The organism is Palleronia marisminoris (assembly GCF_900172315.1).
Lineage (GTDB): Bacteria > Pseudomonadota > Alphaproteobacteria > Rhodobacterales > Rhodobacteraceae > Palleronia > Palleronia marisminoris.
In genome coordinates this window covers 1-56714 of the sequence record NZ_FWFV01000002.1, presented here as the reverse complement: position 1 = coordinate 56714, position 56714 = coordinate 1, and the positions used below count along the sequence as shown (strand labels likewise).

The 56714-nt window shown below is 68.0% G+C and carries 51 protein-coding genes (1 of these 51 running past the window's edge); 29 read left to right on the top strand and 22 right to left on the bottom strand.

Translation table 11 applies throughout. The features are described 5' to 3' along the window. The 3 genes in view from PAM7066_RS03915 to murD are tightly spaced (at most 40 nt apart) and all read left to right on the top strand, a layout consistent with a single transcriptional unit that may run on beyond the window. Positions 1 to 231 carry the 3' portion of a UDP-N-acetylmuramoyl-tripeptide--D-alanyl-D-alanine ligase gene (locus tag PAM7066_RS03915; protein ID WP_085852847.1) on the top strand. 1185 nt of this gene lie to the left of the window's left edge, so 231 of the gene's 1416 nt are visible here — the last part of the coding sequence; the start codon falls outside the window, past its left edge; it ends in the stop codon at positions 229 to 231. After that, on the top strand, positions 232 to 1317 hold the full coding sequence (gene mraY / locus PAM7066_RS03910) for a phospho-N-acetylmuramoyl-pentapeptide-transferase (protein WP_085852846.1): 1086 nt from the start codon (positions 232 to 234) through the stop codon (positions 1315 to 1317). A 40-nt stretch (positions 1318 to 1357) separates the two neighbouring features. Continuing rightward, positions 1358 to 2737: a UDP-N-acetylmuramoyl-L-alanine--D-glutamate ligase gene (gene murD, locus PAM7066_RS03905; protein WP_085852845.1), complete on the top strand. Its 1380-nt coding sequence runs from the start codon at positions 1358 to 1360 to the stop codon at positions 2735 to 2737. A 5-nt stretch (positions 2738 to 2742) separates the two neighbouring features. Here the strand turns inward: murD and PAM7066_RS03900 are convergent, their stop codons facing one another. Then, on the bottom strand, positions 2743 to 3921 hold the full coding sequence (locus tag PAM7066_RS03900; protein WP_085852844.1) for a BaiN/RdsA family NAD(P)/FAD-dependent oxidoreductase: 1179 nt from the start codon (positions 3919 to 3921) through the stop codon (positions 2743 to 2745). 131 nt (positions 3922 to 4052) lie between these two features. Between PAM7066_RS03900 and ftsW the strand changes: the two genes are divergently transcribed. From ftsW to recN, 12 genes are all read left to right on the top strand, one after another. Beyond that, positions 4053 to 5216 (top strand): putative lipid II flippase FtsW, encoded by a 1164-nt coding sequence (gene ftsW / locus PAM7066_RS03895; RefSeq protein WP_085852843.1) that lies wholly within the window; start codon positions 4053 to 4055, stop codon positions 5214 to 5216. A 95-nt stretch (positions 5217 to 5311) separates the two neighbouring features. Next, on the top strand, positions 5312 to 6409 hold the full coding sequence (gene murG / locus PAM7066_RS03890) for an undecaprenyldiphospho-muramoylpentapeptide beta-N-acetylglucosaminyltransferase (protein ID WP_085852842.1): 1098 nt from the start codon (positions 5312 to 5314) through the stop codon (positions 6407 to 6409). A 53-nt stretch (positions 6410 to 6462) separates the two neighbouring features. Then, positions 6463 to 7860, top strand: coding sequence for a UDP-N-acetylmuramate--L-alanine ligase (murC, locus tag PAM7066_RS03885; protein ID WP_085852841.1), 1398 nt, complete (start codon positions 6463 to 6465; stop codon positions 7858 to 7860). A gap of 130 nt (positions 7861 to 7990) precedes the next feature. Next, on the top strand, positions 7991 to 8875 hold the full coding sequence (gene purU, locus PAM7066_RS03880; RefSeq protein WP_085852840.1) for a formyltetrahydrofolate deformylase: 885 nt from the start codon (positions 7991 to 7993) through the stop codon (positions 8873 to 8875). Positions 8876 to 8941: 66 nt separating this feature from the next. Continuing rightward, positions 8942 to 9868 carry a UDP-N-acetylmuramate dehydrogenase gene (murB, locus tag PAM7066_RS03875; RefSeq protein WP_085852839.1) on the top strand — a complete coding sequence of 309 codons (927 nt, stop codon included), beginning with the start codon at positions 8942 to 8944 and terminating at the stop codon, positions 9866 to 9868. A gap of 62 nt (positions 9869 to 9930) precedes the next feature. Next, complete coding sequence (locus tag PAM7066_RS03870) at positions 9931 to 10854, top strand: D-alanine--D-alanine ligase (RefSeq protein ID WP_175484579.1); 924 nt, start codon at positions 9931 to 9933, stop codon at positions 10852 to 10854. Further along, the gene (locus PAM7066_RS03865) at positions 10842 to 11729 is read left to right on the top strand and encodes a cell division protein FtsQ/DivIB (RefSeq protein ID WP_085852837.1); all 888 of its coding nucleotides are present in this window, start codon (positions 10842 to 10844) and stop codon (positions 11727 to 11729) included. The genes PAM7066_RS03870 and PAM7066_RS03865 overlap by 13 nt, the downstream gene beginning before the upstream one ends. Before the next feature lie 2 nt (positions 11730 to 11731). Further along, on the top strand, positions 11732 to 13060 hold the full coding sequence (ftsA, locus tag PAM7066_RS03860) for a cell division protein FtsA (RefSeq protein WP_085852836.1): 1329 nt from the start codon (positions 11732 to 11734) through the stop codon (positions 13058 to 13060). A 163-nt stretch (positions 13061 to 13223) separates the two neighbouring features. Then, on the top strand, positions 13224 to 14837 hold the full coding sequence (gene ftsZ / locus PAM7066_RS03855; RefSeq protein WP_085852835.1) for a cell division protein FtsZ: 1614 nt from the start codon (positions 13224 to 13226) through the stop codon (positions 14835 to 14837). Between the two features lie 215 nt (positions 14838 to 15052). Next, on the top strand, positions 15053 to 15976 hold the full coding sequence (lpxC, locus tag PAM7066_RS03850) for a UDP-3-O-acyl-N-acetylglucosamine deacetylase (RefSeq protein ID WP_085852834.1): 924 nt from the start codon (positions 15053 to 15055) through the stop codon (positions 15974 to 15976). Between the two features lie 86 nt (positions 15977 to 16062). Next, entirely contained in the window at positions 16063 to 16908 is an 846-nt protein-coding gene (locus tag PAM7066_RS03845) for an outer membrane protein assembly factor BamD (RefSeq protein WP_085852833.1), read from the top strand. A 66-nt stretch (positions 16909 to 16974) separates the two neighbouring features. Then, a complete protein-coding gene (recN, locus tag PAM7066_RS03840; RefSeq protein WP_085852832.1) occupies positions 16975 to 18645 on the top strand; it encodes a DNA repair protein RecN in 1671 nt (556 codons plus the stop codon). A gap of 16 nt (positions 18646 to 18661) precedes the next feature. Here the strand turns inward: recN and PAM7066_RS03835 are convergent, their stop codons facing one another. Beyond that, a complete protein-coding gene (locus PAM7066_RS03835) occupies positions 18662 to 19111 on the bottom strand; it encodes an SgcJ/EcaC family oxidoreductase (RefSeq protein WP_085852831.1) in 450 nt (149 codons plus the stop codon). Between the two features lie 93 nt (positions 19112 to 19204). On the opposite strand from PAM7066_RS03835, the gene PAM7066_RS03830 reads away from it, so the two are divergent. Next, positions 19205 to 20893, top strand: a complete 1689-nt coding sequence (locus PAM7066_RS03830) for a chloride channel protein (RefSeq protein WP_085852830.1) — start codon at positions 19205 to 19207, stop codon at positions 20891 to 20893. 6 nt (positions 20894 to 20899) lie between these two features. Here PAM7066_RS03830 and PAM7066_RS03825 read toward each other — a convergent pair whose 3' ends face one another. The 3 genes from PAM7066_RS03825 to cobT form a co-directional block, all read right to left on the bottom strand. Beyond that, a complete protein-coding gene (locus tag PAM7066_RS03825; protein WP_085852829.1) occupies positions 20900 to 21241 on the bottom strand; it encodes a DUF427 domain-containing protein in 342 nt (113 codons plus the stop codon). 69 nt (positions 21242 to 21310) lie between these two features. Beyond that, a complete protein-coding gene (locus PAM7066_RS03820) occupies positions 21311 to 23110 on the bottom strand; it encodes an aminopeptidase P family protein (protein ID WP_085852828.1) in 1800 nt (599 codons plus the stop codon). 30 nt (positions 23111 to 23140) lie between these two features. Then, a complete protein-coding gene (gene cobT, locus PAM7066_RS03815) occupies positions 23141 to 25021 on the bottom strand; it encodes a cobaltochelatase subunit CobT (RefSeq protein ID WP_085852827.1) in 1881 nt (626 codons plus the stop codon). A gap of 153 nt (positions 25022 to 25174) precedes the next feature. Between cobT and PAM7066_RS03810 the strand changes: the two genes are divergently transcribed. Continuing rightward, on the top strand, positions 25175 to 25966 hold the full coding sequence (locus PAM7066_RS03810) for a hypothetical protein (protein ID WP_085852826.1): 792 nt from the start codon (positions 25175 to 25177) through the stop codon (positions 25964 to 25966). 280 nt (positions 25967 to 26246) lie between these two features. Here the strand turns inward: PAM7066_RS03810 and PAM7066_RS03805 are convergent, their stop codons facing one another. Beyond that, a complete protein-coding gene (locus tag PAM7066_RS03805; RefSeq protein ID WP_085852825.1) occupies positions 26247 to 27221 on the bottom strand; it encodes an AAA family ATPase in 975 nt (324 codons plus the stop codon). 212 nt (positions 27222 to 27433) lie between these two features. On the opposite strand from PAM7066_RS03805, the gene msrB reads away from it, so the two are divergent. Next, positions 27434 to 27919, top strand: a complete 486-nt coding sequence (msrB, locus tag PAM7066_RS03800; protein WP_085852824.1) for a peptide-methionine (R)-S-oxide reductase MsrB — start codon at positions 27434 to 27436, stop codon at positions 27917 to 27919. A gap of 76 nt (positions 27920 to 27995) precedes the next feature. On the opposite strand, the gene PAM7066_RS03795 is transcribed toward msrB, so the two are convergent. After that, on the bottom strand, positions 27996 to 28625 hold the full coding sequence (locus PAM7066_RS03795; RefSeq protein WP_085852823.1) for a J domain-containing protein: 630 nt from the start codon (positions 28623 to 28625) through the stop codon (positions 27996 to 27998). Between the two features lie 74 nt (positions 28626 to 28699). On the opposite strand from PAM7066_RS03795, the gene PAM7066_RS03790 reads away from it, so the two are divergent. Then, complete coding sequence (locus PAM7066_RS03790) at positions 28700 to 28957, top strand: BolA family protein (RefSeq protein WP_085852822.1); 258 nt, start codon at positions 28700 to 28702, stop codon at positions 28955 to 28957. A 6-nt stretch (positions 28958 to 28963) separates the two neighbouring features. Here PAM7066_RS03790 and PAM7066_RS03785 read toward each other — a convergent pair whose 3' ends face one another. Further along, positions 28964 to 29380 (bottom strand): hypothetical protein, encoded by a 417-nt coding sequence (locus tag PAM7066_RS03785; protein WP_085852821.1) that lies wholly within the window; start codon positions 29378 to 29380, stop codon positions 28964 to 28966. Positions 29381 to 29555: 175 nt separating this feature from the next. Here PAM7066_RS03785 and PAM7066_RS18840 point away from each other — a divergent pair, with 175 nt between their 5' ends. Further along, on the top strand, positions 29556 to 29714 hold the full coding sequence (locus PAM7066_RS18840) for a hypothetical protein (protein WP_175484576.1): 159 nt from the start codon (positions 29556 to 29558) through the stop codon (positions 29712 to 29714). A 78-nt stretch (positions 29715 to 29792) separates the two neighbouring features. Here the strand turns inward: PAM7066_RS18840 and gatB are convergent, their stop codons facing one another. After that, entirely contained in the window at positions 29793 to 31307 is a 1515-nt protein-coding gene (gene gatB, locus PAM7066_RS03780) for an Asp-tRNA(Asn)/Glu-tRNA(Gln) amidotransferase subunit GatB (protein ID WP_085852820.1), read from the bottom strand. 169 nt (positions 31308 to 31476) lie between these two features. Between gatB and PAM7066_RS03775 the strand changes: the two genes are divergently transcribed. Beyond that, positions 31477 to 32058, top strand: coding sequence for a transglycosylase SLT domain-containing protein (locus PAM7066_RS03775; RefSeq protein WP_085852819.1), 582 nt, complete (start codon positions 31477 to 31479; stop codon positions 32056 to 32058). Positions 32059 to 32100: 42 nt separating this feature from the next. Continuing rightward, positions 32101 to 32925, top strand: coding sequence for a transglycosylase SLT domain-containing protein (locus tag PAM7066_RS03770; protein WP_085853272.1), 825 nt, complete (start codon positions 32101 to 32103; stop codon positions 32923 to 32925). A 38-nt stretch (positions 32926 to 32963) separates the two neighbouring features. Here PAM7066_RS03770 and PAM7066_RS03765 read toward each other — a convergent pair whose 3' ends face one another. From PAM7066_RS03765 to PAM7066_RS03725, 9 genes are all read right to left on the bottom strand, one after another. Beyond that, positions 32964 to 34040 carry a BMP family ABC transporter substrate-binding protein gene (locus PAM7066_RS03765; RefSeq protein WP_085852818.1) on the bottom strand — a complete coding sequence of 359 codons (1077 nt, stop codon included), beginning with the start codon at positions 34038 to 34040 and terminating at the stop codon, positions 32964 to 32966. Positions 34041 to 34160: 120 nt separating this feature from the next. Then, positions 34161 to 35090 (bottom strand): ABC transporter permease, encoded by a 930-nt coding sequence (locus PAM7066_RS03760; RefSeq protein WP_085852817.1) that lies wholly within the window; start codon positions 35088 to 35090, stop codon positions 34161 to 34163. A 25-nt stretch (positions 35091 to 35115) separates the two neighbouring features. Beyond that, positions 35116 to 36204: an ABC transporter permease gene (locus PAM7066_RS03755; protein WP_085852816.1), complete on the bottom strand. Its 1089-nt coding sequence runs from the start codon at positions 36202 to 36204 to the stop codon at positions 35116 to 35118. 33 nt (positions 36205 to 36237) lie between these two features. Further along, complete coding sequence (locus PAM7066_RS03750) at positions 36238 to 37755, bottom strand: ABC transporter ATP-binding protein (protein ID WP_085852815.1); 1518 nt, start codon at positions 37753 to 37755, stop codon at positions 36238 to 36240. Next, positions 37752 to 38663, bottom strand: a complete 912-nt coding sequence (gene xdhC, locus PAM7066_RS03745) for a xanthine dehydrogenase accessory protein XdhC (RefSeq protein ID WP_085852814.1) — start codon at positions 38661 to 38663, stop codon at positions 37752 to 37754. The genes PAM7066_RS03750 and xdhC overlap by 4 nt, the downstream gene beginning before the upstream one ends. After that, positions 38660 to 41107, bottom strand: coding sequence for a xanthine dehydrogenase molybdopterin binding subunit (gene xdhB, locus PAM7066_RS03740; protein WP_085852813.1), 2448 nt, complete (start codon positions 41105 to 41107; stop codon positions 38660 to 38662). The genes xdhC and xdhB overlap by 4 nt, the downstream gene beginning before the upstream one ends. Continuing rightward, the gene (gene xdhA / locus PAM7066_RS03735; RefSeq protein WP_085852812.1) at positions 41104 to 42585 is read right to left on the bottom strand and encodes a xanthine dehydrogenase small subunit; all 1482 of its coding nucleotides are present in this window, start codon (positions 42583 to 42585) and stop codon (positions 41104 to 41106) included. Before xdhA ends, xdhB begins: the two co-directional genes overlap by 4 nt. 150 nt (positions 42586 to 42735) lie before the next feature. Beyond that, the gene (locus tag PAM7066_RS03730; RefSeq protein ID WP_085852811.1) at positions 42736 to 42927 is read right to left on the bottom strand and encodes a hypothetical protein; all 192 of its coding nucleotides are present in this window, start codon (positions 42925 to 42927) and stop codon (positions 42736 to 42738) included. Between the two features lie 63 nt (positions 42928 to 42990). Further along, positions 42991 to 43383, bottom strand: a complete 393-nt coding sequence (locus tag PAM7066_RS03725) for a four-helix bundle copper-binding protein (RefSeq protein ID WP_085852810.1) — start codon at positions 43381 to 43383, stop codon at positions 42991 to 42993. Positions 43384 to 43508: 125 nt separating this feature from the next. Here PAM7066_RS03725 and dnaE point away from each other — a divergent pair, with 125 nt between their 5' ends. The 3 genes from dnaE to PAM7066_RS03710 all read left to right on the top strand — a co-directional run bounded on the left by dnaE (position 43509) and on the right by PAM7066_RS03710 (position 47875). Continuing rightward, complete coding sequence (gene dnaE / locus PAM7066_RS03720; protein WP_085852809.1) at positions 43509 to 47009, top strand: DNA polymerase III subunit alpha; 3501 nt, start codon at positions 43509 to 43511, stop codon at positions 47007 to 47009. After that, positions 47010 to 47483 (top strand): acyl-CoA thioesterase, encoded by a 474-nt coding sequence (locus tag PAM7066_RS03715; protein WP_085852808.1) that lies wholly within the window; start codon positions 47010 to 47012, stop codon positions 47481 to 47483. An 83-nt stretch (positions 47484 to 47566) separates the two neighbouring features. Continuing rightward, the gene (locus tag PAM7066_RS03710) at positions 47567 to 47875 is read left to right on the top strand and encodes an SH3 domain-containing protein (RefSeq protein WP_085852807.1); all 309 of its coding nucleotides are present in this window, start codon (positions 47567 to 47569) and stop codon (positions 47873 to 47875) included. 3 nt (positions 47876 to 47878) lie between these two features. On the opposite strand, the gene PAM7066_RS03705 is transcribed toward PAM7066_RS03710, so the two are convergent. Next, entirely contained in the window at positions 47879 to 48064 is a 186-nt protein-coding gene (locus PAM7066_RS03705; protein ID WP_085852806.1) for a SlyX family protein, read from the bottom strand. Positions 48065 to 48130: 66 nt separating this feature from the next. On the opposite strand from PAM7066_RS03705, the gene hisS reads away from it, so the two are divergent. Genes hisS through hisG form a run of 3 tightly spaced genes read left to right on the top strand, consistent with a single transcriptional unit; the run spans position 48131 to position 51359 of the window. Then, on the top strand, positions 48131 to 49600 hold the full coding sequence (gene hisS, locus PAM7066_RS03700) for a histidine--tRNA ligase (protein WP_085852805.1): 1470 nt from the start codon (positions 48131 to 48133) through the stop codon (positions 49598 to 49600). Continuing rightward, entirely contained in the window at positions 49597 to 50667 is a 1071-nt protein-coding gene (locus PAM7066_RS03695; protein ID WP_085852804.1) for an ATP phosphoribosyltransferase regulatory subunit, read from the top strand. The genes hisS and PAM7066_RS03695 overlap by 4 nt, the downstream gene beginning before the upstream one ends. Beyond that, positions 50664 to 51359 carry an ATP phosphoribosyltransferase gene (gene hisG / locus PAM7066_RS03690; protein ID WP_085852803.1) on the top strand — a complete coding sequence of 232 codons (696 nt, stop codon included), beginning with the start codon at positions 50664 to 50666 and terminating at the stop codon, positions 51357 to 51359. Before PAM7066_RS03695 ends, hisG begins: the two co-directional genes overlap by 4 nt. Before the next feature lie 319 nt (positions 51360 to 51678). Here hisG and PAM7066_RS03685 read toward each other — a convergent pair whose 3' ends face one another. The 3 genes from PAM7066_RS03685 to PAM7066_RS03675 all read right to left on the bottom strand — a co-directional run bounded on the left by PAM7066_RS03685 (position 51679) and on the right by PAM7066_RS03675 (position 53914). After that, positions 51679 to 52668, bottom strand: a complete 990-nt coding sequence (locus PAM7066_RS03685) for an IS1595 family transposase (protein WP_085852802.1) — start codon at positions 52666 to 52668, stop codon at positions 51679 to 51681. Between the two features lie 90 nt (positions 52669 to 52758). Next, complete coding sequence (locus PAM7066_RS03680) at positions 52759 to 53397, bottom strand: hypothetical protein (RefSeq protein WP_085852801.1); 639 nt, start codon at positions 53395 to 53397, stop codon at positions 52759 to 52761. Between the two features lie 88 nt (positions 53398 to 53485). Then, entirely contained in the window at positions 53486 to 53914 is a 429-nt protein-coding gene (locus PAM7066_RS03675) for a DUF1489 family protein (protein WP_085852800.1), read from the bottom strand. Positions 53915 to 54041: 127 nt separating this feature from the next. On the opposite strand from PAM7066_RS03675, the gene PAM7066_RS03670 reads away from it, so the two are divergent. Then, on the top strand, positions 54042 to 56273 hold the full coding sequence (locus tag PAM7066_RS03670; protein ID WP_085853271.1) for an adenosylcobalamin-dependent ribonucleoside-diphosphate reductase: 2232 nt from the start codon (positions 54042 to 54044) through the stop codon (positions 56271 to 56273). Positions 56274 to 56714 lie beyond the last annotated feature (441 nt).

Genomic DNA, 56714 nt, shown 5'->3' with positions numbered 1-56714 from the left:
GTTCACACGGCCGGCCCGCTGATGCGCGCGCTGCACGAGGCGCTGCCTTCCGACCGGCGCGGCCACTGGGCCGAGACTGCCGAAGAGCTGGCGGCCGAGATCGCCACCCTCGTCCATTCCGGCGACATCGTGCTCGTCAAAGGGTCGAAAAGTTCAAAGGCGGCGCTTCTCGTTGACGCGATCCGCGAATTGGGCCATCGCGACCGCCGACCCGCAGCAGAGGCGCGCTGAATGCTCTACTGGCTTTCGACCTTCTCCGACGGCGGAGACGTGTTAAACCTCTTCCAGTATATCACCTTCCGCTCGGGCGCGGCGTTCTTCACGGCGCTGATCTTCGGCTTCGTCTTCGGCCGGCCGCTGATCGACCTGTTGCGCAAGCGCCAAAGAAATGGCCAGCCGATCCGCGCGGACGGGCCCGAGGGGCACGTCCTGACGAAGTCCGGCACGCCCACCATGGGCGGCGTGCTGATCCTCGGGGCGCTGCTCTTTTCGACCCTGCTCTGGGGGCGGCTCGACAATCCTTATGTCTGGATGCTGCTTTTCGTGACCGTGGGCTTCGGAGCCATCGGCTTCATGGATGACTATGCCAAGGTCACGAAGAACAATCACGCCGGCCTGTCGGGCAAGGTGCGCCTGCTGATCGGCTTCACCATCGCCGGGATCGCCGGGTTCTGGGCGGCCTGGTTCCATCCGGTGGAACTGACCGGCCAGCTCGCGTTTCCGGTGTTCAAGAACGTGCTTCTCAACCTCGGGATCCTGTTCGTGCCCTTCGCGATGATCGTCATCGTGGGGGCGGCGAACGCGGTGAACCTGACGGACGGGCTGGACGGGCTGGCGATCATGCCGGTGATGATCGCCAGCGGCACGCTTGGGGTCATCGCCTACACCGTGGGGCGCGTGGACTTCACCGAGTATCTCGACGTGCATTACGTGCCCGGGACGGGGGAGATCCTGATCTTCTGCTCGGCGCTGATCGGCGGGGGCCTGGGATTCCTCTGGTACAACGCTCCCCCGGCAGCCGTCTTCATGGGCGACACCGGCTCGTTGGCCCTTGGCGGCGCCCTTGGGGCCATCGCGGTGGCCATCAAGCACGAGCTGGTGCTGGCCATCGTCGGCGGCCTCTTCGTGGTCGAGGCGCTGTCGGTCATTGTCCAGGTGCTGTACTTCAAGCGGACGGGCAGGCGGGTCTTCCTGATGGCGCCGATCCACCACCATTTCGAGAAACGCGGCTGGCCCGAGGCGCAGATCGTGATCCGCTTCTGGATCATCTCGCTGATCCTCGCGCTGATCGGCCTTGCCACGCTGAAGCTACGGTGATCCAGGTGTCGGGCCGCAACCAACGACGGGAGAGCGCCGCATGATCCCGGTCACCGGAGTCGAAGGGCGCAGCATCGCCGTGCTGGGGTTGGGTCGATCCGGCATCTCGGCGGCACGGGCCATCCGCGCCGGGGGCGGCACGCCCGTCTGCTGGGACGACGGCGCCGAGGGGCGCGCGCGGGCCGAGGGCGAGGGGTTCGAGACGACGGACCTGACCCGATCCGGCGCGTTCGAGGGCGTGGCCGAGTTGATCGTCTCGCCCGGCATCCCCCACCTTTACCCCCGGCCGCACCCGGTCGTGGCGGCGGCGCTTGCCGCAAGCGTGCCGGTGGACAACGACATCGGGCTGTTCTTCCGCTCGGTCGGGGTCGAGGGGTTGCCGAAGGTCGTGGCGGTCACTGGCTCGAACGGGAAGTCTACCACCTCGGCGCTGATCGCGCACATCCTGCAAGAGGCCGGGAGGCCCGTGCAGCTGGCGGGCAATATCGGGCGCGGCGTGCTGGATATCGACCTGCCGGGCGAGGGCGACGTGGTCGTGCTCGAACTGTCGTCGTATCAGACCGAGCTGGCGCGCGCGCTGACGCCCGACGTCGCGGTGTTTACCAACCTCTCGCCCGATCATCTGGACCGCCACGGCGGGATGGGCGGATACTACGCGGCGAAGCGGCGCCTGTTCTCCGAGGGCGGGCCGGACCGCGCCGTGATCGGCGTGGATGAGATCGAGGGACAGTTCCTGGCCGGGCAGATGTCCGAAGGCGCGGGCGACGACCGGGTGATCCGCGTCAGTGTCGAACGGCGCCTCCCGGGGCCGGGTTGGTCCGTCGTGGCGCGCAAGGGCCACCTGGCCGAATGGCGCAAGGGCCGGCAGGTCGGCAGCATCGACCTGCGCGCCGTGAAGGGGCTTCCCGGCAGCCACAACCACCAGAACGGCTGCGCGGCCTATGCGGCGGCCCGCGCCCTGGGGCTGAGCCCGAAGGTCATCGAGGCCGCCTTCCACAGTTTCGGCGGCTTGCCGCACCGGTCCGAGCTGGTGGCCGAGCGGAACGGCGTCCGTTTCGTCAACGACAGCAAGGCGACCAACGTCGATGCCGCGGCCAAGGCGCTGCAGGCGTTCGAGCGGATCCGCTGGATCGTCGGGGGGCTTGGGAAAGAGGGCGGGGTGGCCGCGCTCGAACCCTATCTGGGCAGCGTGACCAAGGCCTACCTGATCGGCCATTCGGCGCGTGAGTTCGCGGTGCAGCTGACCTCGATCCCGGTGGAGATCTGCGAGGACATGGCCACCGCCGTGGACCGTGCGGCGGCCGAGGCCGAGCCCGGCGAGACGGTCCTCCTGGCACCCGCCGCGGCAAGCTTCGACCAGTATCCCGACTTCGAAAAGCGGGGCGAGGACTTCAAGCGGCTGGTGACGGAGCTTCCCTGACCGGATCAGCGCGCCGCAATCGCGGTGCCCGCGGCCCAGCCCGAGGACCAGGCCCACTGGAAGTTGTAGCCGCCGAGCCAGCCGGTCACGTCCACTGCCTCGCCGATGGCGAAGAGGCCGGGCAGGTGGCGGCTCTCCATCGTCTTGGATGACAATCCTTCGGTGCCGATGCCGCCCAGGGTGACCTCTGCCGTGCGATAGCCCTCGGTGCCCGCCGGGGTCAGCCGCCACTCGCGGATGCCGCCGACGATCCCCTCCAGCACCGCGTCCGAGCAATCTGCCAGACGCGAGGGCACTCCGTCCGGAATCAGCGCGCCCGCAAGCCGCTGGGGCAGGTGGGCCGCCAGGTGGGTAGCCGGGGCTTTGCGCCCCTCTCGGCTCCGCGCGGCCTTCAGCGCCTCCAGCAAGGTGCCGCGGGGGTCGAGGTCGAGCGCAACCGCCTCGCCCTCGGTCCAGTAGCTCGACGCTTGCAGGACCGCTGGCCCCGACAGCCCGCGATGGGTAAACAGCAGCGCCTCGTCGAACGCCGTGCCCCCGGCCGAGATCCGCGCCGGCGTCGCCACCCCTGCCAAAGCCTGCAAGCGCTCCAGCACGGCGCCGCTGAAGGTGAAGGGCACCAGACCGGGCCGCGTCTCGACCAGCACATGGCCGAACTGCCGCGCGATCCGATAGGCGAGGCCGGTCGCCCCCATCTTCGGGATCGAGAGCCCGCCCGTCGCCAGCACCAGGTTGTGCGCCGTCACCTCGACCGTCCGCCCCTCGCGCGTCAGGCGGACCCGGAACCGTGCGCCGTCGTGGGTGACCTCGTCCACCGAGGTCGATAGCCACAGCCGCGCGTTCCCCATCTCGGCCCGCAGCATCTCGATGATCTGGGTGGCCTTGCCGTCGCAGAACAGTTGCCCCAGCGTCTTTTCGTGCCACGCGATGCCGTGCTTCTGGACCAGCCCCAGGAAATCCCACTGGGTGTAACGGGTCAGCGCGGACTTGGCGAAGTGGGGATTGCGGGACAGGAACCGCTCGGGCTCGACGCCCATGTTGGTGAAGTTGCACCGCCCCCCGCCCGAGATGCGGATCTTCTCGCCCGGGGCCTTTGCGTGGTCGACGATCAGCACGTCCGAACCCGCATGAGCGGCGCACATCATGCCGGCGGCGCCCGCGCCGAGGACCAGGGTTCTCACATCCATGGCGCCCCTCGTGGCGCGGCTGCATCGCAAGCGCAAGCGGGTGTATTCGAACTGGCAATATGACCGCAGGCGCGCTAGCCTGCGGGTCAGACCCGGACAACCGGGCGACCAGAGGCAGAGGCAGTATTCCCATGACCGAGATGGTCTTTGGCGCGGCGCCGGCGGCGCCTGGCGAGCCGATTCTTCCGAAATGGTGGCGCACCATCGACAAGTGGTCGCTGTCCTGCGTGATCCTGTTGTTCGGCACCGGCATCCTGCTGGGCCTCGCCGCCTCGCCCCCCCTGGCCGCGCGCAACGGGTTCGAGCCGTTCTACTACGTGATCCGGCAGGGCTTCTTCGGCAGTCTCGCACTGGTCGCGATGTTCGTGACGACGATGATGTCGCCCCGGCTGGTGCGGCGCCTCGCGGTGATCGGATTCCTGATCTCGTTCGTCGCGGTCATGGGCCTGCCCTTCTTCGGCACCGATTTCGGCAAGGGCGCCGTCCGGTGGTACTCGCTGGGCTTCGGCTCGCTTCAGCCGTCCGAATTCCTCAAGCCCGGCTTCATCGTCGTGGCCGCCTGGATGATCGCGGCCAGCCAGGACCTGAACGGCCCGCCGGGCAAGATGATGAGCTTCGTCCTGTGCATGACGATCGTCGTCTTCCTCGCCCTGCAGCCCGATTTCGGTCAGTCCTGCCTTGTGCTGTTCTCGTGGGGCGTGATGTACTTCGTGGCCGGCGCGCCACTGTTCCTGCTTCTGACGCTGGGCGGCGCGGTGCTGGCGGGAGGCAGCTTCGCCTATGCCAATTCCGAGCACTTCGCCCGCCGCATCGACGGCTTCCTGTCACCGGACCTCGACCCGCGCACGCAGCTTGGCTATGCCGCCAACGCGATCCAGGAAGGCGGCCTGCTGGGCGTCGGCGTCGGCGAGGGGCAGGTCAAGCAGTGGCTGCCCGACGCGCATACCGACTTCATCATCGCCGTGGCGGCCGAGGAATACGGGCTTGTTCTCGTCCTGTTCATCATTGCGCTCTATGCGATCATCGTGGCCCGCTCGCTGGTGCGGCTGATGCGCGAACGCGATCCGTTCCTGCGCCTTGCGGGCACTGGCCTTGCCTGCACCTTCGGGGTTCAGGCGATGATCAACATGGGGGTCGCGGTGCGCCTCTTGCCGGCCAAGGGCATGACGCTGCCCTTCGTCAGCTACGGGGGGTCGTCGCTGATCGCCATGGGCATCTCGGTCGGGATGCTGCTGGCCTTCACTCGCACCCGTCCGCAGGGGGAGATCCGCGACATCCTGCGCGGTCGGCGCTGATCCGCCGCCGTGACCGGCTCGCGCGGGAACGGCTGGCAGTTCGGCGCCGAACCGGGCACGCAGGCCGGCGCCACTTACGCTACGGAGGCTGACCGATGACCACAGCGCCGCTCTGCCTGATCGCCGCCGGAGGGACCGGGGGCCACATGTTCCCCGCGCAGGCCCTGGCCGAGGAGCTGATCTCCCGCGGTTGGCGCGTGACGCTGTCCACCGACGCGCGCGGCGCACGCTATGCCGGTGGCTTCCCGGACGAGGTGCCCGTGGCGCAGGTCGCCAGCGCCACCTTCGCTAGGGGCGGTGTGCTTGCGAAGGCGGGCGTGCCGTTCCGCATCGGTGGCGGCGTGCTGCAGGCCGTGCGGGCGATGCGCCGCGACCACCCCGCGGCGGTCGTGGGCTTCGGCGGCTACCCATCCATTCCCGCGCTGTCGGCGGCGACAATCCTGAAGCTCCCGCGGATGATCCACGAACAAAACGGCGTGCTGGGGCGGGTAAACAAGCTCTTCGCCCCCCGCGTCACGCATGTCGCCTGCGGTGTCTGGCCGACCGATCTGCCCGAAGGGGTCGAGGGCTTGCATATCGGCAACCCGGTGCGGTCCGCGGTCCATGCGCGGGCGGGGGCGAGCTACATTCCCCCCGGCGACTACCCGATGTCGATCCTCGTGATCGGTGGCAGCCAAGGCGCGCGCGCGCTGTCGGATACCGTGCCGCCCGCCTTGGCCTCGCTGCCCGAGGAGATGCGCCGCAACCTGCGCATCTCGCACCAGGCGCGGGGCGAGGACGAGGCGCGGGTATCCGGATTTTACGCCGAGCACGGCATGACCGCCGAGGTCCGCCCGTTTTTCGACGACGTGCCCGCCCGCATGGCCGAGGCGCAGCTTGTCATCAGCCGGGCCGGGGCGTCGTCCATCGCCGACCTGACGGCCATCGGGCGCCCCGCGATCCTGGTGCCCTTCCCCCACGCCACCGGTGACCACCAAAGTGCGAACGCCCGCGCCCTGGCCGAGGCCGAGGCGGCGGCGGTGATCCCCGAGGCGAAGCTGACCCCCGACAACCTGGCCGAGACGGTGGCCGCGATTCTCGGCCAGCCCGACGCGGCGACGCGGATGGCGACGGCTGCGGCGGCGCTCGGTCGGCCAGACGCGGCGCGTGACCTTGCCGATCTGGTCGAGCGGATGGCGGGACTGGACAATTAACGAGTGAATGGAGAGACCCGGTGAAAGACCAATTATCCGAGGAGCTGCAGCCAATGGCCGCGCGCCCCACGAAACTGCCCACGCAGATGGGCCCGATCCATTTCGTCGGCATCGGCGGGATCGGCATGTCCGGCATCGCCGAGGTGCTGCTCGAGCACGGCTACAGCGTGCAGGGCTCGGACCTGAAGTCCTCGCCGATCACCGATCGCCTGGCCGAGCTGGGCGCCGAGATCTTCGTCGGCCAATCCGCCCAGAACCTCGGAAAGGCCGAGGTTGTCGTGATCTCGTCCGCGATCAAGCCCGGCAACCCCGAGCTTGACGCCGCCCGCGCGAAAAGCCTTCCGGTCGTTCGCCGCGCCGAGATGCTGGCCGAGCTGATGCGCCTCAAGTCGAACGTCGCCGTCGGCGGCACCCACGGCAAGACCACGACCACCACGATGGTCGCAGCGCTGCTGGACGGCGGCGGGGTCGACCCCACGGTCATCAATGGCGGGATCATCCACGCCTATGGCTCGAACGCCCGGATGGGGCAGGGCGAGTGGATGGTGGTCGAGGCCGACGAGTCCGACGGCTCGTTCAACCGCCTGCCCGCGACCATCGCCATCGTCACCAATATCGACCCCGAGCACATGGAGCACTGGGGCGATTTCGACCGTCTGCGGCAGGGGTTCTACGACTTCGTCTCGAACATCCCGTTCTATGGCATCGCCGTCTGCTGCACCGACCATGCCGAGGTTCAGACCCTTGTCGGCCGGGTCACCGACCGCCGCATCGTCACCTTCGGCTTCAACGCCCAGGCGGATGTGCGCGCGATGAACCTGAGCTACGACAAGGGCATCGCCAAGTTCGACATCGCCTTCCAGGACGAGGACACGCGGATCGAGGGTTGCTCGCTGCCGATGCCGGGCGATCACAACGTCTCGAACGCCCTGGCCGCCGTCGCCGTGGCCCGTCACCTGGGGCTCAGCCATGACGAGATCCGTGACAGCCTTGCCAGCTTCGGGGGCGTCAACCGCCGCTTTACCCGCGTGGGCGAGGTCAACGGCGTCACGATCATCGACGATTACGGCCACCACCCGGTCGAGATCGCGGCCGTCCTGAAGGCCGCGCGCCACGCCTCGACGGGGCGCGTCATCGCCGTCCACCAGCCGCACCGCTATTCGCGCCTCAACGCGCTGTTCGAGGATTTCTGCGGCTGCTTCAGCGAGGCGGACGTGGTCGCCATCGCCGAGGTCTATGCCGCCGGCGAGGACCCGATCGACGGTGCGACCCGCGACGACCTCGTCGCAGGCCTGATCCGCCACGGCCACCGCCACGCCCGCGCGCTCGTCTCGGAAGAGGATCTCGAGCGGCTGGTGCGCGAGCAGGCAGGGCCGGGCGACATGGTCGTCTGCCTTGGCGCCGGCACGATCAGCACATGGGCCAACAACCTTCCCGATCGGCTGAAATGATCTGCCCGGCCGCGACCTGGTTCTGGGTCGCGGCCGGTCAGCGTCGCCGGGCGGCGCCGTCAGGTCGCATCCGGTCTGGCCGCTCGCCGCAATTCGCGGCACATGGGGCGTAGAACAGAACGAGGGCCCCATGACATCCATCGCACTCCGCGTCACCTGCCCGACGACGCGCGGCGTCGTCGCTGCCATCTCCACCTTCCTGGCCGAGCAGGGCTGCAACATACTCGACTCGGCGCAGTTCGACGACCAGAAAACCGGCAACTTCTTCATGCGCCTCGGCTTCCGGTCCGAAACCGGCGCCACGGTCGAGCATCTCGAACAGGCCTTCGCCCCCGTGGCCCAGCGGTTCGACATGGGCTACGCCTTCCACGACGAGGCCAGGAAGATGCGTGCCGTCATCATGGTCTCGCGCTTCGGACACTGCCTGAACGACCTGCTCTATCGTTGGCGGATCGGGGCGCTGCCCATCGACATCGTGGGCGTCGTTTCGAACCACCACGACTACCAGAAGCTGGTGGTGAACCACGACATCCCCTTCCACCACATCAAGGTGACCAAGGACAACAAGCCCCAGGCCGAGGCCAAGCAGATGGAGGTGTTCGAAGATGCGGGCGCCGAGCTGATCGTGCTGGCCCGCTACATGCAGGTGCTGTCCGAGCAGATGTGCCGCGAATACTCGGGCCGGATCATCAACATCCACCACTCGTTCCTGCCCTCGTTCAAGGGAGCGAACCCCTACCGCCAAGCCTACGAGCGCGGCGTGAAGCTGATCGGCGCGACTTCGCACTACGTGACCAGCGACCTCGACGAGGGTCCGATCATCGAGCAGGACACCGTCCGCGTCACCCACGCCCAGTCGAATGACGACTACGTCTCGCTTGGTCGCGATGTAGAGGCACAGGTGTTGGCCCGCGCGATTCACGCCCACGCCAATCACCGCGTCTTCCTGAACGGAAACAAGACCGTGGTGTTTCCCCCGTCGCCCGGATCCTATACCTCGGACCGCATGGGCTGAGTGCGGAGCGAGGGGCGCTGCCCCTCGCGCTCCCCGGAGTATTTAGGGCAAGATGAAGGAGTGGCCATGGATCTGCCGGAAGTTCGCGGGCGTCTGACGCCGGAATTCGACCTGTCGGGGGTGACGTGGCTGAGGGTCGGTGGCCCGGCAGAGGTTCTGTTCCAGCCCGCCGATGTCGAGGATCTGGCGGCGTTCCTCGCCGCGCTCGATCCCAAGGTGCCGGTGTTTCCGATGGGCGTAGGGTCGAACCTCATCGTGCGGGACGGCGGGATCGACGGCGTGGTGATCCGGCTCGGCCGTGGCTTCAACGACATCGAGTGCGGCGACGGTCGCGTGATCGCAGGCGCTGCGGCGCTGGACGCGCATGTGGCGCGCAAGGCGGCGCAGGCGGGGCTGGACCTGACGTTCCTGCGCACGATCCCGGGCGCCATCGGCGGCGCGGTCCGCATGAACGCGGGCTGCTACGGCACATATGTCGCCGACCATCTGATCGAGGTCGAGGCGGTCACGCGCGAGGGCGAGGTCGTCACCATCCCCGCCGCGGACTTGAACCTGGCCTACCGCTCCAGCGAACTGCCCGAGGGCTGCATCGTCACGCGCGCCGTCTTCGCGGCCGAGGCGGGCGACCCCGACGAGCTGCAGGCGCGCATGGACGACCAGATGGCCAAGCGCGACGAGAGCCAGCCCACGAAGGAGCGCAGCGCGGGGTCGACCTTCCGCAACCCGGCCGGCCACAGCTCGACGGGGCGGGCGGACGACACGCATGAGTTGAAGGCGTGGAAGGTGATCGACGACGCCGGATTGCGCGGCCATCGCCTTGGTGGGGCACAGATGTCCGAGAAGCATCCGAACTTCCTGCTCAACGCCGAGGACGCCACCGCTGAGGATTTGGAGACACTGGGCGAATTAGTGCGCGAAAGGGTATTCCAACACTCGGGCATTCAGCTAGAGTGGGAAATACGGCGCGTGGGGAAGACTCAGCGTACCGGGTGACGGTGAACACACCGCGCCGAGGCAGGCACAAGACCCGCTAAAAGGGTCGGCAATTAAAAGAGATCGCGGGTATGTCGAGCAGGACAGACCCCAAGGTTGTGGTTTTGATGGGCGGCCCCTCGGCTGAACGCGAGGTGTCGCTGTCGAGCGGGCGCGAATGCGCCGCCGCGCTGCGGGGCGAAGGATTCGAGGTCGTCGAACTGGACGCTGGGCCAGACCTCGCCGCGCGTCTGTCAGAGCTGACCCCTTGCACCGTCTTCAACGCGTTGCACGGCCGTTGGGGCGAGGATGGCTGCGTGCAGGGCATGCTCGAATGGCTGCACATTCCCTACACCCATTCCGGCGTCCTGGCCTCGGCCACCGCCATGGAGAAAGAGCGCACCAAGGCCGTCTATGCGGCTGCCGGGCTGCCGACGGTGCCGTCGCAACTGGCGACGGCCGCCGAAGTGCGCGCGCGGCACGTGATGGAGCCGCCCTACGTGGTGAAGCCCTTCAACGAGGGCTCGTCGGTCGGCGTCTATATCGTCCACGAGGCGTCGAACGGCCCTCCGCAACTTTCCCCCGACATGCCCGAGACGGTGATGGTCGAACGCTACGCGCCGGGGCGCGAGCTGACGACGACCGTCATGGGCGACCGGGCACTCGGCGTGACCGACATCCTCTCGGACGGCTGGTACGACTACGACGCCAAGTACAAGGCGGGCGGCTCGCGCCACGTCATCCCCGCCGACATTCCAGCCGAAATCGAAGAGCTGTGCCTGTCGCACGCGCTGACGGCGCACCGGGTGCTGGGATGCCGGGGCATCAGCCGCACCGATTTTCGATGGGACGAGAGCAGGGGCGTGGATGGGCTCGTCCTGCTGGAAACCAACACCCAGCCCGGAATGACGCCGACTTCGCTGTCCCCCGAGCAGGCCGCCCATGCCGGCATGGGCTTCGGCCAGTTCTGCCGTTGGATCGTGGAGGATGCGTCATGCGACCGCTGAAACGCCGTCGCCGCGCGCAACGCGGCAGTGATCCTGCGCCCTCGCGGCTGTCCTACCGCCTGCAGCGCCTCGCGCTGACCCCGGCGGTCCGGCGCGGCTTCACCTTCGGGGTTCCGCTGGCGGCGATCGCGCTGATGGGCACGCTGACCTTCGCCGACGAGGCGCGGCGCGACCGGCTTTTCGCCTGGATCGACGAGGCCCGCGCCAAGATCGAAAGCCGCGAGGAATTCATGGTGCGGCTCATGTCTATCGAGGGCGCCTCGGACCGGCTCGCCGCGGATATCCGCGAGCTTCTGCCGCTGGACTTCCCCGTCTCGTCCTTCGACCTCGACCTTGCGGCCATGCAGGACGCGGTGCGCACGCTCGAAGCGGTCGAAGAGGCGAGCCTGCGGGTCCGGCCCGGCGGCGTGCTCGACATCCGCGTGACCGAGCGCGTGCCGACCTTCGTCTGGCGCAGCGGCGAAGAGCTGCTGCTGATCGATGCCACGGGCCATCCCGTGACCACCATCGATGCGCGGATCGAGCGGACGGATCTGCCGCTGCTCTCGGGCATCGGGGCGGACCGGGCCGCGGCCGAAGCGAACGAGATCATCCGCGCGGCGGGCCCGATCCTGACGCGGCTCAGGGGGCTTGTGCGGATCGGCGAGCGGCGGTGGGACGTGGTCCTCGACGAGGGGCAGAAGATCCGCCTTCCCGAGCTGCGCCCCGTGCAGGCGCTGGAACAGGTACTGGCGGTCGACGAGGCGCAGGACCTCTTTGCCCGTGACGTGATCCTCGTGGACATGCGGGTGCCCCGGCGCCCGACGGTGCGCATTCGTCAGGAAGCCGCCGAGACACTGCGGCAGGTGAAGATGACTGAGTTGGGAGACGACTGAAGATGTTCGACCTCTACAGGTCTCAGCGCGCGATGCGCGCGATGCGTCAGAACGCGATGCAACGCGGGGTGGTCGCGATTCTCGACATCGGCACCTCGAAGATCGCTTGCCTGATCCTGCGCTTCGATCCGGCGCCCGCGCCGACCGACGGGGTGGGGCCGATGGCGGGGCAGTCGGCCTTCCGCATCATCGGTGCGGCGACGACCCGCTCGCGCGGCGTCCGCTTCGGCGAGATCGAAGCGATGCACGAGACCGAGCGCGCGATCCGCACAGCCGTCCAGAACGCCCAGAAGATGGCGCAGGTCCGGGTGGATCACGTGATCGCCACCGTTTCGGGCGGGGGGCCTCGCAGCTACGGGCTTGCCGGCCAGATAGAGCTTCGCGGCGCCCAGGTCGCCGAGCATGACGTGGCCGAGGTGCTGTCCGCCTGCGAGATGCCCGACATCGGTCCCGGCCGCGAGGTGCTGCACGCTCAGCCGGTGAACTTCGCGCTCGACCACCGCTCGGGGATGAACGACCCGCGCGGGCAGGTGGGCGACATGCTCGCCTGCGACGTGCATATGCTGTCCGTCGATGGCCATGTGGTCGAGAACCTGCTGCACGCGGTAAAGCGCTGCGACCTGGAGCTCGCGGGGTTGGCCTCGGCCGCCTATGTCTCGGGCATCTCGAGCCTCGTCGAGGACGAGCAGGAGCTGGGGGCCGCCTGCATCGATATGGGCGGCGGCGTGACCGGCCTGTCGATCTTCTGGCGCAAGCACCTGATCTATGCGGATGCGGTCGCCATGGGTGGCGACCATGTCACCTCGGACATCTCGAAGGGTCTGCAGATTTCGCTGTCGACGGCCGAGCGGCTGAAAACCCTGCATGGCGGGGTGGTGGCGACCTCGATCGACGACCGCGACATGATCGAACTTGGCGGCGAGACCGGCGATTTCGAAATCGACCGCCGCACCGTCAGCCGCGCCGAGTTGATCGGCATCATGCGGCCCAGGGTCGAGGAAATCCTCGAGGAAGCCCGCGCCCGGCTCGACGTCGCCGGGTTCGAGGCGCTGCCGTCGCAGCAGATCGTGCTGACCGGCGGTGGCAGCCAGATCCCGGGCCTCGATACGCTGGCGCCACGCATCCTGGGGCAGCAGGTGCGGATCGGGCGACCCCTCCGCGTCGCCGGCCTTCCCGAGAAGGCGACCGGCGCGGCCTTCGCAAGCGCCGTGGGCCTGTGCCTCTTCGCCGCCCATCCGCAGGACGAGTTCTGGGATTTCGACATTCTGCCCGAGCGCAACGGCACCAGGTCGCTGCGCCGGGCAATGCGCTGGTTCAAGGAAAACTGGTAGAATTCGAACCTGGCAATGTGACTTTCGAGAATCACTGGGCGGATAGTGGCATAATTGTGCTTTTTCGGGTGACGCGGGGGACACGCGTGGATACAGTCGAGAAAAGTCCAGCAGACAATCCGCAATGAATAGCGGGCCCACAAAAGACAGGCGGAACACAGCGATGACTCTGAATCTCACCATGGCATCCCAACACGACGAGCTGAAGCCCCGCATCACCGTCTTCGGTGTCGGCGGCGCGGGCGGCAATGCCGTCAACAACATGATCGCGAAGCAGCTCGAAGGGGTCGAGTTCGTCGTCGCGAACACCGATGCCCAGGCGCTGTCGCAATCGTCTGCCCCGAACCGGGTGCAGATGGGCGTGAAGGTGACCGAAGGCCTCGGCGCCGGCGCCAAGGCCCATATCGGTGCCGCCGCCGCCGAAGAGTCGATCGAAGAGATCGTGGATCACCTGGCCGGCGCGCATATGTGCTTCATCACCGCCGGCATGGGCGGCGGCACGGGCACGGGCGCCACCCCGATCATCGCCCAGGCCGCGCGCGAGCTTGGCGTCCTGACCGTCGGCGTTGTGACCAAGCCCTTCCAGTTCGAAGGCCCGCGCCGCATGCGCCAGGCCGAGGAAGGGATCGAGGCGCTTCAGAAGATGGTCGATACGCTGATCATCATCCCGAACCAGAACCTGTTCCGCCTCGCCAACGAAAAGACGACCTGCACCGATGCGTTCTCGATCGCCGACGACGTGCTCTACCAAGGCGTGAAGGGCGTGACCGACCTGATGGTCCGTCCGGGTCTCATCAACCTCGACTTCGCCGACGTTCGCGCCGTGATGGACGAGATGGGCAAGGCGATGATGGGCACCGGCGAGGCCGAGGGCGAGGATCGCGCACCGCAAGCCGCCGAGAAGGCCATCGCCAACCCGCTGCTCGACGAAGTGTCGCTGCATGGCGCGCGCGGCGTCCTGATCAACGTCACCGGCGGCGAGGACCTGACCCTCTACGAACTCGACGAGGCCGCCAACGTCATCCGCGAGAAGGTCGACCCCGACGCGAACATCATCGTCGGCTCGACCCTCGACCCCGACATGAACGGCAAGATGCGCGTTTCGGTCGTCGCGACCGGCATCGACGCGTCGCATGACGTCGGCGAGACGCCCATGCCGCGCCGCTCGATGGCCCAGCCGATCGCTCGCAAGGAGCAACAGCCGGTCGAGGACGAAGAGGCGATGTCGCTCTTCGAAGATCGCCCTGCCGACGCGCCCGAGCAGCCGCAAATCGCTGCGTCCACGCGTCCGCAGACCACCCGTCCGGCCCCCTCGGACGTCGTGGACGAAGACGACGATTTCTTCGGCGACTGGGAACGTGCCCGCCGTGAGCGCGAAGCCCCCGCCGCACAGCCGCAGCGATCCCAGGCGCGGACCGGCCAGGGTCAGCCCTCTCCCGAGGTGATGGAGCGGCTCGAAGCGGCCACCCGTCGCACGCCCGATGCCCCGCGCCCGACCGCGCCCCAGCGTCCCGCCGCGCCCGCAGCGACGCCACGGGCGGCCGAGCCGCGCCCGGCTGCTCCGGTGGAAAAGCCGCGCTTCGGGATCAATTCGCTGATCAACCGGATGGGGGGGCAGGACTCCGCGTCCGGTCACGAGGGCGGATCCGAGCGTGCCACGGCCGCCGCCGCCGCCCGCCGTCGGACGCCGCCGATGCCGCGCTACGAGGAAGAAGCCGAGCAAAGCAACGAGGACCGGATCGAGATCCCCGCTTTCCTTCGTCGCCAGGCAAACTAAGCGCTCACAAATCGCTATACGGAAGGCCGGCCCAATGCCGGCCTTTCTTGTTTTATGTCAGAACCTTGCCCTGTCACCCTCAGCTCGTGCGCGGGCATGCGCCGGCCGTGGCGCAGGCCTGTTACAAAGCGTTGCAACAGGTGATTTGTATGGCCCGCGATGCGTGCGTAACTGACCCTGCCTAAGAAACGTCAATGAACCCGAAGGGCAGGACCATGCAGAAGACACTCCGTTCCCCGATCTCATTCCACGGTGTGGGTCTGCATTCCGGCGCTCCTGTCCATCTGCGCCTCGTGCCCGCCGAGAGCGGTCGCGGCCTATGGTTCCGCCGCACCGATGTGGCGCCATCCGCCGCGTCGATCCCGGCGATCTGGAGCGCGGTCGAGCAGGTCGAGCTCTGCACCCGGATCCGCAACTCCGCCGGTGTCTCCGTTTCGACGATCGAGCATGTCATGGCGGCGATCGCCGGCTGCGGGATCCACAACCTGACGGTCGAAATCGACGGCCCCGAAGTTCCAATCCTCGACGGGTCTTCCGCACCCTTCGTCGATGCCATCCTCGCCGCAGGGCTCGAGGATCAGTCGGGTCGCGTACGTGCGCTGCAGGTGCTTGATGTGGTCGAGGTCCGCAACGGCCCCGCCTATGCCCGCCTCGAACCGGCCGAAGCGCTCGAGATCGACTTTCAGATCGACTTCTCCGATGCAGCGATCGGGCGGCAATCGAAGCGGCTGAGCCTGGCGAACGGGACCTTCGTGCACGAGCTTTGCGACAGCCGCACCTTCTGCCGCGCCTCCGATGTCGAGGCGATGCACGCCCGCGGTCTGGCGCTTGGCGGCACATACGAGAATGCGGTCGTGGTTGACGGGGCTGACGTCCTGTCGCCCGGCGGCCTGCGTCATGCCGACGAAGCCGTGCGCCACAAGATGCTCGACGCGCTCGGCGATCTCGCGCTTGCCGGGGCGCCGATCCTCGGCCGGTACACGGGCGTGCGCGCCGGCCATGCGCTGACCAACGCCTTGCTGCGCGCGCTTTTCGCCCGCCCCGGCGCGGTCCGCATGGTCGAGGCCGACAGCGCCCTGCTTGCGCGGCTGCCCGGCGCGGGCCTGCGTCCCGAGGATGCCCCGGCCTTTGCCGCGTGATCGCGGGGCGCCATATCCCGTTTTGCCCCGCGCACAACTGTGCTAACCGGACCGGGACCAAGGAACTGGATGGGGCGCGGAAGACCATGGCGGGTATTTCGGGACGGTTGATCTCCGTGGCGATCATGGGTGCGGTGCTGACCGCTTGCGGCGGCGGTGGCGGGCCATCGGCGTCGCGCGACGTACCGCTGGAGAATCTCGACGCCGAGACGATCTACAAGCGCGCCGAACTCGAACTCGAGACGGATGATCCCGAGGAAGCGGCCGAATATTTCGGTGAGGTCGAGCGCCTCTACCCCTATTCGGAATGGGGCCGCCGCGCACTTGTCATGCAGGCGCTGGCCTATCATCGTGACGGCGATTACGAAGCCGCCCGCGGTGCCGCACAACGTTACCTGCAGTTCTACCCGAACGGCGAGGACGCGGCCTACGCGCAATACCTTCTGGCGCTCAGCTATTATGATCAGATCGACGACGTCGGCCGCGACCAGGGCCTGACGTTCCAGGCGCTTCAGGCGCTGCGGGTCGTGATCGAACAATATCCCGACACTGAATACGCGCAGTCCGCCGTGCTGAAGTTCGACCTCGCCTTCGATCACCTTGCGGCGAAGGAGATGGAGATCGGGCGCTACTACCTCAAGCGCGCGCACTACACCGCGGCGATCAACCGCTTCCGCGTCGTGGTCGAGGAATTCCAGACAACCACCCACACGCCCGAGGCGCTGCTGCGACTGGTCGAAAGCTACCTGGCGCTCGGCCTGACCGCTGAAGCACAGACGGCCGGCGCGATCCTTGGCTACAACTACCAGTCGACCGTGTGGTACCAGGAAGCTTACGCGCTTCTGACCGGCCGGGGTCTCGCGCTGGAGCCGCAGGGCGACAGCTGGCTCAACAGCGTCTATCGGCAGGTCGTGCGCGGAGAGTGGCTCTGAGCCGGCCTTCCCCGTCCGCCGACATCGTGCGATACCCGCCCCCGAACAAGGTGTAGGGGCGCGGAGATGCTGCGCGGATTGTCGATCCGGGACATGCTTCTGATCGACCGGCTGGACCTCGAGTTTCAGCCGGGGCTGAACGTGCTGACAGGCGAAACCGGCGCGGGCAAGTCGATCCTTCTGGACAGCCTCGGCTTCGTCCTCGGGTGGCGCGGCCGGGCCGAACTGGTGCGACAGGGCGCCGAGAAGGGCGAGGTCACGGCCGAGTTCGACTTGCCGATCGACCACCCGGCGCGGGACGTCCTGCAAGAGGCCGGGATCGACGTCGAAGACGAGCTGATCCTGCGGCGCACCAACGCCGCCAACGGGCGCAAGACGGCCTGGATCAACGACCGGCGGGCCTCGGGCGACATCCTCCGCCGTGTCTCCGAGTCGCTGGTCGAACTGCATGGCCAGCACGACGACCGGGGCCTTCTTGACCCGCGCGGGCACCGGGCGCTTCTCGACGAATTTTCCGGCGCGGATGCGGCCCTCGCCGAGACCCGCACCGCTTGGAACACCCGGGCGGCAGTCGCGCGCAAGCTGAAATCGGCCGAGGCGGCGTTGGAGACTGCGCGGGGCGAAGAGGACTACCTGCGCCACGCGGTCGAGGAATTGGACCAGCTCGACCCGCAATTGGGAGAGGATGCCGAGCTGGACACGCTTCGGCGCCGGATGCAGTCGGCTGAGCGGGTGCGCGAGGATATCATCCGCGCGCATCAGGCGCTTGGACCCAAAGGCGCAGAGGGGCTTCTGGGGGACGCTGCACGCTGGCTGGACGGAGCGGCGGAGGGGGCCGAGGGTGCGCTCGACGCCCCGATGGAAGCCCTCGCCCGCGCGCTGAACGATCTGGCCGAGGCCGAGCAGGGCGTGGCGCAGGCGCTGGATGCGCTGGATTTCGACCCCTCCGAACTTGAGCGCGTCGAGGAAAGGCTCTTCGCGATCCGGGGGCTGGCACGTAAGTACGACACGCTTCCCGATGCGCTCGGCACCCATGCGTCCGACCTGCGCGCACGGCTCGAAGCGCTCGACGCGGGGGAGGGGGACATCGCCGATCTTCGGACGGACCTGGCCCGCGCGGATGCCGCCTATGCCGCTGCCGCAGACCGGCTGAGCGCGATCCGGCGCGACGCGGCCACCCGGCTGGATGCCGCTATGGCAGCCGAGCTTGCGCCGCTCAAGATGGAGCGGGCGGTCTTCACGACGCGCGTCGAGCCCGTGCAGCCGGGCCCCGAGGGCAACGACGCGGTAGAGTTCGCGGTCGCGACCAACCCGGGCGCGCCGGCCGGGCCGCTGGGTCGGATCGCCAGTGGAGGCGAGCTGTCCCGGTTTCTGCTGGCCCTGAAGGTCTGCCTGACGCGCGAGGCCGAGGGGCTCACCCTAATCTTCGACGAGATCGACCGTGGCGTCGGCGGCGCCACGGCGGATGCCGTCGGGCGGCGCCTGCAGGCTTTGGCCGACGGGGCGCAGGTACTGGTCGTCACGCATTCGGCGCAGGTGGCGGCGAAAGGAACTCACCATTGGCGGGTCGAAAAGCGCGTGGCGGACGGGGTGACGACCTCCCATGTTGTGCCCCTCGGCGAAGGGGCGCGTGTCGACGAGATAGCCCGGATGATCTCGGGTGATACGGTTACGGACGAGGCGCGCGCGGCGGCACGGACGCTTCTGTCAGGGCCGACCTTGGCACGCTCGAATTGACGAAAGCTGAACGTTTCTAATTCTCGCGATAATCTGTCGGGGTCAGGCCCTCGGACCGTGCGGCCATCGTCTCGGCACGCTCGTGGATGTCCGTGTTTTGCGCGGCGACGCAGAGCCAGCCACGGTCCCGGCGCGACATGACGAAGGTCATCACGGTGCGCCGGATGCCCAGCTCCGCGGCGTCCGGCCCGCGCTGGCCCTCCAGCGTGAAGCGCACATGAACCACGGCCACATCGTCGCCCAGCCGCCGCACGCGCGTGCGTCCGACCCTCAGCGTGCTGTTCGCGAAGATGCGGTCGAAGCCATATGCGTGGGATGCCTCGATTTGTCCGCGTCTTCTCCACCACAGGCCGACGACGTTCACGAAATCTGCATCTTCGGCGAAGAGGCTGGCAAGCATCGAGGCATCTCGCTCCATCCAGGCGGCGCGGAAGGCGGCGGGCATTTCCTCGGGTCGATCGATCATGGATGTAGCGTGGCACGGGCGGCGTGTGCGCTCCACAGGTTTCGCTTCACGCGAGCCGCGGCTAGAAGGAGGGCAGTCACGAGGGCGATGTAGATGGCCGTTCCCAAGGCGGCGAGAAACTGGACACTGATCGACGCGGCCATGACGCGTGGCCGCCGGGGCTGGGCCGTGCTCCGCGACCAAGGTCCGGGACAGGTGCAGTTCTGGTTCCTGGCACTTCTGATCGGAGTGGGGTCGGGATTCGCGGCACTGTTCTTTCGGCTGGGGATCGATCTGCTGCAATCCGCCCTCTACCGGGTAGAGGACGTGACTCGGCTCGCCTCGGCGACACGTGACCTGCCATGGTACCTGTTCATCCTGTGGCCGACGCTGGGCGGATTGGCGGTCGGGTTGCTCTTGTTCAAGCTGTCCCCCGATGGGCGGGTCAGGGCGGTGGCAGACGTGATCGAGGGCGCGGCGCTGCGCGACGGACGGGTCGAGACGAAGGTAGGGCTCGCGTCGGCGCTGGCCTCGCTGATCACGCTGGGTTCGGGCGGCTCTTCCGGGCGGGAAGGGCCCGTGGTTCATCTGGCCGCGGTGATGGCAACCTGGGTCAACGACCTGATCCGGGCCCGCGGGATCACGGCACGCGACCTGCTGGGCTGTGCGGTGGCGGCCGCCGTCTCGGCTTCGTTCAACGCGCCGATCGCGGGTGCGCTCTTCGCGCTCGAGGTGGTGCTGCGCCACTTCGCCGTCCACGCCTTCGCACCGATCGTCATCGCCTCGGCGATCGGGACGGTGATCAACCGGATGGAATTTGGTGGCGTCACCGAATTCGACCTGAACCAGCAGTCGCCGCTGGAGTTCTATGTCGAGCTGCCGGCCTTCCTGCTCCTCGGGCTGGTCTGCGGGGCGGTGGCGGTGATCCTCATGCGGGCCGTCTTCTGGACCGACGACCGCGGCGAGGCGATCCGAGCCCGGTTGGGCGTGGCGCCGTGGATCCGCCCGGCGGTGGCCGGCGCGATGTTGGGGTGCATCGCCATCTTCTTCCCGCAGATCATCGGCGTGGGCTACGAGACGACGTCGCTCGCCCTGACCGGCGAACTGCTGATGCGCGAGGCCATCGTTATCGCCATCGTCAAGGTTGCGGCGGTTGCGATCACCATGGGTGGACGGATGGGCGGTGGCATCTTCTCGCCTTCGCTGATGGTCGGGTCACTCGTCGGCCTGTCGTTCGGCCTGATCGCCACGGCGGTTTTCCCCGCGGTGTCGGGCAGCGCGACGCTCTATGCGCTCGCCGGCATGGGCGCGGTCGCGGCGGCGGTGCTGGGGGCGCCGATCTCGACGACGCTGATCGTGTTCGAGCTGACCGGAGATTGGCAGACGGGCCTGGCGGTAATGGTCGCCGTCTCGACCTCGACGGCACTGGCCTCGCGGTTCGTGGACCGTTCGTTCTTCCTGACCCAGCTGGAGCGGCGCGGCGTCCACCTGTCCAAAGGTCCGCAGGCGTACCTTCTGTGCATGTTCCGCGTGATCAACGTCATGCGACCATCGGATCACGCCCGCGCCATCCCCACCGACGACGTGTGGGAGGCGCTGGAATCCGGCGTCTACATCGAGCCGAACGCGACGCTCGAGAAAGCCATGCCGATGTTCGAGGAGACCGCCCGCATGTGGCTGCCCGTCGTGCGGATCGGGGGCGAGGGAGAGGCACCCCAGATCCTGGGGACGCTGCACCATGTCGATGCGCTGGCGCGCTACAACAAGGCCCTCGCCGCTACCGCGGCGGAGGAGCATAGCTGAGCTTCGTCAGACCTGCTCGACCGTGACGCCCTCGGAGGCGAAGGCAAGGTGGCCGGCGATTTCGCCAACCTCGGACTTGGGTTCCTCGTAGGACCAGGCGGCGTCAGGGATCGTCACCGACTTTGTCTGGATCGAGAAATAGCTGGCCTCGCCCTTGTGGGGGCAGGTGGTGCGCGTGTCGCTCAGGTCGAGGAAGGTCATCGCCACGTCGTCCCGCGGAAAGTAGATGACGGGGTCGTAGCCGGCCTCGTCGAGGCGCAAGGCCCGCGTCGATTCGCCAAGGACCGCGCCCCCGGCGCGGACGACCCAGGTGCCGTCGGCCTCGCGGATTGTGATGTCAGCAGCCATGATCGTGTCCCTCCGTCAGGCGCGGCGACCTTACCAGCCGCGCGGCATCAAACAAGACCTTTCGCAGGCTCATAGCGGCGCGGTCGCCCGGCCGACCCACTCGGCCACTTCCGGCGTCAGACGCCCGGCCATGCGGCTGGCGACGCCCGCGTGATAGGTGTCGATCCAGGCCCGTTCGCCCGGCGACAGCGCGGCGACGTCGATCAGGCGGCGGTCGATGGGCACCCAGGTCAGCGTCTCGAAGGACAGCATCTCGCGGTCGTCCTGGCCCGGCAGGTCGTGGGCCGGTTCGACCGCCACGAGGTTTTCCAGCCGAATGCCGAACGCGCCCTCGCGGTAGTAGCCCGGCTCGTTCGACAGGATCATCCCCGCCTCCAGCGGCGTGGTCGAGATGCGCGAGATCCGCTGCGGGCCCTCATGGACCGAAAGGTTGACCCCGACGCCATGACCGGTGCCGTGGTCGTAATCCAGCCCATGCCGCCAGAGCGGCGCGCGGGCCAGCGCGTCGAGGTCGCGCCCGGCGAGGCCCTTGGGCCAGCGTGCGCGGCTGAGGGCGATCATCCCCTTCAGCACGCGGGTGAAGGCGGCGATCTGTTCGTCCGTCGGCGCGCCGATGGCGACGGTGCGCGTGATGTCGGTCGTGCCATCTTCGTACTGGCCGCCCGAATCCACCAGCAGGGGCTCGCCCGCGACCAGCGCGCGGTCTGTGTCGTGGGTCACGCGGTAGTGGACGATGGCGCCGTGGGGTCCGCTGCCGGCGATGGTCTCGAACGAGATGTCCTCTGCGCCCGCCTCGCGCCGGAAGCCTTCGAGCGCGGTCACCACGTCGATCTCGGTCACGCGCGCGCCATCCAGCACGCGGGTTTCAGTCTCGCTCAGCCACTGGAGGAACGCGCACATCGCCGCCCCGTCGCGCAGGTGGGCGAGGCGGGTGGCGGCGATCTCGGCCTCGGTCTTGCGCGCCTTGGGTAGTAGGCAGGGGTCGGAGGCCCAGGCGATCTCGACGCCGCTTTCCTCGAGCGCGTGGCCGAAGATGTAGGGCGCGCTGTCGCGGTCGATCCGGACCGGCCCCGACAGTTGCGACAGGGCCTGCACGATGGACTCGGGCGGGAACAGCGGCAGGCCGAGGTCCAGGTCGCCCAGCTTGGCCGCGTCGATGAAGAGGCGCACCTCGCGGGTGCCGGCCTCGATCAGCGCGAAGGCGTGGGGGACCGGGTTACGGGGGATGTCGCTGCCGCGGATGTTCAGAAGCCACGCGATCGAGTCGGGCAGGGACAGGACGGCGAAATGCTGGCCCGCGGCGTCGAGCGCGGCGCAGATCTCCTCGATCTTCTGGGCGCGGGTCTTGCCGGCGATGTCGTCGGGGAACAGGCGGACGGGGCCTTGCGGCGGGGCGGGCTGGTCGGTCCAGACGGCATCCACCGGGTTCGGCTCGACCGGGACGACGCCGATGCCGGGGGCGAGGCGGTCGCGCAGGGACTCGATCTCGGCGCGGGTGTGGAGCCACGGGTCGAAGCCGACTCGGGCGCCCTGGCCCAGATGCTCGGCCAGCCAGTCGCCGGCCTTCACCTTGGGGAAGGGGACGGGGGTGAAGCAATAGGCCACCTGCTCCTTCACCTGCACGGTGTAGCGCCCGTCGACGAAGATGCCGGCCGCGTCCGCCGTCACCACGCAGAAACCCGCGGAGCCGGTGAACCCGGTCAGCCAACGCAGGCGCGCGTCGCGGTCGGCTACGTACTCGCCCTGGTGCGCGTCGGCGCGGGGGACCAGCAGGGCGTCGAGCCCGGCTTCGGCCATCGCCGCGCGCACCGCAGCCAGCCGCTCGGGGCCCTTGTCGCGCTCGCCCGCGGTCTCGAAGGTCTGGAACATCGCGTTCCCTCGTCTTTCTGTGTGGTTTCGTCAGGCGACCTTGCGGCGGCCCATCCAGCGATCGCGCTTGCGCTTGTCGACTTCGAACAGGGCGGCAAGCTGGTCGGTGATCGCACCGGCCAGTTGTTCGGCATCGGTGATCGTCACCGCGCGGTCGTAGTAGCGGGTCACGTCGTGGCCGATGCCGATGGCGCAGAGTTCGACCGCCTTCTTGCGCTCGACCATGGCGATCACGTCGCGCAGGTGTTTCTCGAGGTAGTTCGCCGGGTTCACCGACAGGGTCGAATCGTCCACCGGCGCGCCGTCCGAGATCACCATGAGGATCTTGCGCTGCTCGGGCCGTCCGGCGAGGCGGCGGAACGCCCATTCCAGCGCCTCGCCGTCGATGTTTTCCTTCAGCAGGCCCTCTTTCATCATCAGGCCGAGGTTCGCCCGCGCCCGCCGCCACGGCGCGTCGGCGGATTTGTAGATGATGTGGCGCAGGTCATTCAGGCGGCCGGGCTGGGCGGGGCGGGCTTCGCCTAACCACGCCTCGCGCGACTGTCCGCCCTTCCAGGCGCGGGTGGTGAAGCCCAGGATCTCGGTCTTCACGTCGCACCGTTCGAGCGTCTGGGACAGCACGTCCGCGCAGATCGCCGCGATCGAGATCGGGCGGCCGCGCATGGACCCCGAGTTGTCCAGCAGGATCGTCACGACGGTGTCGCGGAATTCGGTGTCCTTCTCGACCTTGTAGCTCAGGGGCGTGGTGGGCGACGCGACCACGCGGGCCAGTCGGCCGGCGTCCAGGATGCCTTCCTCGCGGTCGAACTCCCAGCTTCGGTTCTGCTTTGCCTGAAGTCGACGTTGCAGCTTGTTGGCAAGGCGCGAGACGGCGCCCTTCAGCGGTTCGAGTTGCTTGTCGAGATATGCGCGCAGGCGCTCGAGCTCGGCCGGTTCGGCCAGATCCTCGGCGCGGATGATCTCGTCGTGCTCTTGCGTGAAGACGCGGTAGTTGATGTCGAAGTCCGAGACGGGCTGCGGGGGCGGGGGGTCCTGCGCCTCGTCGCCCTCGGGCATGTCGGATTCCTGGCCCTCGGACGCGTCGGCCATGTCGTCGGCCGAAACCTGCGCCTGGCTTTCGTCCTGCTGGGTCTCCTGGCTCTGGTCGGGGGCGGCCTCCTGGTCGTCGCCGTCTTCCTGGTCGCCGCCGGTCTCGTCGGGCTGGTCCTGCTCGTCGGGCTCGGCCTCGGCATCGTCGCCCTCGTCGTCGTCCCCCTCGCTGTCGGGGTCGTCGCCCAGCTGGTCGCCATAGCCCAGGTCGTCGATCACCTGCCGCGCCATCCGGGAGAAGCGCGACTGGTCGGACAGGGCGTCCTGCAACGATTCCAGTGTGCTGCCGGCTTGCTTTTCGAAGTGCTGGCGCCAGAGGTTGGCGACATGCTCGGCCCCCTCGGGCAGGTCGCGCCCCGTCGCCATCTGGCGGATCAGGTAGCCGGCCGCGACCGAAAGCGGGGCCTCTTCCTTGGCGACGATGGACTTGTAGCCCTTGCGCGCGGCCTCGGCCTCGATCTTGGTGTCGATGTTCTTCGCGGTGCCGGGCATCGAGCGGGCGCCCATCGCCTCGCAGCGGGCATGCTCCATCGATTCGAAGATCTCGCGCGCAAGATCGCCCGGCGGCGCGTAGCGGGTGTGGGTCGAGGCGTCGTGGAAGCGGCGGCGCAGGGCGAAACTGTCGGCGGTGCCGCGCGCCAGCATCACCTCTTCGCGGGTCATCCGGCGCGAGATCTGCGGCAGGCGCAGCCCGTCGTTCGAGATGCCCGCCGGATCGGTGGTGAAGGTCACGCCCATCTCGGCATCGTTGGCGAGGGTGCGCGTGGCCTCGGCGAGGGCCTTCTTGAACGGGTCGGCGGGATTGTCGTCGCGGGTGCTCATGTCGCTCAATCTAGTCGGTCGCGCGGCAGGCACAATGGCGCAGGGCCCACGCGCGAGGAGGTGCCGCAGGAAAGCAGGAAACAAATCGGCGAGGCGACGGTTGAGAGGGCGACGTGGCCGCGTCTTTCTTGTTCCGTATCCTGGAGGAGAGAGATGCCTATTTCGATCAAATGTCTCGGCACGACCGCAATGGTCGCGCTGCTTTCGCTGTCTGCCCCCACCGCATTCGCGCAGACGGACACCGCCACCGGCGACGCCCAGACCGGCACGTCGGGCGATGGCGTGACCCCCGTTCAGGACGTGCTCGACGCGGCACAGCTCGGCCCGTCGACGACGGGTTCAGACCCGTCGGCCGACGCGACCGCGACCGGTGAACAGTCGAGTGACGGTTCCCTGGAAGAGATGATGGACGCCGAAGACGTTCCCGCCACCGACGGCACGAACCAGACCCAGGGTGCGGGGACCAACTCCGACCCCGCGGGCAACACCCCCGGCGACATTCAGCCGCCCGAGGGTGACATCAACACCCTGGAGGGCCAGCAGACCGGCCAGTCGAGCCAGATGGGTCAGGCGGGCCAGATGGGTCAGGCGGGCAGTTCCGGTCAGGCCAGCGAGTCGCAGAGCCGGGCGATGATGCTCGACCTCGACGGGTTCGCCCAGCAGATCTACGAGCGCGGCTACCGGCAGGGCTATCTGAGCGGCCTCTCGGACGGCCGGCAGCAGGTGATGCAGCACATGCAGCAGCAGATGAACCGGCAAGAGCGTGACCGTCTGCGCGGCGAAGAGCGTCCCCAGCAGCGGGGAGAAGGCAACGCCCAGCAGGGCGACAGAAGCTCGCAGCAGAGCAGCGGGACGTCGCAAGGGTCCGGCGGTTCGGTCATCGTGCTTCCGCCCGGTGTCAGTCCCGAAGCCTTCGTCGAAGAACTGATGCGCCGCAGCCAGTGACAGGTGCACCTTGGCCACGCCGAACGCCCGGTGCCGACATCCGTCGGCCCGGGTGCTTCCATGTATGGTGATGCGATCGGAGCGCGGGAAAGGCGGCGCCGCCATGTCGCGAGGGTCGGACGGGGCGTCACCCCCGGCCAATGGTCTCACCGGTGAGAACCGTGGACAGGCCTGTCCGATTGCCAGGCCGGACGGGCCCTCTGGTCTCGCTGATCTTCCTGCTGCGCGCCGAGGGGGTATGCGGGCGCGCGCCTTTCGCGGCGGTTAAGCCTGCGGACGGTCAGCCGAGCGAGGCGCTCGCCGCGCTTTCAGGCAGTTCCTCGTCGAAGCAGCGCTGGTAGAACTCGGCCACTGTCTCGCGCTCCAGCTCGTCGCACTTGTTCAGGAACGACAGGCGGAAGGCATATCCGATATTGCCGAAAATCTCCGCATTCTGCGCCCAGGCGATCACCGTCCGGGGGCTCATTACCGTCGACAACTCGCCATTCATGAAGGCCGTCCGCGTCAGCGAGGCGACGGTGACCATCTGCCCGATGATCTTCTCGTCGAAACGCGGCAGCTTGGACTGAACGATGGCCTTCTCGGCCTCGTGGGGCAGGTAGTTCAGCGTGGCGACCAGCGACCAGCGGTCCATCTGGCCCTGGTTGATCTGCTGGGTGCCGTGATACAGGCCGGTCGTGTCGCCCAGGCCCACGGTGTTCGACGTGGCGAAGAGGCGGAAGAACGGGTGGGGGTGGATCACCTCGTTCTGGTCGAGAAGCGTCAGCTTGCCGTCGACCTCGAGCACCCGCTGGATCACGAACATCACGTCCGCGCGGCCAGCGTCATACTCATCGAAGACGATGGCGGTCGGGTTGCGCAGCGCCCAGGGAAGGATACCCTCCTGGAATTCGGTGACCTGCACGCCGCCCTTCAGCTTGATCGCATCCTTGCCGATCAGGTCGATCCGGCTGATGTGGCTGTCGAGGTTCACGCGCACCGCCGGCCAGTTCAGACGGCTCGCGACCTGTTCGATGTGGGTCGACTTGCCGGTGCCGTGGTAGCCCTGGATCATGACGCGGCGGTTGTGCTCGAATCCGGCGAGGATGGCGAGCGTGGTGTCGGCGTCGAAGCGGTAGGTCTCGTCGCGGGCGGGAACACGCTCGGAGGGTTCGGCGAAGCCGTGGACGACCATGTCGGTGTCGATGCCGAAGGTCTCGCGCACCGAAATCTCGGTCTTCGGGATGGCGCTGATGTCGAGGGTTCCGTCGGCCATGTGCGGCTCCTTGTCTCCCGGCCCATTCCGGGGCGTGTGTCTAGCGTGCGGCGTGGTGCAACATATGCCCCGCGCCTGCAAGGCCAAGCGGAATTTCGGGCTGCCGTTGCGTGGCGGGGCAGGCGGTGTTCACATCCTCGCCAGTAATGCTCCAACTGGCCGAGCGGGTCCCCATATTTCCCTTGCACCAAGGCCAGATCCCGGGAGGACCCATGGACCGCCGCATGTTCCTGACGACCACGACCGCCTTCGCCCTTGCCGCACCGATGGCCCGCGCGGCCGCGGGCTTCGAGGTGAGCCTTTCCGAGGCCGAATGGCGCAAGCGCCTGACGGACGCGGAATACACCGTCATGCGCGAAATGGGCACCGAGCGCGCCTTCTCGTCGCCGCTGAACGAGATCAAGGCCAGCGGGACCTACCACTGCAAGGGCTGCGACCAGGCGCTCTATTCCTCCGAGACGAAGTTCGAATCCGGGACCGGCTGGCCGTCCTTCTGGGCGCCGCTGCAAAATGCCGTTGGAACGAAGCCCGACCGCGGGCTTTTCACCACCCGGACCGAGGTTCACTGCGACCGCTGCGGCAGCCACATGGGCCATGTCTTCGATGACGGGCCACAGCCGACGGGCCAGCGCTACTGCATGAACGGCATCGCGATGCGGTTCGAGCCGGCCGGCTCCGGCGAGGCGCTGGCGGGCTGAGGCCCCTGCACCGACACGAAAATGGCGCGTCCGGAGGCCCGGGCGCGCCATTTTGTTTGTGCCGGACGGACAACCCTCAGGTGAAGTTCCGGCTGTCCTTGATCTGATCCCAGGCCCAGACGACCTCGGCCAGCTGCTCTTCCTGGCTGCGGTCGCCGCCGTTCATGTCGGGGTGCAGCACCTTGATGAGCCCCTTGTAGGACTTGCGGATCTCGGCCTTGGTCCAGTGGTCCTTGGCTTCGAGGATGTCGATCGCGCGACGCTCGGTCGGGGGCAGGCGCTTGGTCGAACCGCCCGTCGCCGACTTGCCGGGGTTCTGCGTGGCGTTCTTGCCCAGCACCTGGTGCGGGTCGTCCACGCCAAGCCGCGCCCAGGCCTTGTGCTCGTCCGAGCGCCAGGGCTTCGTGCCGCGGCCCCAGACCTTGTCCTGCGAGATCTGGTCCGAAAATTCCTCTTCGGTGGTGCCGTTGAAGAAGTTCCACTTCAGATTGTATTCGCGCACGTGATCCTTGCAGAACCACAGGTACTCGTCGAGATGGTCGGGCGAGCGGGGCGCGCGATACACGCCCTTTTCCTCGCAGCCGGGGTGCTCGCACCCGCGGGTCGAGGTCTCGAACGCGCCGGACATGCCCCGCTTGCCGCGCGGAGCCTTCTTCTTTGCGGCCGAGACGCGCATATCGAATCCGAAGGGATCGCTTTTCGACATGGATGGCTCCTTGTCCTGTCCGGATACGAGAGTTTAGAGATCTGACCCCAGAGGGGAAGAGGAAAGGTTGTCTAATGGCAGTTGCCGACGAGATCAAATCACGGCTGGAAGAGCGGTTTTCGCCACGCGACCTGGAGGTCGAGGACGAGTCGGCGCTCCATGCCGGCCACGCCGGCGCACCCGCGGGCGGCGAGAGCCACTTCGCGGTGCGGATCCGCGCAGCCGAGCTGGCCGACATGTCCCGCGTGGCGCGCCACCGGGCGATCCATGCCGCGCTGGGGCCGGAGCTGGTCGGGCGCATCCACGCGCTGGCCATCGACGCGGACGGCTGAGGGCGCTCAGTCCCGCCGCGGCGGGGTCAGCGACGGCGCGCTGCCTTGTGGCGCGTCGTCGCGGCGGGCCGACAGGGTCGGGCGAAACTGCCCGGTGTCGTCCAGCGCAGCCTCGGCCTCGCGCGGAGCGGGATCGGGGGCGTACTGTTCGGCTGCGCGGGGCGGCTGATCCTCGTAGGTTTCGGTCTCGACCCAGCGGCGGAAGACCAGCACGCTCAGCCGCTCGATCTTCTTCTTCGAGAACAGGCCGCCCTTCACCTCGGTGTCGATGGTCTCGCTGCTCTGGAATTCCCAGCCGTCGCGGCCCTCGGCGTTCAACGCCTCGGCCATCGACACGGCGAACCTGCCCTCGGGCGATTTCACGCCCTTGACGCGGGGGACGGATTTCGGCGCCGGCACGACGCGATATTCGAAATAGGACATGGCACCCTCGGTTCGCTACCGAACGGGGTCTAGGGCAAGGTCAACCGGAGGCGCAAGCCCGGTGGCAGCCGCGAAACGATTCCCGCGGGGAATCCGCCCCCCCGACATTTCCGTGGAACCCATGATCACACAGGCCGTTGCCGTGCTAACTCTATTCGAAGGAAAGGAATCCCCAATGCGCTTCTTCGCAGTCCTCGCCAGCCTCGGCATTCTCGCCGCGTGCAACACCGCCGGCACGACCGACGCCACCTACGGCACGACCAACGAGACACTCGGCCAGCAGATTGCCCAGCCGACCGATGGTTTCGAGAACGAAACCGCCATCGACGACTGAGGCCAAGTTGCCGGATCGGGCGTCCGGCACTGCCATTTTCGGAAGGCGCGGCTCTGTCGGGGCCGCGCCTTCGTCGTGTCAGAGGCCCAGCTTCTGCGCCACGATCTCGTTCACGGCCTTGGGGTTGGCCTTGCCGCCGGTGGCCTTCATCACCTGGCCGACGAACCAACCGGCGAGCTTGGGGTTGGCCTGCGCCTTCTGGACTTGGTCGGGATTGGCGGCGATCACCTCGTCCACCGACGTCTCGATCGCGCCGGTGTCGGTGACCTGCTTCATCCCACGATCCTCGACGATCGCGGCGGGGTCGCCGCCCTCGGAATAGACGATCTCGAACAGGTCCTTGGCGATCTTGCCCGAGATGTCGCCCCGCTTGATCAGCGCCACGATGGTGCCGAGCTGCTGTGCACCCATCGGGCTGTCGGCGATGTCGCGATCGTCCTTCTTGAGACGCCCGAACAGCTCGTTGATGACCCAGTTCGCCGAGGCCTTGCCGTCGCCCGAGGCCTTCGCGACCTCTTCGAAGAAGGCGGCGTTCTCGACCTCGGCGGTCAGGACGCCCGCGTCGTATTCGGTCATGCCGTATTCGGTGACGAAGCGCGCCTTCTTCTCGTCCGGCAGCTCGGGAAGGGTGGCCGCGATCTCGTCCACCCAGTCCTGCTCGATCTCGAGCGGCAGGAGGTCCGGATCGGGGAAGTAGCGGTAGTCATGCGCCTCTTCCTTCGAGCGCATGGACCGCGTCTCGCCCTTCTCGACGTCGAAGAGGCGGGTTTCCTGCACGACCTTGCCGCCGTCCTCGATGATGGCGATCTGGCGACGGGCCTCGACCTCGATGGCTTGCTGGATGAAGCGGGTGGAGTTCATGTTCTTGATCTCGCACCGCGTGCCCAGATGGCCGAAATCGCCGGTCTCCTGATAGCGTTCGTAGTCGCCGGGGCGGCAGACCGACACGTTCACGTCCGCGCGCAGGTTGCCGTTCTGCATGTCGCCGTTGCAGGTGCCGAGGTAGCGCATGATCTGGCGCAGCTTGAGGATGTAGGCGGCGGCCTCTTCGGGGCCGCGGATGTCGGGGCGGCTGACGATCTCCATCAGCGCGACGCCCGTGCGGTTGAGGTCCACGAACGAGTTGTTCGGGTCCATGTCGTGGATCGACTTGCCGGCATCCTGTTCGAGGTGGATGCGCTCGATCCGCACCAGCCGCGCGACGCCGGGGCCCATGTCGACCAGCACTTCGCCCTCGCCCACGATGGGGTGGTAGAGCTGGCTGATCTGGTAGCCCTGCGGCAGGTCGGGGTAGAAGTAGTTCTTGCGGTCGAAGGCGGATTGCAGGTTGATCGCCGCCTTCAGGCCCAGGCCCGTCTTGACCGCCAGCGCGACGCAGCCGTTGTTGATGACCGGCAGCATCCCCGGCATTCCGGCATCGACGAAGGCGACGTTGGAATTGGGCTCGGCGCCGAACTGGGTCGAGGCACCCGAGAACAGCTTGGCCTGGCTGGCCACCTGCGCGTGGACTTCGAGGCCGATGACAAGCTCCCAGTCGTCCTTGGCGCCCTGGATGACCTTGGCGGTCGGGGCTTCGTAGGTCAGGTCGAGCATGGCGCATCCCTCCGGTCTGGTACCGCCCGCGTCGTATATCTGCCGAAGCGCAAGCGCAACTGAGCGATCCGTTGCCGACCTGCAACCGTCAGACTTTCTTTGCGGGCGGCCATTGGTCTAGGGAACCGGTGCCGGCCGCCTCGAGGGCCGGTGCCTGGATTTCAGACACATGCGCTTCATCACGGTTCTTCTCGCCTGCGCCGGCCTGTCGGCCTGCGTCACCACCGCCCCCGAGGCCGATGCGACCGCCGGCACGGTGCCGACGATGCGCTGGGACTTCCGCCCCGACGCCGGCACCTGGACCGAAGGCACCCTGAATGCGCTGGAGTCCCACGGGGCGGCGCTGCCCGCGATGATCCCGGTCGACATCGCCGAATGGTGCCCCGACTACGCCAACAAGACCGAGGAAGAACGCGCCGCCTTCTGGGCCGGCCTCTTCTCGGCGCTCGCCAAGCACGAGAGCACGTGGCGCCCCGAAGCCGTCGGTGGCGGCGGCTCGTGGTTCGGCCTCGTGCAGATCTCGCCCTCGACCGCGCGCGCCTATGGATGTGCCGCGACGACCGGCTCGGCGCTGAAGAACCCGGTCGCCAACCTCAGCTGCGGCGTGCGGATCGCGGCGGCGCAGGTGACCAAGCGCGGCTCGGTCAATACCGGCATGCGCGACTGGGGCCCGTTCCACTCGTCCTCGAAGCGCGCCGAGATGGCCGCCTGGACCCGGGCGCAGCCCTACTGCAAGGCGCCGACGGCCTGAGCGGCCGTTGCCTTGGCCGCCCCGGTCGGGCTAGGTTCCGTGATGCGACGTCTGGCCCTGATCCTCTGCGCCTGCCTCGGTCAGCCCCTCTGGGCGGCCGACATTCCCCGTCCCGAGCCGCGCCCCTATGTCGAGACGGTGCCCGTCACGATGTGGGACTTCCGCCCCGAAAGCGACCGCTGGTCGCTTGCCGCGATGGCGGCGCTGAAGCAGCACGGAAGGCGCCTGGTCGACCACACTCCCCGCGACATCCAGCGCTGGTGCCCCGGCTACGCCCGCGCCTCGGAGGCTGACCGGCGCGCCTTCTGGGTCGGGTTCCTGTCGACGCTCGCCAAGCATGAAAGCCGCTGGCGACCCGGCGCAGTCGGGGGCGGGGGGCTTTGGTACGGGCTGTTGCAGATCCTGCCGGCGACGGCCCGCGGGTATGGGTGCGTGGCGGATAGCGGGGACGAGTTGAAGAACGGGTCGGCGAACCTGTCCTGCGCCATCCGGATCATGGCCCGCACCGTTCCCCGCGACGGCGTGATTCACGCCGAAACCCCGCGCTGGAGCGGCGTCTCCGCCGATTGGGGGCCGATGCGATCCACCGCCAAGCGGACCGAGATGCGCGAATGGCTTCGCGCCCAGCCCTATTGCCAGATCAGCGTCAGCCCGCGCCCGCTGCGCAGGCCGGTGCCGGACGCGCTGGTGATGGGGCCGGTGGTCGACGAGGTTCCCCCGCTGCCGCGCCCCGACGAGACCGGACCGTCGCTGCCGCCGGCCTCGGATACCTCCGGCCCCGTCGTGCAGAGCGAGCCGCCCCTGTCGATTTCGGCTGACTTGCCGCGGTTCAGCGACAGCCCCGTGCTGCGCCGGCCCGTCAGGTAGGTGGCAGGAGGCGATCCGGGACCGCCTCCTGCGATCAGTCAGTCGGGGATATCGCCCGACAGACCCTCGACGTAGAAATCCATGCCGAGCAGGGTCTCGTCATCCGCCGTCTCGCCTTCGGCCAGCCATTCCGTGCCGTCCTGACGATTGATCGGGCCGGTGAAGGGGTGCACTTCGCCGCTGGCGATCTGCTCTTTCAGCGCGAGCGCGTCGGCCTTCACGTCCTCGGGCACCGCGTCCGAGATCTCGCCGATCTCGACCATGCCGTCGCCGATGCCCTGCCAGACCGACTGGCTTTCCCAGGTGCCGTCGACCACCGCCTGAACGCGATCGATATAGTAGGGCGCCCAGTTGTCGATGATCGAGCTGACCCGCGGCATGGGGGCGTATTCGCTCATGTCCGACGCCTGGCCGAAGGTGATGACGTTGCCGGCCTCGGCCGCCGCGGCCTGAGGCGCGGTGGAGTCGGTGTGCTGCAGGATCACGTCGGCGCCGTTCTCGATCAGGGCGCGGGCGGCATCGGCCTCTTTGGCGGGGTCGAACCAGGTGTAGGCCCAGATGACGTTGAATTCGACATCCGGGTTCACCTTCTTGGCAGCGAGATACGCGGCGTTGATGCCGCGGATGACCTCGGGGATCGGGAACGAGCCGATATAGCCGATCTTGTTCGTCTCGGTCATCTCGCCCGCGATCAGGCCCTGGACGGCGCGGCCTTCGTAGAAGCGGGCCGAGTAGTTCGCCACGTTCTCGGCCGTCTTGTAGCCGGTCGCGTGCTCGAACTTCACGTCGGGAAACTTCGCCGCGACGTTCATCGTCGGGTCCATGTAGCCGAACGAGGTGGTGAAGATCAGGTCGGCGCCCGACAGCGCCATCTGGGTCATGACCCGCTCGGAATCGGCGCCTTCGGGAACGCTTTCCTGGTAGACAGTCTCGACCTGGTCGCCGAAATGCTCTTCGACGGCAAGGCGCGCGGCGTTGTGTTCGTAGGTCCAGCCACCGTCACCGATCGGCCCGACGAAGACGAAGCCGACCTTGACCGGATCGGCGGCGTCCTGTGCGAAGGCGGGGGCGGCCAGCAACGCCGCGGCGGTGCAGAGCAGTGTTCTGCGAAGCATATGGAATCTCCCTGTTGGTATGAGGATAGTGTGCGCCCCCCGCGGCGGGCGCAAGCGTCGTAAGGGTGAGAATGGCAGCAGGTGCCTGAATCTTGGGCTGTTTGCCGGCGGTCGCTTCGATCAGTGCGTCGCGTGAAACGCTTTGCCCAAGCTCGCCGGGGCGGCGGTGCCGCGGGCGCGGCGGGCGGACATGATGACGAGGACCAGGATGGTGACCACGTAGGGCGACATCGACAGGTACTCGACCGGCAGCGCCACGCCGACGGCTTGCAGGTTCAGCTGCAGCACCGTCACGCCACCGAAGAGGTAGGCGCCCAGCAGCACCCGCCCGGCCCGCCACGAGGCGAAGACGACGATGGCCAGCGCGATCCAGCCGGCGCCGGCGGTCATGCCCTCGGTCCATTGCGGCACGCGCACGAGGCTCAGATACGCACCCCCCAGGCCCGCCATCGCGCCGCCGAAGGCGATGGCGGCGAAGCGGGTCAGGACCACGTGCAGGCCGAGCGCATGGGCCGCGTCGTGGTTCTCGCCGACGGCGCGCAGCTTGAGGCCGGCGCGGGTCCGGGCAAGAGTCCATGCGATGACGACGGTCAGCGCGAGGCTCAGATAGACCATCCAGTCGTGGCTGAAGACCGCGCGCCCCAGGAAAGGAATGTCGGCCAGCGGGCCAAGGTCCAGCCGCCCGGTGCCTGGCGGCTTGATCCCCACATAGCCCTGCCCGATCAGCGACGAGAGCCCCAGCCCGAACAGGGTCAGCGCCAGACCCGTCGCCACCTGGTTGGCCAGGAACACCTGGGTCAGCACCGCGAAGACCAGCGACAGCAGGGCGGCACCTGCGGCCCCCGCAAGGAAGCCGAGGGGCGGCGACCCGGTCTCGACGGCGGTGGCGAAACCGCAGATGGCGCCGACGATCATCATCCCCTCGACCCCGAGGTTCAGGACGCCCGCCCGCTCGACCACCAGTTCTCCCAGGGCTGCCAGTAGAAGCGGCGTCGATGCCACCATCAGCGACGCGATCAGCAGGGCAGGAGAGATCGAACCTAGATCCATGGGCGCGCTCCGGTGCGGTGGGGGGTCATGCGCGGGCCTCGCGGCCGATGCGGATGCGGTAATTCGTCAGAACGTCCACCGCGAGCAGGAAGAACAGCAGCATCCCCTGGAACGCCTGGATCGCGGCGATCGGGATGTTCAGCATGAACGAGGCAAGCTCGCCCCCGATATAGGTCAGCGCCATCAGGAGGCCGGCCAGCACGATGCCCACCGGGTGCAGCCGCCCGAGGAACGCCACGATGATCGCCGTGAACCCGTAGCCCACGTTGAAGTCGATCGAGATCTGCCCGGCCGGCCCCGCGACCTCGAAGATGCCGGCGAGCCCCGCCAGCCCGCCCGAGACGGCGAAGCAGAACAGCACCAGCCGCTTCGGATCGACGCCCGCGAAGCGCGCCGCGCGGGGCGCCTGGCCGGCCAGCCGGATATGCACGCCGGTCATGTGGCGATGCAGGATCACGTAGGCCATGATCACCGCGATCAGCGCCGCGACCAGGCCCCAATGCAGGCCGGTACCGGGAAGCAGCTCGAGGTTCTGCGACGCGCCCCACTGCCCGAGATTGCGCGAACCCGGGAACCCGCCGCCCTCGGGGTTGCGCAGCGTCCCGACGGCCATCGAGGCCAGGATGCTCTCGGCCACATAGACCAGCAGAAGCGAAACGAGGATCTCGTTGGTGTTGAACCGGGTCCTGAGGATCGCCGGGATCATGGCCCAGAGGATGCCCCCCGCGAGGCCGGCGAGGATCATCAGCGGAAAGACCAGGAACCGGGACTCGGACGGGTAGAGCGCCAGCCCGGCCGCCGCTCCGCAGATGGCGCCGATGATGTACTGCCCCTCGGCGCCGATGTTCCACACCCCGGCCCGGAACCCCAGCGCAAGCCCGGTGGCGATCAGGATGAGCGGCCCGGCCTTCACCAGAAGCTGCGGGCGCGAATAGCTGGCGAATTGCGGGTTGAAGAGAGGGTCGTAGAAGATCGTGCGGATCGCCGCGACCGGATCGGTGCCGAGCGCCGCGAACATCGCGCCCCCGGCGATGAGGGTCAGCAACACGGCCAGAAGCGGCGTCGCCCAGGCCCAGGCGCGCGAGGGTTGGGGGCGTTTGACGAGGTCGATCACCGGCGCGCTCCTGTCTTCGGGGCGTGGGAGGGGTCAGTGGGCATGGGCCGGCTCCATGTCATGGGCACCGCCGAGCATCAGGCCGATCTCTTCGACCGTCAGGCCGGCGGCGGGGCGGAACGGCGACAGGCGCCCCTCGGTCAGGGCGGCGAAGCGGTCCGAGATCTGCATCAGCTCGTCCAGGTCCTGGCTGATGACGATGACGCCCGAGCCTTCGCCGGCAAGATCCAGCAGCGCCTGCCGGATGGTCGCGGCAGCGGCGGCGTCCACGCCCCAGGTCGGCTGGTTGACCACGAGGACCAGCGGGTCCTGCGCGATCTCGCGGCCGATCACGAATTTCTGCAGGTTGCCCCCCGATAGGGCCCGCGCGACCGTGCCAGGGCCGGGGGTGCGCACGTCGAACCGCTCGATCACGCTTTCGGCGAAGCGCCGCGCGGCGCGCCAGTCGACGAAGCCCCGCCGCGCGAGGCCCTGGCTCGTCGCCGCCGAAAGCAGCCCGTTCTCGGTCAGGCTCAGATCGGGGGCGGCGGCATGGCCCAGCCGCTCTTCGGGCGCGGTCAGAAGCCCGCGCACCCGGCGCTGTTCGGGTCCGAGGCGCGAGATGTCGCGCCGCTCGAGAAAGATCGTGTCGGCCGGGGAGCGCGTTTCGCCGGCGAGCGTGGCGACCAGCTCGTCCTGCCCGTTGCCCGCGACGCCGCCGATCCCCAGAACCTCGCCGGCCTTCAGGGTCAGCGACACCTCCTTCAGGGCGGTTCCGAACTCGGACGCCGCAGGCACGGAGAGGCGGTCGATCTGCAGAAGCGTCTCGGGCCGAACCGTGCCCGCGCGGGCGGGCACGTCGAGGCGCCGCCCCACCATCAGCTCGGCCATGCGGCCCGCGGATTCTTCGGACGGCGTGCAGGTGGCGACCACCTTCCCGCCGCGCAGGATCGTCGCGGTATCGCACAGCGCCCGGATTTCCTCCAACTTGTGCGAGATATAAAGGATCGACGTCCCCTCGTCCCGCAGCTGGCGGAGGGTCTTGAACAGCAGGTCGACCTCTTGCGGGGTCAGCACGCTGGTCGGCTCGTCCATGATGAGAAGCCGGGGGTTGCCCAGCAGGCAACGCACGATCTCGACCCTCTGCCGCTCGCCCGCGGAGAGATCTCCGACGATCTGACCGGGCTTGAGCGGCAGCCCGTAGTCGCGGCTGACCGTCTCGATGCGCTGCGACAGGTCGCGCATGGGCGGCGGGTCGGACATGCCGAGCGCGACATTCTCGGCCACGTCGAGCGCCTCGAACAGCGAGAAGTGCTGGAACACCATGCCGACCCCCGCCACGCGCGCATCCTCGGGCGAGGACGGGGCGTAGGGGGTGCCGTCCATCTCCATCCGGCCCTTGTCGGGCTGATTGAGGCCGAAGATCGTCTTGACCAGCGTGGACTTGCCGGCACCGTTCTCGCCCAGCAGCGCGTGGACCTCGCCGGGCGCGATCGACAGCGAGACATCGTCATTGGCCACGACGCCGGGATAGGTCTTGGTCAATCCGTCGATCTTGAGAAGCGGCGTCATGCTAAGTCCTGTTCCTGTGGGGCCAGTATCTCTGCCGCGACGCCCACGGCAATGGCCTGGGGATGCTTGCCGAGGGCAGGGTTGCCGATCGGACACCGTATCCGTGCGATTGCGGCGTCGGTATGGCCAAGCTGCCGCAGCCGGCTGCGGAAGCGGGCCCACTTGGTGTCCGAGCCGATCAGCCCGATCCGCGGTGCGCCGGCGGTCAGAAGCGCGTGGCAGAGCGCCAGGTCGATATCGTGGCTGTAGGTCAGGAGCAGGTGCTCGCCCTCGGCCCCGTTGCGGGCAGCAAGGCGCGGCATATCGACCGCGACGATCCGGTCGATGCCGGCCGGGATGTCGCCCGGAAAGCGGGCGGCGGCATCGTCGATCCACGAGACGGACAGGTCGGGCAGGGGGGCCAGAACCGAGACCAGCGCCCGCCCCACATGGCCCGCACCCCAGACGTGCACGCGGCGCGAGGGGGCGGCGATGCGTTCGACCAGCCAATCCCCGACGAGCAGCGGGGAGGGCGCGTCGGGGTTGTCGCGCAGACGGTCGGCGGCCTCCATGACCTCGGGGCCGGGCTGCGTGTGGCCGATCGCGGCGAGACCACCGCTGAAATCCACCTCGTCCAGCAAATCGCGCGTCCAGTGCGAGATGTGCAGCGTCACCGCCCCGCCGCAGCATTGTCCCAGCGACGGGCCGAGCGCATGTCGGATCGCGCCACGTCGGCCGGCGCGGGCGGCGGCGAGTGCCTCCCATTCCAGCCGGCCGCCGCCGATGGTGCCGTCCTGCCCGTCCGCCCAGACCAGCATCGACGTGCCGGGCCCGCGCGGGACGGAGCCGCGCGTCTCGGCCACGACCACCCGCCAGACGTCGTCATGGGCGGCCAGAGCCGCCTCGAGCCGCAGGGGATCGAAGCTCATGCGCCGGTCGCGTGCCGGCACGCGAAGAACAACCGTTCGGCCGTGGCCGGAGCGTCGAGCGCAGGGTAGCTGGCGCCGTACGCGCTGGCCGCGTGGCTGAGCGCGAGGAAGGCCGAGATCCCCAGCATCAAGGGCGGCTCTCCCACCGCCTTCGAGCGATAGATCGTGTCGGCCCGATTCTCGTCGTCCCAGAGCGCCACGTTGAACACCTCGGGCCGGTCCGAACAGGCCGGGATCTTGTAGGTCGAGGGCGCGTGGGTCGTCAGCCGCCCCTTGTCGTCCCACACCAGCTCCTCGGTCGTCAGCCAGCCGGCGCCCTGAACGTAGCCGCCCTCGATCTGGCCGATATCGAGGGCCGGATTCAGCGACTTGCCGCAATCGTGCAGGATGTCGGTCCGCAGGATGCGGTTCTCGCCCGTGCGGCTGTCCAGCACCACCTCGGTCACCGCCGCGCCGTGCGAGAAGTAGTAGAACGGTGTGCCGCGGCCGCGCAGGCGGTCCCACTCGATCCCCGGCGTGCGGTAGTAGCCGGTGGCCGACAGGCTGACCCGTCCCTGGTAGGCGAGCTGCACGGCCTCGGTGAAGGCGTAGCTTTCGCTGCCGACATGCACCCGGCCTTCCTCGAACCGGACCGAAGCGGGGTCGGCCTGGTGCTGTTCGGCCAGGAAGGCCGCCATCCGGCCGGCGATCTCGTCGCAGGCGGCCTTGACCGCCATGCCGTTCAGGTCCGCCCCGGACGAGGCCGCCGTGGCCGAGGTGTTGGGCACCTTGCCGGTATCCGTGGCCGTGATGCGGATCGCGGACAGAGGAAGCCCGAACCGGTCGGCCGCGACGGCCGCGACCTTCTGGTGCAGGCCCTGACCCATCTCGGTCCCGCCATGGTTCATGTGGACCGAGCCGTCCTGGTAGACATGCACCAGCGCGCCGGCCTGGTTCAGGTGGGTCAGCGTGAACGAGATGCCGAACTTCACCGGCGTCAGGGCTATGCCCTTCTTCACGTGGGGATGCGCTTCGTTCCACGCGTCCACCGCCGCGCGCCGGGCGCGGTAGTCGGAGGTTTTCTCGAGCGCCTCGACCATCTCGTGCAGGATGAAGTCGCGCACCGGCATGTGGTAGGGCGTCGTCTGCACCCCGTCGGGCGGCGTTGAAACCGGCCCCGCAGGCTCTGCCACCTCGCGCAGCGCGCCGCGGCTCGTCACGTCGGCATCGGTGCCGGGGGTGACGTCCTCGGCGCCGACATGGATTTTGCCCGAGGCTTGGGAGGGCATCTTGCCGCTTGTGTCCGCGTCGTGACCGGCCGCGTAGAAATTGACGCGCCTCACGTCCAGCGGGTCGCGGCCGAGGCGGTGGGCGATCTCGTCCATCACCCGCTCGATCCCGACCACGCCCTGGGGGCCGCCGAAGCCGCGGAAGGCGGTGGCGGACTGGGTGTTCGTCTTCAGCCGGTGCGAGACGATGCGCACGTCCTTCAGGTGGTAGGCGTTGTCGGCATGCAGCATCGCGCGGTCGGCCACGGCAAGCGACAGGTCCTGGCTCCACCCGCAGCGGACGAACTGGTCGAAGACGATGCCGTGCAGCCGGCCCTCGGCGTCATAGCCCACGTCGTAGCCGATGCGGACGTCGTGGCGCTTGCCGGTGATGGTCATGTCGTCGTCGCGGTCGTAGCGCATCTTTACCGGCCGGCCGGTGCGGGCCGCGACCATCGCGCAGGCCACGGCGAGCGCGTTGCCCTGGCTTTCCTTGCCGCCGAAGCCACCGCCCATGCGGCGCACCTCGACCCGGACGGCGTGCATCGGCACGCCGAGCGCGTCGGCCACCTTGTGCTGGATCTCGGTCGGGTGCTGCGAGGACGAGTGGACGACCATGTCGCCCCCCTCGCCGGGGATGGCGAGGGCGGCCTGACCTTCGAGGTAGAAGTGCTCCTGCCCGCCGATCTCGATGCTGCCCTGAAGGCGGTGCGGTGCTGTCGAAAGGGCGGCGTCGGCGTCGCCCTTGGTCCAGGTGACGGGGCCGTCCTCGAACCGGCTGTCGGCGGCGAGCGCCTCGTCGATCGTCAGGATCGGGGTGTCCGGGGCGGTCTCCATCTCGGCCTGCCGGGCCGCCTTGCGCGCCGCCAGGTGGCTGGTCGCGGCCACCACGAACAGCGGCTGGCCCATGTAGTGGACGCGCGCGCCATCCGCAGTGGTTTCGGCCAGCAGCGGCTCGTCATGGGCGGCGGGGGCGACGTCGATCGGGCCGGTCTCGGCCGCCGAGAGGGCCAGCACCACGCCGGGCGTCTCGCGCACGCGGCTCAGGTCGAAGCGCACAGTGCCGCGCGCGATGGGCGAGAGGCCGAAGGCCAGGTGCAGCGCGTTCGCGGGCAGGGGGATGTCATCCACATAGCGCGCGGAGCCCGCGACGTGGAACGGTGCGCTGTCATGCGGAGAGGGTTTGTGGACGCTCATGCGCGGACCTCCAGCACCGAGGGCTCGTCGGCGGTGGCAAGGCGGAGGAGCATGCCCTTCGCCACCTCGAGCCGGTAGCGGGCCGAGGCGCGCATGTCCGACAGCGGCGTGAAGTCCTGTTCCAGCGCGGCTTGTGCCGCGGCGACGCCTTCGGGGGTCAGGGGTTGGCCGATCAGCGCAGCCTCGGTTTGGCGGGCGCGTTTCGGGGTGCCGGCCATGCCGCCGAAGGCGATGCGGGCGGCGGTGACCGTGCCACCCTCGGTCGTGACGTTGAAGCAGCCGCAGACGGCCGAGATGTCCTGGTCGAACCGCTTGGACAGCTTCTGGCAGGACAGGCGGTCGGGCTGGTCGGGGATCGAGACCGCCTCGACGAACTCGCCTTGCTGGCGGTCCTGCTTCCCGTAGTCGATGAAGAAGTCCTCGAGGGGCATCTCGCGCCGCTCGTTCCCGCGGCGCAGGTGCAGCGTCGCGCCGAGCGCGATCAGCGCGGGCGGGCCATCACCGATGGGCGAGCCGTTGGCGATGTTGCCGCCGATGGTCCCGGCGTTCCTGACCTGGGTCGAGCCGAAGCGGCGGAGCATCTCGGCGAAGCTCGGGTGGCGGGGGGCGATGACCTCGCGCAGGCGCGTCAGCGTCACGCCGGCGCCGATGCGCAGCGCGCCGTCGGATTCTTCGATGCGCTGCAGGTCGGTGACGCCGTTGAGGAAGATCGCCGTCCCCAGATCGCGCAGGCCTTTCGTCACCCACAGGCCCACATCGGTCGCGCCGGCGACGAGCGTGGCGTCGGGGTGGTCGAGGTAGAGCGAGGCCAGCTCGTCGGTGCTGGCGGGGCGGTAGGCGGCGTGGGTGCGGGTGGCGTCGCCGCGGTCGTCGGCGCCGGTGCCCGCCAGAGGGTCGCGGCCGCCCCAGTCCGCGGGGGTGTCGGCATAGGAGGGCGCCGGGGGCTCTGCCCCCGGACCCCCGGAGTATTTCGCGCAGGATGAAGCCGGAAGGGGCGCGTCGCGCATGTGGTCGGGGATGGGGAGGCTTTCGGCGGCCTTGGCGGCGCGGATGATGGGCGCGTAGCCGGTGCAGCGGCAGAGATTGCCGGCAAGCTGGTCGTCGTGGTCCGTCGCGCCGTTCAGGTGCGCCGTCGCCATCGTCACCACGAAGCCGGGCGTGCAAAAGCCGCACTGGCTGCCATGGTGGTCGACCATCGCCTGCTGGACAGGATGCGGAGTGCCGTCGGGGGCGGCCAGCCCCTCGACAGTGCGGACCGCGTGCCCGTCGAGCTGGCCCATGAAGAGGATGCAGGCGTTCAGGGCGCGGGCGCCGTCCTCGTCGGTCAGCATGACGGAACAGGCGCCGCAATCGCCCTCGTTGCAGCCTTCCTTGGTGCCGGTGAGGCCGCGGCTTTCGCGCAGCCAGTCGAGCAGGGTCGTCGTGGGGGCCGTGTCGGCCTCGACCGGGTCTCCGTTCAGGAGGAACCTGACCTTCATGTGAACATCCGCCGCGTTACTCGCAATCATCAGGGGCGGCGCGGTCGATGCGGCGTAGAGCGCGCGGCCCGTGCCGATGAAACCGGGACGGGCCGCGCAATGCAAGGGTAGGTTTCGGGATTCGCGCTCGGCGGCGACCCCGCCCGGTGCCTATTCGACGATTTCGGGGTCGTCGCCGGCGTCCTGAATCGCGGTGCCGGCGTCTTCGATCACCTCGCCGACGCCCCCTTGAGTCTCGTCTATGACGCGTTCGCCTTCCGGGGTTATGTCCATGAAGCCGAACCAGATAAGCAGGGCGATCGCGACGACGACGATGATGACTATACCGATGATACGGGACATGTTGCGTTCTCCTTCAGGGCGACGCCGCTCGACCTAGCGTGGCGGCGTCGCGGGACGATGGACTCAGAGGTTGTCGGCGGCCTTGCGGCAATCCCGCGCGCATTCGCGGCACATTTTCGCGCAGCGCTTGCAGTGGGCGTCTTCGTGCATCTCGCACATCTCGGCACAGGCGTCGCAGGCCTCGGCGCAGAGCTGCAGGGCCGAGCGGATGATCGCCTCGTTCGAGCCGGTGCGGCGCGAGGCGACGCGGTAGGTCATCGTGCAGATGTCCGAACAGTCGTTGCACAGGCGGATGCATTGGGCGCGTTCGGCCGCGTCCTTCTCGGCCATGCAGGCATCGGCGCAGGAGTTGCAGATCGCCGCGCAATACATGGCGTGGCGTACGGCATCGCCGAGGATGTCATTCTCGTGACCGGCGACGTCGGGATGCTCGGCGATCATTTCCTTGATGGACATGGGGGTGCCTCCTGTTGTGACTCGTTCCGACTGGGAACGGCGCAGGGCGCAGGCCGTTCCGACCGGCGCGGTTCTCCACAGGATACGGCCTTTCCGGCGCGGGCAGTGCGAGATAGCGTGGAGCGATGTCAGATCCGCGATTCATCCACCTCCGCCTTCATACCGAATACTCCCTGCTGGAAGGGGCGATGCGGCTGAAGAAGCTGCCCGGCCTCGTCGCGGGGATGGGCATGCCTGCCGTGGCCGTCACGGATACCGACAACATGTTCTGCGCGCTCGAGTTCTCCGTCGGCGCAGAGGGGGCCGGGGTGCAGCCGATCGTCGGGTGCCAGGTGTCGGTCGGCGGGTTCGGGGCCGAGCCGCCGCGCAACCAGCGCGCCCGGCCCGCGCCGCTGGTCCTGCTGGCGCAAAGCGAGGCGGGATACGAGAACCTGATGAAGCTGAACACGCTTCTGTATCTCGAAGGGGACAGGTCCGAGCCGCAGGTGTCGCTGGACGATCTGGCGACGCATGGCGAGGGGCTGATCTGCCTGTCGGGCGGGCCGGACGGGCCGGTGGGGATGCTGCTGCAGGCCGGCCAGCGCGACAAGGCCGAGGCGCTGATGACGCGGTTGGCGGCGATCTATCCGAACCGCCTCTATGTCGAGCTGCAGCGCCATCCGGGCGAGGGCGGTCAGCTTCCCCAGAACGAACGCCTGACCGAGAGTGGCCATGTCGAGATGGCCTACGCCATGGACCTGCCGCTGGTCGCGACGAACGACGTCTATTTCCCCAAACCCGACATGTACGAGGCCCATGACGCGCTGATCTGCATCGCGGACGGCGCCTATGTGGACCAGAACGAGCCGCGCCGGCGCCTCACGCCGCAGCACTACCTGAAGTCGCCGGCCGAGATGTGCACCCTGTTTGCCGACCTGCCCGAGGCGACCGAGAACACCGTCGAGATCGCCCGCCGCTGCGCCTTCGCCACCTATCGCCGCGACCCGATCCTGCCGCGCTTTGCCGATGACGAGGTGGACGAGTTGCGCCGCCAGGCGAAGGCGGGGCTGGAGGCGCGGCTTGCCGTGATCCCCCACGCCACGAGTGTCGAGAACTACCAGGAGCGGCTGGATTTCGAGCTGGGGATCATCGAGGGGATGGGCTTCCCCGGCTACTTCCTGATCGTGGCCGACTTCATCAAGTGGGCCAAGGATCACGATATCCCGGTGGGGCCGGGGCGTGGCTCGGGCGCGGGGTCGTTGGTGGCCTACGCGCTGACGATCACCGACCTCGACCCGCTGCGTTACAGCCTGCTCTTCGAGCGGTTTCTCAACCCCGAACGGGTGTCGATGCCGGACTTCGACATCGACTTCTGCATGGACCGCCGCGAGGAAGTCATCCGCTACGTCCAGGAGAAATACGGCCGCGACAAGGTGGGGCAGATCATCACCTTCGGCGCGCTGCTGTCAAAGGCGGCAGTGCGCGACGTGGGCCGGGTGTTGCAGATGCCCTATGGTCAGGTGGATCGCTTGTCCAAGATGATCCCGGTCGAGGGCGTGAAGCCCGTCAGCATCGAGCAGGCCCTGCGCGACGAGCCGCGCCTGCGTGAAGAGGCCCGCAACGAAGAGGTCGTGGACCGCCTTCTGACCTACGGCCAGCAGGTCGAGGGGCTGCTGCGGAACGCCTCGACCCACGCCGCGGGGGTGGTGATCGGCGACCGGCCGCTGGACGCTCTGGTGCCGCTCTATCGCGATCCGAAATCCGACATGCCCGCCACCCAGTTCAACATGAAATGGGTCGAGCAGGCGGGGCTGGTGAAGTTCGACTTCCTTGGCCTGAAGACGCTGACGGTGATCCAGAACGCGGTCGACCTGATCAACCAGTCGCGTCCCATCCATGTCGGCCCGGACGGAGAGGAGCTTTACGCCCCCGCGACGGGGGCCGAGAACCAGATGAACCTGATCCCGCTCGACGATGCGAAGTCCTACGAGCTTTACGCCCGCGCCAAGACGGTCGCGGTGTTTCAGGTGGAATCCACCGGCATGATGGATGCGCTGCGGCGCATGAAGCCGACCTGCATCGAGGATATCGTGGCGCTCGTGGCGCTCTACCGCCCCGGCCCGATGGAGAACATCCCGGTCTATTGCGAGGTCAAGAACGGCCAGCGCGAGATCGCCTCGGTCCACCCGCTGATCGACTACATCCTTGAGGAAACCCAAGGCATCATCGTCTATCAGGAGCAGGTGATGCAGATCGCCCAGGTGATGGCGGGCTACTCGCTTGGCGGCGCCGACCTGCTGCGCCGCGCCATGGGCAAGAAGATCAAGGAGGCGATGGACGCCGAGCGGCCCAAGTTCACCAAGGGCGCCATGGAAAACGGCGTCCCCGAGGAGAAGGCCAAGGAGGTCTTCGACCTTCTGGAGAAATTCGCCAATTACGGCTTCAACAAGTCCCACGCCGCCGCTTACGCGGTCGTCAGCTACCAGACGGCATGGCTGAAGGCGAACCACCCGGTCGAGTTCATGGCCGGCGTGATGAACTGCGATATCCACCTGACCGACAAGCTGGCGATCTATACCGAGGAGGCCCGCCGCGGCCTTTCCATCGGGATCGTGCCGCCTTGCGTGAACCGCGGGGTCGAGACGTTCAGCGTGAAGGACGGGCAGATCGTCTATGCGCTGGGCGCGCTCAAGGGCGTCGGGCTCGACGTGATGCGCCTGATCGTCGAGGGCAGGGGCGAGCGGCCCTTCGTCAACCTCTACGACATGGCGCGGCGGGTGGATCTGAAGCGCGTCGGCAAGCGCGCGATCGAGATGCTGGCCCGTGCCGGCGCGTTCGACGAGCTCGACCGCAACCGGCGGCGGGTGTTCAACAGCCTCGACCAGCTCGTCGCCTATTCGGCGGCAATCCACGAGCAGAAGGCGTCGAACCAGGTGTCGCTGTTCGGCGATGCCGGTGACGATCTGCCGGAACCGCGCCTCAGCCCGGTCGAGGACTGGCTCCCTTCCGAGCGGCTGGCCGAAGAGCATACCGCCATAGGCTTCTACCTCTCGGGACATCCCTTGGACGACTACATGGGCCCCTTGAAGCGCAAGGGCGTGATGACGCTGGAAGAGGTCCACGCCAAGGCGCTGAACGGCCCTCACGTCGCCAAGATGGCGGGCGTCGTGGCGTCGCGGCAGGAGCGCAAGTCGGCGCGCGGCAACCGCTTTGCCTTCATCGGGCTGTCGGACCCGTCGGGCCTCTACGAGGTGACGATCTTCTCGGACACGCTGGAAGCCTCGCGCGACCACCTGGAGCCGGGCACCAATGTCGTCGTGCAGGTCGAGGCGACGATCGAGTCCGAGCAGTTGAAGCTGCTGGGCCGGTCCATCGCGCCCATCGACAGCGCCGTGGCCGCGGGTGGCGGCGGGCTGATGATCTACCTCGACGCGCCCGACGCGGTGGGGATGGTCGCGAGCGTGCTGAACCGCGCGCGCGAGGACCAGAAGATCCGCGCCCGCGGCCCGGTGACCCTGTGCCTGATGGACCGGAACCTGCCGGGCGAGGTCGAGGTCAGCCTTGGCGACGATTTCCCCGTGACCCCGCAGATCAAGGGGGCGATCAAGTCGCTGGGCGGAGTCATCACGGTCGAGGATCTCGCTTAGATGGACGCGCGCAAACTCGAGATGACGGTGCTGATGACGCCCGAGATGGCGAATTTCAGCGGCAAGGTGCATGGGGGTGCGCTGCTGAACCTGCTCGACCGGGTGGCGTTCTCCTGCGCATCGCGGTTCAGCCAGAGCTACTGCGTGACGCTGTCGGTCGACCAGGTGGTCTTCAAGCAGCCGATCAACGTGGGCGAGCTGGTGACCTTTCGCGCCGCCATCAACCACGCCGGCCGCACCTCGATGGAGGTGGGCATCCGGGTCGAGGCCGAGGACATCCGCTCGGGGAGCCGCCGGCATACCAACTCGTGCTACTTCACGATGGTCGCGGTGGACGAAGGCGGCAAACCCGTGACCGTCCCCGACTTGAAGGTGCTGGACGAGGACGAAGCCCGCCGCCACCGCGCCGCAGAGATCCGCAAGAACCTGCGCAAGCGCTTCGTCCAGGAGATGGCGGAGGCGTCGAAGGGCTAGGGCGGCCCCGCGCCTCATCCGAATGGGCGATACCCGCAGCCTTCGGTGCGGGTATCATGAAGGCCTCACCCGGAGGACCTGCCATGTTCCGCACCGTCTCGACCGTGTTGCTTCTGATCTGGCTGGGAGCGTCGGCGCACGCGTTCTCGGGCTATGGCTTCACCGTCTGCCGACTCGATCCGAACGGCGACAACTTCCTTGCCCTGCGCACCGGTCCGGGGTCGGGGAACCCGATGATCATGCGTCTTCCGCCCGGCACGCTCGTCGAGGAGCGCGGCAGCCCGACCAACGGGAAATGGCTGCCGGTGGTGGTCCAGCAAACGCCGCAGCAGGTCTACCTCAGGGACATGCCGAGCGGTTACGTCTGGGGCGACTACCTCTGCCCGAGCTGATCCTCACCAGTGCGGCGGCCGCTCGTCGCCGACGAAGACGCCGCCATCGCTGTCGGCGCGGGCGCGCTCCAGCAGGAAGTGGACCTGCCGCTCCAGCCGTTCGATGGTGCGGGATTGTTCGGTCACCACGTCCGAAAGCTCGTCATTGGCCCGGATGAGGTGGGCCAGTCGTTCCTCGATCTTGTCCATATCGGCCTCCATCTTGCGCCGACCCCCCCTTTGACGTAACCGAGCGGCGCCACCAAGGGGGCCATCATGGCAAAGCAGAAGAAACAGCCGCGTCCGAAGGCCGTCACGCCGAAGGGCTTCCGCGACTATTTCGGGTCCGAAGTGACCCGCCGACAGCAGATGCTGGCCGAGATCGCGCGGATCTACCATCTCTACGGCTTCGACGCCCTCGAGACGAGCGCTGTCGAAACGGTCGAGGCCCTGGGCAAGTTCCTTCCCGACGTGGACCGCCCGAACGAGGGTGTTTTTGCCTGGGAAGAGGACGGCGACTGGCTGGCCCTGCGCTATGACATGACGGCCCCCCTGGCCCGGGTCGCCGCGCAGTATCGCAACGATCTGCCGTCGCCTTACCGGCGCTATACGATGGGTCCGGTCTGGCGGAACGAAAAGCCGGGGCCGGGCCGTTTCCGCCAGTTCTACCAGTGCGACGCGGACACGGTCGGTTCGGCCTCGATGGCGTCCGACGCCGAGATTTGCGCGATGCTGGCCGATGTGCTGGAGGCGGTCGGGATCGCGCGCGGCGACTACATCGTGCGGGTGAACAACCGGAAGGTCCTGAACGGCGTGATGGAGGTGATCGGCCTAGGGTCGGATGACAAGGAGGCCGAACGCGGCATCGTCCTGCGCGCCATCGACAAGATGGACCGCCTGGGCGAGGCGGGCGTCCGCGCGCTTCTGGGCGAGGGGCGCAAGGACGAGAGCGGCGATTTCACGAAGGGCGCCGGGCTGCCGGACGCCGCGGCCGACGTGGTGCTGGGCTTCGTGAGCGCCCGGCGCGAGACGGGGGCCGACACCCTCGCGCGTTTGTCCGAACTGGTAGGCGAAAGCGAGACCGGCCGCGAGGGTGTGGACGAGCTGTCCCAGATCGCGAAGCTTCTCGACGCGCAGGGCTACGGTCCCGACCGCATCGTCGTCGACCCGTCGGTGGTTCGGGGCCTCGGCTACTATACGGGTCCCGTCTACGAGGCTGAACTGACCTTCGAGATCGCCGACGAGCAGGGCCGCCCGCGCCAATTCGGCAGCGTGGCCGGGGGCGGGCGCTATGACGACCTCGTCAAGCGGTTCACCGGTCAGGAAGTGCCTGCGACCGGCGTCTCGATCGGTGTCGACCGGCTGCTGGCCGCTCTGACCGCGAAGGGGCGGTTCGACAACCTCGAGGACGGCCCCGTCGTCGTCACCGTGATGGACCGCACGCGCATGGCCGACTACCAGGCGATGGTCGGCGAGCTACGCAGCGCCGGCATCCGGGCCGAGCTCTACCTCGGGAACCCCAAGAACTTCGGCAATCAGCTGAAATACGCGGACAAGCGCGCCGCCCCGATCGCCGTGATCCAGGGCGAGGACGAGGCCGCGCGCGACGTGGTGCAGATCAAGGACCTGAAGCTCGGCGCGAAACTGGCCGCCGAGCTCAGCCACGAGGAATGGCGCGACCAGCCCGCGCAGTTCGAATGCGCCCGCAGCGCCATGGTGGACGAGATCCGAAAGCGCCTCGCATGAGGGACAAGTCGGCGGAGCGCGCCGAGGCCGCGGGGTTCCTGCAGGCCTTCCTCGACGCGGGCGCAGTGCCGGTCGAGACGGACATCCTGCAGCCGGCGGGGACGCTTCTGGACCTCTACGGCGAGGATATCCGCGCCCGCGCCTTCACCACCCAAGGCCCCGACGGCGAGGCGATGCTGCGGCCGGACTTCACGGTGCCGGTAGTGCAGATGCACATGGCCGAAGGCGGTGATCCGGCGCGCTATGCCTATGTCGGCGAGGTCTTCCGTCGGCAGGCCGCCGATCCGGGCCGCCCGGCCGAGTACCTCCAGGTCGGCTACGAGCTGTTCGGCGGCGACGCGCCCGAGGCGGATGCCGAGACCTTCGCCCTGTTCCACCGCCTGCTGTCGCCCCTGTCGACGCGCGTGACCACGGGCGATATCGGCATCCTGCTGGCTGCGGTCAGCGGGCTGGCCACGTCTCAGGCGCGCAAGACGGCGCTTCTGCGTCACATCTGGCGGCCCCGCCGGTTCCGCACCCTGATCGACCGGTACGCCGGGCGGACCGAGGCGCCCGCCCACCGTCGTGACGTGACCGCCCGCGCCGATCCCTTCGCTCATGTCGGCCCCGAGATCGGCCTGCGCGACCGCGCCGATGTCGAGGCGCGGATCGCCGCGCTGAAGGCCGACGCGGCCGAGCCGCCGATATCCAAGAGCGAGGTCGAGCTGATCGACGACATCCTGCGCCTGCGCGCGCCCTCGGACGCGGCGCTGCAGACGTTGCGGGACGTGGCGATGGACATGCCCTCGATCGCGCCGGCGGTGGACGGGCTGGCGCGCCGGCTCGAGGCGCTGGACGCGCGCGGGATCGCGCCCGAAAGCCTGCCGTTCGAGGGCAGCCACGGCCGCTCCACCATGGAGTATTACGACGGCTTCGTGTTCTCGTTCTCGGCCGCCGGACGGGCCGACCTGCCGCCCCTGTCCACCGGGGGGCGCTACGACGCGCTGACCCGCGTGCTGGGGCAGGGGAGGGCGACGCCCGCCGTGGGCGGCGTGATCCGCCCCGCCCTGACGCTGGAGGCCCGCTGATGCTGAAACTCGGGGTGCCGTCCAAGGGGCGGCTGATGGACAAGACGTTCGACTGGTTCGGCGCGCGGGGCCTGACGATGGGCAAGGGCGGGACCGAGCGCGAGTATTCCGGCGTGGTCGACGGTTTCGACGGGCTGCAGCTGATCCTGCTCAGCGCGGGGGAAATCCCGCGCGAACTGGCTGCGGGGCGAATTCACCTGGGCGTAACGGGCTCGGACCTGGTGCGCGAGAAGCTGGCTCATTGGGATGAGCAGGTTGAAGAGTTGGCGCTCATGGGGTTCGGCCATGCGGATCTGGTGATCGCGGTTCCGTCCTTCTGGGTCGATGTCGAGACGCTTGACGACCTTGACGCCGCGGCGGCCGCATTCCGGCGGCGGCACGGATTCCGGCTGCGGATCGCGACGAAGTACCACCGCCTCGTGCGGGATTACCTGACCTGGAACGGGGTGGCCGACTACCAGCTGGTGGACAGCCAGGGCGCGACCGAGGGCACCGTGCGGCATGAGACGGCGGAAGCCATCGCCGACATTACCTCGACCGGTGAAACGCTGCGGGCGAACCACCTCAAGATGCTGTCGGACGGCCCCGTCCACGCGAGCCAGGCGACGCTGTTCCGCGCCCGCAACGCCGACTGGGAGGGCGGCGCGCGGGAGCGTCTGGCCGTTCTGCTGCAGCGACTGGGGCTTGACTGACGCAGGGCCCGCTGCGCGGGTAGAGCGACCAGGGGCCGCTGACCGCCCGGGTGCCCTATCAGTCGTCGAGAATTCCATTGGGTGTGTCCGCAAACCGTGTTGGTTCAGGGCCGCTACAGACGCTCGCGAGTTAGTGGGAGGGGCGATAGGGGAGCACGAGGCTCCCCTTCGCAGGTAGTTCCCCTTTCGGGGAGGCGGTCGTCTGTCTCCAGCGCCGCAGTTACTGAATATTAGATATGACCGAAGAACGCGATTCCAAAATCGAACGAGGAAAAATTGAAACGAGATCTTGGAGCGCGTTCGTGGACGCGTAGTGTGCCTATGATGCTCTGATCACATCCGCGGGTCGCACTCCTGCCAGTCGCACCTCCAGCCACCTGATATAGCCGTTCAGGTTCTTCGTGGCCGGCCCGCGGAAAGGCTTGATGAACTCGCCGTAGCGGGCGTGGAGGGAGTTCACGTTCTGGATGTGGTAGCAGCCCGCGGCCACACGCGTGCCCGGCTTGCTACCGACCACGAAGTGTTCGATGCCGCCCGTCGCCGCAACTTTCTTGTAACCATCGGCCCCGTCCGAGCAGAGCACGGCATCCCCCGGCACCAAGGGCTTCATTGCGCGCTTCAGGGTCGCGCTCTTGCGGTTCGGTAGACGCTGGAACAGGCGCGCGCCGCCACGGTCGGCGACTGTGAGAATGGGGAGCTGCCACCTCGAGAGCCCCGGCATCATCTTCAGTCCCTGCGTCGTGTAGTCCTCCCACCTGGGGCGGGGCGGTGGCGCGACCTTCTTCGGATCGGCGAAGTGTCGGACCCATTCTCGAGATCCCTTGCGCGACTCCCGCTGGTAGGTCTCATCCGCCTCGACGATCCCCGAAAAGCGCGTCGTCCCGCCGTCCCCGATGATCGAGAATACGAGCATTCGCCAGCGCCAGATCGTGTATTTGTTGAGCCCGAGCTGACGAGAGAGCTTTCTCACTGACTTTGGAGCGGAGGTGCCCAGCATATCCCGCAGCGCGACCATGAACAGGTCCGGACGGTGGATGCGGCCGATGGCGGACCCGGTCCGGCCTGAGTAAGTCTTCTGGCAGCCACTGCACCGATAGCGCTGGACCTTGGTCCGCGTGCGCCCCCACTTCTGCCGCCGGTCGTCGCCACAGAATGGGCACTTGTGGTCTCTGTTTGTCCGTGCTTCGATCTCCGAGATCGCCTCCGTCTTTCGCCGGAGATCTCGGATCTTCATCTGGGCGTCCTCGATCTGGGCCGGGTTCAGCGTGTCGAGAGCATTGAGGAAACGGCGAAAATCGTGGTGTAGCAAGGGAATCCTCCGCTGGGAAAGCGGAGAGATATAAGCCTTTCCGAGTTTAGGCGAAGCGGACCAACACGGTTTGCGGACACACCCATTCCATTAACCCCGGCCGCGACCGTTGCCGCCGCCCTTGCGATCGCCGTCACCGCGATTGTCGTTGCCCCGATCGCTGCTCTTCTCGGACCCGCGCTCGCTATTGCCCCGGCCGCTGCTCTTGTCAGATCCCCGGTCGCTCTTGCCACGATCGGCGCGCTCTTCCGAGCGACCGCGCGAGCGCGCTTCCCTGTCGCGGCTCACGTTGTTCGAGACGACATTGCCGTCCGCGTCGTAGGTGCGCTCGATCCGCGTGCCGCCGGGGGTGGAGATTTCCTCGCTCAACAATGACCCGGTTTCGGAATACACCCGCTCGACCACGGCGCCCTTTCGATCTTCGGCCGTCTTGATCTCTTCGTCGACGAGGCTCCCCGACTCGTCGAACTCCCTTTCGATCTTGCGGCCGTCGGAGGTGCGGGTCTCCTCCTCGCGCAGAACCGTGCCGTCGAGGCTGTAGACGCGTTCGGTCGTGCCGGCCGAGCCGCTGGTTTCCACGTAAAGGCCGTCGTCGCGGACGCGGATGGTCGCCTGGTTCTCGAAGCCCTGGTCGTAAAGCTCCTGCGCGATCGCCTGGTAGTCCTGCGCCGATGCCGTACCGGCAAGCAGGCAGAGGGCCAGCGCGCCGGAGAGTGCAGATGCCTTCATGAGATTACCCTTCGCTCGCCATAGGTCCTGCCAAGGGGCATATGCCACGGGCCCTTGCGAACCTCTTAACGCGGCAGCTTCTGCGGTCTCAGCGGACGCCGATTTCGGCCAGCGCGGCCTCGAGAGAGGGGGGGAGGGCCTCGCGGGGTTCGCGTCCCGGGGCAAGGTCGCGGGGCGCATCCTCGGGCTTGAGGTAGCGCCAGCCCTGGAACGGGCGCCGGGTCATCGCTTCGGTCCGCACGATCTTCGGGTCGAGGAAGATGGCGCAGCGGCGGATGCCGTCGGTGCCCGTCATCTCGTCCAGCCGCGCGATCCTCTGGCGGGCGAGGACCACGCCCTGGATCACCCAGTAGATCGATCCGCCGTCCAGCAGTTCCGCTTCGCGCTTGGGCCACATCCGCGTCAGGTGATAGTAGAGCCCGTCGCGCCGCTGCTGCGAGCGGTGCTGTTGCCAGGCCTGCATCTGGTCGACCGACTCTGTGCCGACGCTGAGTTTGATGAGATGCACGTTCGCCACCGCGTCCCCCGAACTTATCCACAGAGTGTGGAAAATCGTTTCCTTCACCCTCTATCTAGCGCCTCCGAGATTGACCCGCCATAGCCCTGCACCTACCCTGCGAGCCCATGACGCAGGAGTGATGGCCATGACCCGCTTCGCCGCCCCCATCGCCGAACAGATCTGGGACATGAAATACCGCCTGAAAGAGGCGGACGGGACGCCCGTGGACACCACCGTCGAGGACACATGGCGCCGCATCGCCCGCGCGCTCGCCTCGGTCGAGGCCGACCCCGCGACGTGGGAGGGCCGGTTCTACGATGCGCTCGAGGATTTCCGCTTCCTTCCTGCCGGTCGCGTGACCGCCGGCGCGGGGACCGAGCGGAGCGTGACGCTGTTCAACTGCTTCGTCATGGGGACGGTGCCGGATTCGCTGTCGGGCATCTTCGAGCACCTGCGCGAAGCCGCGCTGACCATGCAGCAGGGCGGGGGGATCGGCTATGATTTCTCGACGATCCGGCCCAAGGGCGCAGGGGTGTCGGGGGTGGCGGCGGATGCCTCGGGGCCGGTCAGCTTCATGGACGTCTGGGACGCGATGTGCCGCACGATCATGTCGGCAGGCGCCCGGCGCGGCGCAATGATGGCCTGCCTGCGCTGCGACCATCCGGACATCGAGGACTTCATCGAGGCCAAATCCGACCCCGCCCGCCTGCGCAACTTCAACGTCAGCGTCCTTGTGACGGACGCGTTCATGGAGGCGGTGAAGGCCGACGCGCCGTGGGAACTGCGCTTTGGCGGGACTATCTACCGCTCGCTGCCCGCCCGCGACCTGTGGAACCGCATCATGCGGGCGACCTACGACTATGCAGAGCCGGGCGTGATCTTCATCGACCGGATCAACCGCGCCAACAACCTGCATTATGTCGAGGAAATTGCGGCCACCAACCCCTGCGGCGAGCAACCCCTCCCGCCCTATGGCGCGTGCCTTCTGGGCTCGATCAACCTGGCGCGGCTGGTGGAGGACCCGTTCGAAGAGGGCGCCGTGCTGGACGAGGACGCGCTGGACGACCTGGTGGCGACGGCGGTGAGGATGATGGACAACGTGGTCGACGTCTCGCGCTTCCCGCTCGAGGCGCAGGCGCGCGAGGCGGCGGCGAAGCGTCGGATCGGGCTGGGCCTCACAGGGCTGGCCGACGCGCTGGCGATGGTGGGGCTGCGCTATGGCTCGGACGATGCGGCGCTCCAGACCGAGCGCTGGCTGCACCGGCTTGCCCGCGCCGCATATCTGACCTCGGCGCAGTTGGCGGCCGAGAAGGGGGCCTTCCCCTTGTTCGATCGCGACGCCTTCCTCGCGGGCGAGACCATGCGCGTCATGGACGAGGACGTGCGCGCGGCCGTGGCCGAGCACGGTATCCGCAACGCGCTGCTGACCTCGATTGCGCCGACGGGGACGATCAGCCTTTACGCCGGGAACGTCTCGTCGGGGATCGAGCCGGTCTTCGCCCATGCCTACACCCGCAAGGTCCTGCAGAAAGACGGTACGCGGCGCGAGGAAGAGGTGGTGGACTACGCCGTGCAGCTCTGGCGCGACCGCCACGCTGACGCGCCGCTGCCGGAGCATTTCGTGACCGCGCAGGATCTGACCCCGGCGGAGCACGTGGCGATGCAGGCAGCGGCGCAGATTTGGGTGGACAGCTCGATCTCGAAGACGATCAACTGCCCCGAGGACATCTCGTTCGAGGACTTCAAGGACGTCTACCTCCAAGCCTACGAGGGGGGCTGCAAGGGCTGCACCACCTACCGCCCGAACGAGGTGACCGGCAGCGTCCTCAGCGTCGATCCAGCGGCCCGGCCGTCCCAGGGCGAGGTCGTCTACCTGTCCGAGCCGCTGGAGCGTCCGCAGACCCTCGAGGGGCGGACCTACAAGCTGAGGTGGCCGGGGTCGGAACACGCGATGTACATCACCGTGAACGACCTGCTGCAGGGAGAACACCGCCGCCCCTTCGAGATCTTCGTCAATTCGAAGAACATGGAGCATTTCGCCTGGACGGTCGCGCTGACCCGCATGATCTCGGCCGTGTTCCGCCGCGGCGGGGACGTGTCCTTCGTCGTCGAAGAGTTGAAGGCGGTGTTCGACCCCCGCGGCGGCGCATGGGTCGAGGGGCGCTATATCCCTTCCATCCTCGCGGCCATTGGCGGCGTGATCGAACGCCACCTGATCGACACCGGCTTCATGAGCCCCGGCAGCCCCACTATCGCCCAGCCCGCGGCCGTTATCGGACAGACTGCCAAGGCTTGCCCCAGTTGCGGTCAGTTCGATCTCCACATGGTCGAGAGCTGCATGACCTGCGCCGCTTGCGGCTACTCAAAATGCGGCTGAGGGCGTGAGGAGGAAAGTCAGTGTGTGCCGCCAAGCGAAGTTCGCACATTTTCGAGGTTTCCGCGCACTTTTCACAACCAAAGTTTCCCCTCCGAGGATCTTGAACTGCGAGTGCGCTGGATCGGTGCGTTTTCAGCACTCCGGCCACGAGTATAGGCACATAAGTCCATCTGAGGTGCTGGCCAAGCGGCGGCCTGGATCTACTGGTTGATCAACAAGAAGGGCCGCGATGGTGCCGCGGCCCTTCTTGAAAATTCTTGTGGACCACGTCGGTAGGCAGGATGAGCGATCCGAGCTATGCGAGATTTTGGGTGATGGGGCCTGAGAAGGCGGCGTATCGTGGCGGGTGTCAAAGCCTGCCAGAACCTCCCGAAGGAGCGATACGCCTTGGAAGACGATATCACGATCACCCCGCTTCACCAGCCCGGATCTGTCATCGAT

Coding starts and splice junctions, on each gene's coding strand:
- PAM7066_RS18840 (WP_175484576.1), top strand. CDS start 29,556: ATGCGCTTCTTCGCAGTCCTCGCCAGCCTCGGCATTCTCGCCGCGTGC.
- PAM7066_RS03820 (WP_085852828.1), bottom strand. CDS start 23,110: ATGTTCCAGACCTTCGAGACCGCGGGCGAGCGCGACAAGGGCCCCGAG.
- PAM7066_RS03770 (WP_085853272.1), top strand. CDS start 32,101: ATGCGACGTCTGGCCCTGATCCTCTGCGCCTGCCTCGGTCAGCCCCTC.
- PAM7066_RS03705 (WP_085852806.1), bottom strand. CDS start 48,064: ATGGACAAGATCGAGGAACGACTGGCCCACCTCATCCGGGCCAATGAC.
- PAM7066_RS03670 (WP_085853271.1), top strand. CDS start 54,042: ATGACCCGCTTCGCCGCCCCCATCGCCGAACAGATCTGGGACATGAAA.
- PAM7066_RS03680 (WP_085852801.1), bottom strand. CDS start 53,397: ATGAAGGCATCTGCACTCTCCGGCGCGCTGGCCCTCTGCCTGCTTGCC.
- PAM7066_RS03845 (WP_085852833.1), top strand. CDS start 16,063: ATGGCGGGTATTTCGGGACGGTTGATCTCCGTGGCGATCATGGGTGCG.
- murD (WP_085852845.1), top strand. CDS start 1,358: ATGATCCCGGTCACCGGAGTCGAAGGGCGCAGCATCGCCGTGCTGGGG.
- PAM7066_RS03730 (WP_085852811.1), bottom strand. CDS start 42,927: ATGTCCCGTATCATCGGTATAGTCATCATCGTCGTCGTCGCGATCGCC.
- gatB (WP_085852820.1), bottom strand. CDS start 31,307: ATGCTCGACCTGACCTACGAAGCCCCGACCGCCAAGGTCATCCAGGGC.
- PAM7066_RS03830 (WP_085852830.1), top strand. CDS start 19,205: ATGGCCGTTCCCAAGGCGGCGAGAAACTGGACACTGATCGACGCGGCC.
- xdhB (WP_085852813.1), bottom strand. CDS start 41,107: ATGAGCGTCCACAAACCCTCTCCGCATGACAGCGCACCGTTCCACGTC.
- xdhA (WP_085852812.1), bottom strand. CDS start 42,585: ATGAAGGTCAGGTTCCTCCTGAACGGAGACCCGGTCGAGGCCGACACG.
- PAM7066_RS03710 (WP_085852807.1), top strand. CDS start 47,567: ATGTTCCGCACCGTCTCGACCGTGTTGCTTCTGATCTGGCTGGGAGCG.
- msrB (WP_085852824.1), top strand. CDS start 27,434: ATGGACCGCCGCATGTTCCTGACGACCACGACCGCCTTCGCCCTTGCC.
- cobT (WP_085852827.1), bottom strand. CDS start 25,021: ATGAGCACCCGCGACGACAATCCCGCCGACCCGTTCAAGAAGGCCCTC.
- PAM7066_RS03865 (WP_085852837.1), top strand. CDS start 10,842: ATGCGACCGCTGAAACGCCGTCGCCGCGCGCAACGCGGCAGTGATCCT.
- PAM7066_RS03835 (WP_085852831.1), bottom strand. CDS start 19,111: ATGATCGATCGACCCGAGGAAATGCCCGCCGCCTTCCGCGCCGCCTGG.
- PAM7066_RS03790 (WP_085852822.1), top strand. CDS start 28,700: ATGGCAGTTGCCGACGAGATCAAATCACGGCTGGAAGAGCGGTTTTCG.
- murC (WP_085852841.1), top strand. CDS start 6,463: ATGGCCGCGCGCCCCACGAAACTGCCCACGCAGATGGGCCCGATCCAT.
- murB (WP_085852839.1), top strand. CDS start 8,942: ATGGATCTGCCGGAAGTTCGCGGGCGTCTGACGCCGGAATTCGACCTG.
- lpxC (WP_085852834.1), top strand. CDS start 15,053: ATGCAGAAGACACTCCGTTCCCCGATCTCATTCCACGGTGTGGGTCTG.
- ftsZ (WP_085852835.1), top strand. CDS start 13,224: ATGACTCTGAATCTCACCATGGCATCCCAACACGACGAGCTGAAGCCC.
- PAM7066_RS03805 (WP_085852825.1), bottom strand. CDS start 27,221: ATGGCCGACGGAACCCTCGACATCAGCGCCATCCCGAAGACCGAGATT.
- PAM7066_RS03750 (WP_085852815.1), bottom strand. CDS start 37,755: ATGACGCCGCTTCTCAAGATCGACGGATTGACCAAGACCTATCCCGGC.
- PAM7066_RS03900 (WP_085852844.1), bottom strand. CDS start 3,921: ATGGATGTGAGAACCCTGGTCCTCGGCGCGGGCGCCGCCGGCATGATG.
- PAM7066_RS03695 (WP_085852804.1), top strand. CDS start 49,597: ATGAGGGACAAGTCGGCGGAGCGCGCCGAGGCCGCGGGGTTCCTGCAG.
- PAM7066_RS03825 (WP_085852829.1), bottom strand. CDS start 21,241: ATGGCTGCTGACATCACAATCCGCGAGGCCGACGGCACCTGGGTCGTC.
- purU (WP_085852840.1), top strand. CDS start 7,991: ATGACATCCATCGCACTCCGCGTCACCTGCCCGACGACGCGCGGCGTC.
- PAM7066_RS03725 (WP_085852810.1), bottom strand. CDS start 43,383: ATGTCCATCAAGGAAATGATCGCCGAGCATCCCGACGTCGCCGGTCAC.
- dnaE (WP_085852809.1), top strand. CDS start 43,509: ATGTCAGATCCGCGATTCATCCACCTCCGCCTTCATACCGAATACTCC.
- hisS (WP_085852805.1), top strand. CDS start 48,131: ATGGCAAAGCAGAAGAAACAGCCGCGTCCGAAGGCCGTCACGCCGAAG.
- ftsA (WP_085852836.1), top strand. CDS start 11,732: ATGTTCGACCTCTACAGGTCTCAGCGCGCGATGCGCGCGATGCGTCAG.
- xdhC (WP_085852814.1), bottom strand. CDS start 38,663: ATGAGCTTCGATCCCCTGCGGCTCGAGGCGGCTCTGGCCGCCCATGAC.
- mraY (WP_085852846.1), top strand. CDS start 232: ATGCTCTACTGGCTTTCGACCTTCTCCGACGGCGGAGACGTGTTAAAC.
- murG (WP_085852842.1), top strand. CDS start 5,312: ATGACCACAGCGCCGCTCTGCCTGATCGCCGCCGGAGGGACCGGGGGC.
- PAM7066_RS03810 (WP_085852826.1), top strand. CDS start 25,175: ATGCCTATTTCGATCAAATGTCTCGGCACGACCGCAATGGTCGCGCTG.
- PAM7066_RS03795 (WP_085852823.1), bottom strand. CDS start 28,625: ATGTCGAAAAGCGATCCCTTCGGATTCGATATGCGCGTCTCGGCCGCA.
- PAM7066_RS03765 (WP_085852818.1), bottom strand. CDS start 34,040: ATGCTTCGCAGAACACTGCTCTGCACCGCCGCGGCGTTGCTGGCCGCC.
- PAM7066_RS03760 (WP_085852817.1), bottom strand. CDS start 35,090: ATGGATCTAGGTTCGATCTCTCCTGCCCTGCTGATCGCGTCGCTGATG.
- PAM7066_RS03775 (WP_085852819.1), top strand. CDS start 31,477: ATGCGCTTCATCACGGTTCTTCTCGCCTGCGCCGGCCTGTCGGCCTGC.
- ftsW (WP_085852843.1), top strand. CDS start 4,053: ATGACCGAGATGGTCTTTGGCGCGGCGCCGGCGGCGCCTGGCGAGCCG.
- PAM7066_RS03785 (WP_085852821.1), bottom strand. CDS start 29,380: ATGTCCTATTTCGAATATCGCGTCGTGCCGGCGCCGAAATCCGTCCCC.
- recN (WP_085852832.1), top strand. CDS start 16,975: ATGCTGCGCGGATTGTCGATCCGGGACATGCTTCTGATCGACCGGCTG.
- PAM7066_RS03715 (WP_085852808.1), top strand. CDS start 47,010: ATGGACGCGCGCAAACTCGAGATGACGGTGCTGATGACGCCCGAGATG.